The organism is Aliarcobacter vitoriensis (genome assembly GCF_003316695.1).
GTDB classification, from domain to species: domain Bacteria; phylum Campylobacterota; class Campylobacteria; order Campylobacterales; family Arcobacteraceae; genus Aliarcobacter; species Aliarcobacter vitoriensis.
On record NZ_PDKB01000002.1, the window covers coordinates 1 to 57671 of the forward strand.

Annotated in this window: 57 protein-coding genes (1 of these 57 running past the window's edge); 39 read left to right on the forward strand and 18 right to left on the reverse strand. The window is 26.5% G+C overall.

Annotation, left to right across the window (positions count from 1 at the left end):
- Positions 1 to 166 precede the first annotated feature (166 nt).
- Positions 167 to 790, forward strand: coding sequence for a hypothetical protein (locus CRU91_RS00960; RefSeq protein ID WP_113892503.1), 624 nt, complete (start codon positions 167 to 169; stop codon positions 788 to 790).
- Here the strand turns inward: CRU91_RS00960 and CRU91_RS00965 are convergent.
- Complete coding sequence (locus tag CRU91_RS00965; protein WP_113892505.1) at positions 787 to 1128, reverse strand: winged helix-turn-helix transcriptional regulator; 342 nt, start codon at positions 1126 to 1128, stop codon at positions 787 to 789. The two genes, CRU91_RS00960 and CRU91_RS00965, sit on opposite strands and share 4 nt — an antisense overlap.
- Positions 1129 to 1251: 123 nt before the next feature.
- On the opposite strand from CRU91_RS00965, the gene CRU91_RS00970 reads away from it, so the two are divergent.
- Positions 1252 to 1782 carry an NAD(P)H-dependent oxidoreductase gene (locus CRU91_RS00970; protein WP_113892507.1) on the forward strand — a complete coding sequence of 177 codons (531 nt, stop codon included), beginning with the start codon at positions 1252 to 1254 and terminating at the stop codon, positions 1780 to 1782.
- Positions 1783 to 1818: 36 nt separating this feature from the next.
- Here the strand turns inward: CRU91_RS00970 and CRU91_RS00975 are convergent, their stop codons facing one another.
- Positions 1819 to 2634, reverse strand: coding sequence for an alpha/beta fold hydrolase (locus CRU91_RS00975; RefSeq protein WP_113892508.1), 816 nt, complete (start codon positions 2632 to 2634; stop codon positions 1819 to 1821).
- An 89-nt stretch (positions 2635 to 2723) separates the two neighbouring features.
- On the opposite strand from CRU91_RS00975, the gene CRU91_RS00980 reads away from it, so the two are divergent.
- On the forward strand, positions 2724 to 3302 hold the full coding sequence (locus CRU91_RS00980) for a TetR/AcrR family transcriptional regulator (RefSeq protein ID WP_113892509.1): 579 nt from the start codon (positions 2724 to 2726) through the stop codon (positions 3300 to 3302).
- A gap of 49 nt (positions 3303 to 3351) precedes the next feature.
- Positions 3352 to 5553 (forward strand): endonuclease MutS2, encoded by a 2202-nt coding sequence (locus CRU91_RS00985; protein WP_113892510.1) that lies wholly within the window; start codon positions 3352 to 3354, stop codon positions 5551 to 5553.
- Here CRU91_RS00985 and CRU91_RS00990 read toward each other — a convergent pair.
- From CRU91_RS00990 to CRU91_RS01000, 3 genes are all read right to left on the reverse strand, one after another.
- Complete coding sequence (locus CRU91_RS00990; RefSeq protein WP_113892511.1) at positions 5540 to 6841, reverse strand: hemolysin family protein; 1302 nt, start codon at positions 6839 to 6841, stop codon at positions 5540 to 5542. The genes CRU91_RS00985 and CRU91_RS00990 overlap by 14 nt on opposite strands.
- Positions 6842 to 6938: 97 nt before the next feature.
- Positions 6939 to 9821, reverse strand: a complete 2883-nt coding sequence (locus CRU91_RS00995; RefSeq protein ID WP_113892512.1) for a DUF748 domain-containing protein — start codon at positions 9819 to 9821, stop codon at positions 6939 to 6941.
- Positions 9818 to 10606, reverse strand: a complete 789-nt coding sequence (locus CRU91_RS01000) for an ABC transporter ATP-binding protein (RefSeq protein WP_113892513.1) — start codon at positions 10604 to 10606, stop codon at positions 9818 to 9820. The genes CRU91_RS00995 and CRU91_RS01000 overlap by 4 nt, the downstream gene beginning before the upstream one ends.
- 145 nt (positions 10607 to 10751) lie before the next feature.
- On the opposite strand from CRU91_RS01000, the gene CRU91_RS01005 reads away from it, so the two are divergent.
- Positions 10752 to 11732, forward strand: a complete 981-nt coding sequence (locus CRU91_RS01005) for a diaminopimelate dehydrogenase (protein ID WP_113892514.1) — start codon at positions 10752 to 10754, stop codon at positions 11730 to 11732.
- Between the two features lie 33 nt (positions 11733 to 11765).
- On the opposite strand, the gene CRU91_RS01010 is transcribed toward CRU91_RS01005, so the two are convergent.
- From CRU91_RS01010 to argF, 3 genes are all read right to left on the reverse strand, one after another.
- Entirely contained in the window at positions 11766 to 12788 is a 1023-nt protein-coding gene (locus tag CRU91_RS01010; protein WP_113892515.1) for a hypothetical protein, read from the reverse strand.
- Positions 12789 to 12947: 159 nt separating this feature from the next.
- Positions 12948 to 14315 carry an oxygen-independent coproporphyrinogen III oxidase gene (hemN, locus tag CRU91_RS01015; protein WP_113892516.1) on the reverse strand — a complete coding sequence of 456 codons (1368 nt, stop codon included), beginning with the start codon at positions 14313 to 14315 and terminating at the stop codon, positions 12948 to 12950.
- A 4-nt stretch (positions 14316 to 14319) separates the two neighbouring features.
- The gene (argF, locus tag CRU91_RS01020) at positions 14320 to 15249 is read right to left on the reverse strand and encodes an ornithine carbamoyltransferase (RefSeq protein ID WP_113892517.1); all 930 of its coding nucleotides are present in this window, start codon (positions 15247 to 15249) and stop codon (positions 14320 to 14322) included.
- 179 nt (positions 15250 to 15428) lie between these two features.
- On the opposite strand from argF, the gene CRU91_RS01025 reads away from it, so the two are divergent.
- From CRU91_RS01025 to CRU91_RS01035, 3 genes are read left to right on the forward strand one after another with little or no spacing between them, the layout of a single operon-like run.
- Positions 15429 to 17546, forward strand: coding sequence for a ribonucleoside triphosphate reductase (locus CRU91_RS01025; protein WP_113892518.1), 2118 nt, complete (start codon positions 15429 to 15431; stop codon positions 17544 to 17546).
- Positions 17524 to 17688 (forward strand): anaerobic ribonucleoside-triphosphate reductase, encoded by a 165-nt coding sequence (gene nrdD / locus CRU91_RS12445; protein WP_113892519.1) that lies wholly within the window; start codon positions 17524 to 17526, stop codon positions 17686 to 17688. The genes CRU91_RS01025 and nrdD overlap by 23 nt, the downstream gene beginning before the upstream one ends.
- Positions 17639 to 18343 carry an anaerobic ribonucleoside-triphosphate reductase activating protein gene (locus CRU91_RS01035; RefSeq protein WP_235826915.1) on the forward strand — a complete coding sequence of 235 codons (705 nt, stop codon included), beginning with the start codon at positions 17639 to 17641 and terminating at the stop codon, positions 18341 to 18343. The genes nrdD and CRU91_RS01035 overlap by 50 nt, the downstream gene beginning before the upstream one ends.
- Here the strand turns inward: CRU91_RS01035 and CRU91_RS01040 are convergent.
- Genes CRU91_RS01040 through hemB form a run of 3 tightly spaced genes read right to left on the reverse strand, consistent with a single transcriptional unit; the run spans position 18320 to position 21039 of the window.
- Positions 18320 to 18985, reverse strand: coding sequence for a response regulator transcription factor (locus tag CRU91_RS01040; protein WP_113892520.1), 666 nt, complete (start codon positions 18983 to 18985; stop codon positions 18320 to 18322). The genes CRU91_RS01035 and CRU91_RS01040 overlap by 24 nt on opposite strands.
- Before the next feature lie 4 nt (positions 18986 to 18989).
- Positions 18990 to 20063 carry a PAS domain-containing sensor histidine kinase gene (locus CRU91_RS01045; RefSeq protein ID WP_113892521.1) on the reverse strand — a complete coding sequence of 358 codons (1074 nt, stop codon included), beginning with the start codon at positions 20061 to 20063 and terminating at the stop codon, positions 18990 to 18992.
- Between the two features lies 1 nt (position 20064).
- Positions 20065 to 21039: a porphobilinogen synthase gene (hemB, locus tag CRU91_RS01050; RefSeq protein ID WP_113892522.1), complete on the reverse strand. Its 975-nt coding sequence runs from the start codon at positions 21037 to 21039 to the stop codon at positions 20065 to 20067.
- A 60-nt stretch (positions 21040 to 21099) separates the two neighbouring features.
- Here hemB and ribA point away from each other — a divergent pair, with 60 nt between their 5' ends.
- From ribA to ypfJ, 15 genes are all read left to right on the forward strand, one after another.
- The gene (gene ribA / locus CRU91_RS01055; protein ID WP_113892523.1) at positions 21100 to 21675 is read left to right on the forward strand and encodes a GTP cyclohydrolase II; all 576 of its coding nucleotides are present in this window, start codon (positions 21100 to 21102) and stop codon (positions 21673 to 21675) included.
- Positions 21672 to 22253: a 16S rRNA (guanine(527)-N(7))-methyltransferase RsmG gene (gene rsmG, locus CRU91_RS01060; RefSeq protein WP_113892524.1), complete on the forward strand. Its 582-nt coding sequence runs from the start codon at positions 21672 to 21674 to the stop codon at positions 22251 to 22253. Before ribA ends, rsmG begins: the two co-directional genes overlap by 4 nt.
- Before the next feature lie 2 nt (positions 22254 to 22255).
- On the forward strand, positions 22256 to 22471 hold the full coding sequence (locus CRU91_RS01065) for a PP0621 family protein (protein WP_113892525.1): 216 nt from the start codon (positions 22256 to 22258) through the stop codon (positions 22469 to 22471).
- A 4-nt stretch (positions 22472 to 22475) separates the two neighbouring features.
- Entirely contained in the window at positions 22476 to 22847 is a 372-nt protein-coding gene (locus tag CRU91_RS01070; protein ID WP_113892526.1) for a hypothetical protein, read from the forward strand.
- Between the two features lie 19 nt (positions 22848 to 22866).
- The gene (locus CRU91_RS12180) at positions 22867 to 23025 is read left to right on the forward strand and encodes a hypothetical protein (RefSeq protein WP_162830427.1); all 159 of its coding nucleotides are present in this window, start codon (positions 22867 to 22869) and stop codon (positions 23023 to 23025) included.
- On the forward strand, positions 23018 to 25033 hold the full coding sequence (gene glyS / locus CRU91_RS01075) for a glycine--tRNA ligase subunit beta (protein ID WP_113892527.1): 2016 nt from the start codon (positions 23018 to 23020) through the stop codon (positions 25031 to 25033). Before CRU91_RS12180 ends, glyS begins: the two co-directional genes overlap by 8 nt.
- Positions 25033 to 25395: a YbgC/FadM family acyl-CoA thioesterase gene (locus tag CRU91_RS01080; protein WP_113892528.1), complete on the forward strand. Its 363-nt coding sequence runs from the start codon at positions 25033 to 25035 to the stop codon at positions 25393 to 25395. The genes glyS and CRU91_RS01080 overlap by 1 nt, the downstream gene beginning before the upstream one ends.
- Positions 25396 to 25398: 3 nt before the next feature.
- Entirely contained in the window at positions 25399 to 25869 is a 471-nt protein-coding gene (locus CRU91_RS01085) for a phospholipase D-like domain-containing protein (RefSeq protein ID WP_113892529.1), read from the forward strand.
- 36 nt (positions 25870 to 25905) lie between these two features.
- Complete coding sequence (locus CRU91_RS01090; protein WP_113892530.1) at positions 25906 to 27132, forward strand: M48 family metallopeptidase; 1227 nt, start codon at positions 25906 to 25908, stop codon at positions 27130 to 27132.
- A complete protein-coding gene (locus CRU91_RS01095) occupies positions 27129 to 28328 on the forward strand; it encodes a DNA recombination protein RmuC (protein WP_026804372.1) in 1200 nt (399 codons plus the stop codon). The genes CRU91_RS01090 and CRU91_RS01095 overlap by 4 nt, the downstream gene beginning before the upstream one ends.
- A gap of 38 nt (positions 28329 to 28366) precedes the next feature.
- Positions 28367 to 28702, forward strand: coding sequence for a hypothetical protein (locus CRU91_RS01100; protein ID WP_113892531.1), 336 nt, complete (start codon positions 28367 to 28369; stop codon positions 28700 to 28702).
- Between the two features lie 168 nt (positions 28703 to 28870).
- Positions 28871 to 29356: a hypothetical protein gene (locus tag CRU91_RS01105; protein WP_113892532.1), complete on the forward strand. Its 486-nt coding sequence runs from the start codon at positions 28871 to 28873 to the stop codon at positions 29354 to 29356.
- 167 nt (positions 29357 to 29523) lie between these two features.
- A complete protein-coding gene (locus tag CRU91_RS01110) occupies positions 29524 to 30723 on the forward strand; it encodes an Lcl domain-containing protein (protein WP_113892533.1) in 1200 nt (399 codons plus the stop codon).
- Positions 30724 to 30931: 208 nt separating this feature from the next.
- Positions 30932 to 32035, forward strand: coding sequence for a hypothetical protein (locus tag CRU91_RS01115; RefSeq protein ID WP_113892534.1), 1104 nt, complete (start codon positions 30932 to 30934; stop codon positions 32033 to 32035).
- A gap of 118 nt (positions 32036 to 32153) precedes the next feature.
- The gene (gene ypfJ / locus CRU91_RS01120; protein ID WP_113892535.1) at positions 32154 to 33038 is read left to right on the forward strand and encodes a KPN_02809 family neutral zinc metallopeptidase; all 885 of its coding nucleotides are present in this window, start codon (positions 32154 to 32156) and stop codon (positions 33036 to 33038) included.
- Here ypfJ and CRU91_RS01125 read toward each other — a convergent pair.
- Genes CRU91_RS01125 through CRU91_RS01135 form a run of 3 tightly spaced genes read right to left on the reverse strand, consistent with a single transcriptional unit; the run spans position 33035 to position 35350 of the window.
- Positions 33035 to 33931 (reverse strand): DMT family transporter, encoded by an 897-nt coding sequence (locus tag CRU91_RS01125; RefSeq protein ID WP_113892536.1) that lies wholly within the window; start codon positions 33929 to 33931, stop codon positions 33035 to 33037. The two genes, ypfJ and CRU91_RS01125, sit on opposite strands and share 4 nt — an antisense overlap.
- Positions 33931 to 35151: a molybdopterin molybdotransferase MoeA gene (locus tag CRU91_RS01130; protein ID WP_113892537.1), complete on the reverse strand. Its 1221-nt coding sequence runs from the start codon at positions 35149 to 35151 to the stop codon at positions 33931 to 33933. Before CRU91_RS01130 ends, CRU91_RS01125 begins: the two co-directional genes overlap by 1 nt.
- A gap of 1 nt (position 35152) precedes the next feature.
- Positions 35153 to 35350 (reverse strand): hypothetical protein, encoded by a 198-nt coding sequence (locus CRU91_RS01135; protein ID WP_113892538.1) that lies wholly within the window; start codon positions 35348 to 35350, stop codon positions 35153 to 35155.
- Positions 35351 to 35458: 108 nt separating this feature from the next.
- Here CRU91_RS01135 and CRU91_RS01140 point away from each other — a divergent pair, with 108 nt between their 5' ends.
- Entirely contained in the window at positions 35459 to 36232 is a 774-nt protein-coding gene (locus CRU91_RS01140) for a tRNA 2-thiocytidine biosynthesis TtcA family protein (RefSeq protein WP_113892539.1), read from the forward strand.
- Positions 36233 to 36262: 30 nt separating this feature from the next.
- On the opposite strand, the gene CRU91_RS01145 is transcribed toward CRU91_RS01140, so the two are convergent.
- Positions 36263 to 37495: an Opr family porin gene (locus CRU91_RS01145; RefSeq protein ID WP_113892540.1), complete on the reverse strand. Its 1233-nt coding sequence runs from the start codon at positions 37493 to 37495 to the stop codon at positions 36263 to 36265.
- Between the two features lie 140 nt (positions 37496 to 37635).
- Here CRU91_RS01145 and CRU91_RS01150 point away from each other — a divergent pair, with 140 nt between their 5' ends.
- Genes CRU91_RS01150 through CRU91_RS01175 form a run of 6 tightly spaced genes read left to right on the forward strand, consistent with a single transcriptional unit; the run spans position 37636 to position 45149 of the window.
- Entirely contained in the window at positions 37636 to 40044 is a 2409-nt protein-coding gene (locus CRU91_RS01150; RefSeq protein ID WP_113892541.1) for a molybdopterin-dependent oxidoreductase, read from the forward strand.
- 1 nt (position 40045) lies between these two features.
- Positions 40046 to 40609: a hypothetical protein gene (locus CRU91_RS01155; protein WP_113892542.1), complete on the forward strand. Its 564-nt coding sequence runs from the start codon at positions 40046 to 40048 to the stop codon at positions 40607 to 40609.
- Positions 40590 to 41276, forward strand: coding sequence for a response regulator transcription factor (locus CRU91_RS01160; RefSeq protein ID WP_113892543.1), 687 nt, complete (start codon positions 40590 to 40592; stop codon positions 41274 to 41276). Before CRU91_RS01155 ends, CRU91_RS01160 begins: the two co-directional genes overlap by 20 nt.
- The gene (locus tag CRU91_RS01165; protein WP_222718367.1) at positions 41269 to 42915 is read left to right on the forward strand and encodes an ABC transporter substrate-binding protein; all 1647 of its coding nucleotides are present in this window, start codon (positions 41269 to 41271) and stop codon (positions 42913 to 42915) included. The genes CRU91_RS01160 and CRU91_RS01165 overlap by 8 nt, the downstream gene beginning before the upstream one ends.
- Before the next feature lie 3 nt (positions 42916 to 42918).
- On the forward strand, positions 42919 to 44601 hold the full coding sequence (locus tag CRU91_RS01170) for a HAMP domain-containing sensor histidine kinase (protein ID WP_113892545.1): 1683 nt from the start codon (positions 42919 to 42921) through the stop codon (positions 44599 to 44601).
- A 53-nt stretch (positions 44602 to 44654) separates the two neighbouring features.
- A complete protein-coding gene (locus CRU91_RS01175; RefSeq protein ID WP_113892546.1) occupies positions 44655 to 45149 on the forward strand; it encodes a DUF523 domain-containing protein in 495 nt (164 codons plus the stop codon).
- 20 nt (positions 45150 to 45169) lie between these two features.
- Here CRU91_RS01175 and CRU91_RS01180 read toward each other — a convergent pair whose 3' ends face one another.
- Together CRU91_RS01180 and CRU91_RS01185 are read right to left on the reverse strand one after the other, a co-directional pair.
- On the reverse strand, positions 45170 to 45409 hold the full coding sequence (locus CRU91_RS01180; protein WP_113892547.1) for a hypothetical protein: 240 nt from the start codon (positions 45407 to 45409) through the stop codon (positions 45170 to 45172).
- A complete protein-coding gene (locus CRU91_RS01185; RefSeq protein ID WP_113892548.1) occupies positions 45396 to 45890 on the reverse strand; it encodes a putative metalloprotease CJM1_0395 family protein in 495 nt (164 codons plus the stop codon). Before CRU91_RS01185 ends, CRU91_RS01180 begins: the two co-directional genes overlap by 14 nt.
- A 111-nt stretch (positions 45891 to 46001) precedes the next feature.
- On the opposite strand from CRU91_RS01185, the gene CRU91_RS01190 reads away from it, so the two are divergent.
- Both CRU91_RS01190 and CRU91_RS01195 read left to right on the forward strand, forming a co-directional pair.
- Positions 46002 to 46559, forward strand: coding sequence for a CDP-alcohol phosphatidyltransferase family protein (locus tag CRU91_RS01190; protein WP_113892550.1), 558 nt, complete (start codon positions 46002 to 46004; stop codon positions 46557 to 46559).
- Positions 46559 to 47473, forward strand: coding sequence for a Ppx/GppA phosphatase family protein (locus CRU91_RS01195; RefSeq protein ID WP_113892552.1), 915 nt, complete (start codon positions 46559 to 46561; stop codon positions 47471 to 47473). The genes CRU91_RS01190 and CRU91_RS01195 overlap by 1 nt, the downstream gene beginning before the upstream one ends.
- On the opposite strand, the gene CRU91_RS01200 is transcribed toward CRU91_RS01195, so the two are convergent.
- Positions 47470 to 48261, reverse strand: a complete 792-nt coding sequence (locus CRU91_RS01200; RefSeq protein WP_113892554.1) for a hypothetical protein — start codon at positions 48259 to 48261, stop codon at positions 47470 to 47472. The two genes, CRU91_RS01195 and CRU91_RS01200, sit on opposite strands and share 4 nt — an antisense overlap.
- A 161-nt stretch (positions 48262 to 48422) precedes the next feature.
- Between CRU91_RS01200 and CRU91_RS01205 the strand changes: the two genes are divergently transcribed.
- The 7 genes from CRU91_RS01205 to CRU91_RS01235 form a co-directional block, all read left to right on the forward strand.
- Positions 48423 to 50120: an acetolactate synthase large subunit gene (locus CRU91_RS01205; RefSeq protein ID WP_113892556.1), complete on the forward strand. Its 1698-nt coding sequence runs from the start codon at positions 48423 to 48425 to the stop codon at positions 50118 to 50120.
- Positions 50120 to 50617, forward strand: a complete 498-nt coding sequence (ilvN, locus tag CRU91_RS01210) for an acetolactate synthase small subunit (protein ID WP_113892558.1) — start codon at positions 50120 to 50122, stop codon at positions 50615 to 50617. The genes CRU91_RS01205 and ilvN overlap by 1 nt, the downstream gene beginning before the upstream one ends.
- 36 nt (positions 50618 to 50653) lie before the next feature.
- A complete protein-coding gene (gene lpxD / locus CRU91_RS01215) occupies positions 50654 to 51601 on the forward strand; it encodes a UDP-3-O-(3-hydroxymyristoyl)glucosamine N-acyltransferase (RefSeq protein ID WP_113892560.1) in 948 nt (315 codons plus the stop codon).
- A gap of 221 nt (positions 51602 to 51822) precedes the next feature.
- Complete coding sequence (locus tag CRU91_RS01220) at positions 51823 to 53829, forward strand: DNA translocase FtsK (RefSeq protein ID WP_235826916.1); 2007 nt, start codon at positions 51823 to 51825, stop codon at positions 53827 to 53829.
- 261 nt (positions 53830 to 54090) lie between these two features.
- Positions 54091 to 54633: a ribosome hibernation-promoting factor, HPF/YfiA family gene (hpf, locus tag CRU91_RS01225; RefSeq protein ID WP_113892564.1), complete on the forward strand. Its 543-nt coding sequence runs from the start codon at positions 54091 to 54093 to the stop codon at positions 54631 to 54633.
- 82 nt (positions 54634 to 54715) lie between these two features.
- Positions 54716 to 56170: a ribosome biogenesis GTPase Der gene (der, locus tag CRU91_RS01230; RefSeq protein WP_113892566.1), complete on the forward strand. Its 1455-nt coding sequence runs from the start codon at positions 54716 to 54718 to the stop codon at positions 56168 to 56170.
- A gap of 29 nt (positions 56171 to 56199) precedes the next feature.
- Positions 56200 to 57671, forward strand: the 5' portion of a protein-coding gene (locus tag CRU91_RS01235; RefSeq protein ID WP_113892568.1) for a SulP family inorganic anion transporter. The gene runs 94 nt beyond the window's last position; 1472 of the gene's 1566 nt are visible here — the first part of the coding sequence; the start codon lies at positions 56200 to 56202; its stop codon lies off the right edge, out of view.

Genomic DNA, 57671 nt, shown 5'->3' on the forward strand with positions numbered 1-57671 from the left:
GGTTTTTTTGTATTTTCAGATTTTTTAACATCAATTTAGATTAGGAGCTAAAGTTAAAAAATTGTCCTTTCTTTTACCTTGGAACTCATACCTAAGTTTATATATCATAATAAGTTAATTTAATAGTTATTTTTGCTAAAATAAATTTAGAATAAAAGGAAAAATGATGAATACAAAAAAACTAAAAGAGCTTGAAGATAACTTTTTTGAGTATTATCCAAAAGGCTTTGAAGATGATAAACTTTTAGCTATTATCAAAAGATTTAATTCTACAAAATTTCATCAAGAGACAAAAGAACTTTTTAAAAAAGAAAACTTTTCTCAACCAGAACTTATTTGTGATAATTTTGCAAAGATTATCTCTAAATCACCACTAATTTCTCTATTTGAAAAGCCAAAAGTAAGAGATATGATAAAGTCAATGAATATTTATGAAAAAGATATGTTTTGTATTGCTTTAGATGAACTTCTTTATGGAAACTTTAAAGATGGATTTGATGATATGATTGAGATATTAACTCAAAAGAATCTAGCAAAATGGTCTATAATAACTCTTATTCCATACTATTTTACTATAAACAAAGAATTTTTTATCAAACCAACAACTACAAAAAATGTAATAAAATATTTTGAAATAGAAAATTTAGTATATAAACCAAAACCAGCTTTTGAATTTTATAGTTCATATAAAAAAGTTTTAAATGAGATGAAAAAGCAAGTTTCAAAAAAACTAACATCTGATAATGCAGGATTTACAGGATTTTTAAGAATGGGAATGGAAGAGGGTTAGTATATTTTTGCTCCCATTTCTTTTGCATATTTTTCTCCCCATTTACTCATTATTTCAAATACTTCGAGTAATCTTTCACCATGAATTGTTAAAGAGTATTCTACTTTTGGAGGAACTTCTGGGAAAACTACTCTATGCACAAGTGAAACTTCTTCTAGTGCTTTTAATTTTCTACTTAAAGTTCTTTGTGAAATATCAGGCATCTTTTGAGTTAATTCACTAACTCTTAGTGGTTTTGTAGCTAAATTCCAAAGTATTAAAAATTTCCATTTATCATCGACTAAGTCCATTGGAATTTTACTTGGGCATTCGTACTCTTTTCCATTTAGTTCAATCATTGTAATCCTTTTTTGAAGTATAACTAAAAAAGCATAACAATACAAATTAGACATAAAAGTCTATACTTGACAAAAATGTCATAAATGGATAATATTTTACAAATCAAAAAAAAGGTAATAAAAATGAAAAAAGTTTTAATCAATGTAGTTCATCCAAATTTGGATACTGAATCAAGAGTAAATAAAGCTTTAGTTGAATTTGCAAGTAAAGAGTCAAATGTAACAGTAAATAATCTTTATAAAAAATATCCAGATTTTAAAATAGATGCAAAAAAAGAGCAAGAGTTATTACTTGAAAATGACATTATAATCTTCCAATTTCCAATGTATTGGCTAAGTTCACCAGCACTTTTAAAAGAGTGGTTAGATGTAGTTTTAGAGTATAACTTTGCTTTTGGTGAAAACTATAAATTAGAAAATAAAACTTTAGCAGTAGCTACAAGTGTAGGAAGTGGAACAGCTCAATACAATTCAAATGGAAGTAACAAATTCACAGTTGAAGAGTTTTTAAACTCATTTGAAGCAACAGCAAATTATGTAAAAATGGACTATAAAAATCCGTTTATTACTTATGAAACTTTTGTAATAAGTGATGAAAAATTACAAGAAACAGCAAAAGAATATGTATCTTATATAAAAGATTTAACAAAATAATTGACAAAGAGTATTATCTCTTTGTCAATAAAACTTCTATAAAAAATCTAATATTGTTTTAATTAGCTCTTCAGGTTGTTCTTCTGGTATATAGTGTCCACAATTTTCTATAACTTTAGTTGTAACTTGATTTGAGATTTTTTGCATAGCAATTCCAACTTGCTCTTTTAAGGCAAATTCTCCGCCAATAGCTAAGATTTTTATATCAAGTTTTGAAGTTAAAACTCTATTTTGTTTAGCACTTTCTTGAAAATATCGATAGTATTCAAAGCCATTTTTCATTTTATCTTTATATGCTAAATAGTAGTTTTGTATATCTTCTTCCTTTATTGCATTTTTTATATAAGATTTTTTATTAAAATACCAAGAAATATACTCTTTTTCTCTATCTTTTACTAAAAATTCAGGTATTTCTTCAACACTATGAAAGAAAAATTGCCAGATTTTATTTGTATTTTCCAAACAAAAAAGTTCATCTGATATAAGTCCAGGAATTCCTGCATCTATAATAGTCAAACTTTTTAAATTTTCTTTAAAATATATACAATAAGTCGTTGCAACCCAAGCTCCAATATCATGTCCAACTAAATGAAATTCTTTTATTTTAAGTTTTTTTATAAATTCGTTTAAAATTGTAGCTATATTTTTTGTATCATAACTTTTTGCAATACTGCTATTTCCAAGTCCTGGTAAATCCAAAGTTATAATTCTAAATTTTTTAGATAAGACAGGAGTTATTTTTCTCCACATATAAGAAGTTTGTGGCCAACCATGAAGTAAAACTATAGTTTCACCTTGTCCTTCTATACTATATGAAATATTTATCTCATCGATATTTATACTTTTTTGCATATTATCTCCTAATTATTTGACCTTTTGGTCAAATAAAATTCTAATAAAATTTGACTAAGAAGTCAAGTTAAAAAATGTTACAATAAAAAATGGAAAAAAATACAAGAAAAGATTTAATAAATTGCACTTTTGATGAAATCTACACAAAAGGTTATCAAGGTGCTTCTTTAACAGATATTTTAAAAAATGCAAAAGTACATAAAGGTTCTATGTATCACTTTTTTGAAAATAAAAAAGAGATGGCAATAGCTTCAATAAAAGAGAAGATTTATGAAAAGTTTGTGCAAAGATATTCTTTAATCTTAGAATTAGAAAAAGATTATTTAGAAGCTTTTATAAAAAGTTTAAAAGATACTTCTTCGAGAGATTTTGAAAAAGGTTGTCCAATAGCAAATATTATTCAAGAGATGTCAAATATTGACGAAGATTTTAAAGTTTTGATGAAAGAGATTTATGAAGCTTTAAAAAGCAATATAAAAAATATTTTGGATAAAGCAGTTGAAAAAGATGAAATTAAAGAGTGTGATACGAAAAAACTTAGTTTATATATAGCTTCAACATTAGAAGGTGCTATTTTATCTGCAAAAGCTAGTGGAAATGTAGAAGATTATCTTGATGTAATAGATATCTTATCTTCTTATTTATTATCTTTTAAAAAGAGTTTCTAAAACTCCTTTTTCATAAAATTATCAAGCCCTTTTAGATACAATCGCACTTATGGAAAATTTAATTAAAAAACTAGACTTAAGTGACTATATAACAAGCTTTTTAAAGCTTTTTGCTAGAGAAAAATCTATAATTTTAGAGGGTGATATAAATATTCACTATAAAATCATAAGTGAACTATCAAAATATAATATAAATCAACCACTGAATGTAGAAAATCTTGATTCACAACTTATGCACATACAAAAACAAGGTGTTTTAAGAGTTTATGAAATATATGAATTTATAAAAATAATCAACTATTTTTTATATTTAAAGAAATTCAATTTTGAAGGAAAGCTTCTTGAGATGATTGATAAAATCATCATTCCAGCTGATATCTTAAAAATTTGTGAATATTTTGATGATAAAGCAAACCTAAAAGATGGAATAGATGAAGATTATGACAATATTAAACAAGCACTTTATAAAAATAAAGAAGAGATAAAACAAAGCCTTTATAAGATTATAAACTCTTCTAAAATAAAACCATATTTGGTTGATATGCAAGTACATTTTATCAATAGTGAAGAGTGCTTATTAGTTCGTGGTGGATTTAATCACGTTTTAAGTGGAAGTGTAATTGATAGATCAAATGCTGGATTTTTTTATGTAATTCCTCATAGTGTTAGTGATTTAAAACAAAAGCAAAGTGATTTAAAAAATAAACAAGAAGAGATTTTATTTAAACTTTGTAAAGAAATATCTCATATTTTTGAAAAAAATCTACTATTTTTGAAGTTTATAAACAAAGAATTTGACAAATTCGACCATTATCAAGCTAGGATATTTTTTTCAAAAATTGGAGATAAAAACTTTATATTACCTTCTAAAAATGCTGAAAATAGACTTGTAGATTTTTGTCATCCAGCTTTAAGTAATCCAAAACCAATAACGATTGATTTTTCAAAAAGTGTTATTATGATAACTGGAGTTAATGCTGGTGGAAAAACTATGATGTTAAAATCAATTTTAAGCTCAATTTTTCTATCAAAATATCTTCTGCCATACAATGCACATAAAAGTACAGTAGTAAGCAATTTTAAATCTATAAATGCAGTTTTAGATGATCCTCAAAGTGTAAAAAATGACATTTCAACTTTTGCTGGAAGAATGGTAGAGTTTTCTAAACTTTTTGAAGTTAAAAATGCAATAGTTGGAGTTGATGAGATAGAACTCGGAACTGATTCAGATGAAGCTGCAAGTTTATTTAAAGTAATAATTGAAGATTTAATCAAAAATGATATAAAAATCATCATCACAACTCACCATAAAAGACTAGCAGCACTTATGGCTTCAAATCCAGATGTTGAATTGATAGCTGCTTTATATGATGAAGAAAATCAAAGACCAACTTATGATTTTTTACAAGGAACTATTGGAAAATCTTACGCATTTGAAACAGCTTTAAGATATAAAATACCACTAGGAGTTGTAAAAAGAGCAAAAGAAGTTTATGGAGAAGATAAAGATAGATTAAATGAATTGATTGAACGAAGTAGTGATTTAGAACGAGAATATAAGCAAAAAATAGAGAAACTTGATATAGAAATAGCTAATATGCAAAGAATCTCGAATAATTTAAAAGATCAAAAAGAACAACTTGATGAGCATATTTATAGTGAAAAATCAAAACTTCATAAAGAGTATAAAGATGCAAGAGATGAAGCTAAAAAAGCTATTAAAGCTAAAATGGTAAAAGAGTCTCATCAACACTTAAATATTTCTCACAAAATGGCAAAAGAGATACAAGTTGAGAAAGTTCAAGAAGAAATAGAGTTTAAAGTAGGGGATAGAGTAAAATATCGAAATACAAAAGGAGTTATTGTTTCAATCAAAGGAAATAAGGCTTTTATTGAAAATGATATGGGTATAAAGGTTCAAGTAATGATAGTAGACTTAAGTAGAAGTGGAAATCCACCACCAAAAATTCCTTCAAAAAAAGCTGTTGTAACTATACAAAAATCAGAAACTGGAAGTATAAAACTAGATTTACATGGACAAAGAGCTGATGAAGCTATTGAAAATCTTGACAAATTTCTAAGTGATGCTCTTTTAGCTGGATTTGAAGAAGTATTAGTTTATCACGGAATTGGAACTGGAAAACTTGCATTTGCAGTAAAAGAGTTTTTAAAGAAACATCCAAGAGTAAAGAGTTTTGAAGATGCCCATCCAAGTAGTGGAGGATTTGGAGCTAAAGTTATAAAACTTTAGACTCTTCCTCTGGTATTATTTTTGTACATAAAAGCTTTTTGATACGATTGTTCTCTATTTCTAATATTTTATAAGTACAATAAGTATCTTCAATAACTTCTCCAACAATAGGTAATCTTCCTACAATATTTATAATTCTTCCACCAATAGTTACAGAAATTTCTGTTTCATCAAAGCTAATATCTAAAATCTCTTCAACTTTTTCTATGTTTACCATTCCATCAAATTCGTAAATATTTTCATCTATTTTTTTAATAGTTTCTTGTTTTGGATCATGTTCATCTGTTGTTTCTCCGATAAGTTCTTCTAAAATATCATCCATAGTTATAAGTCCAGAAGTTCCACCGTATTCATCAATAACTAAAGCTAAATGAATTCTACTTTTATTCATTCTTGTTAAAATGTTTGAAATAGAAGTATTTTCTGGAACCATTATAATAGGTCTTACAAATTTTGAAAAATCAACAGTTTTTCCTTCTAAAGAGTTGTTTAATAAATCTCTAGTATGAATCATTCCTGTTATATTGTCTTTTCCACCATGACAATATGGATATCTTGTATGTCTTGTTGAAGTTAATCTTTGAATATTCTCTTCGATACTTTTTTCAGAATTAATACAAATCATATCTTTTCTTGGAGTCATAATCTCTTTTGCAACTGTTTCAGAAAAATCGACTGCATTTTTGATGATTTCACTCTCAATAGAATCAATATGTCCACCTTTAAAACTTTCATTTACAATAATTCTAAGTTCTTCTTCAGAGTGAGATAACTCATGCTCTGTTGCAGGTCTAACACCAAGCATTCTAAGAATAGATGCTGCAACTATATCAAAGAAACGAATTAATGGATAGAATACTAACCAAAAGATATATAAAGGACGAGCTATATATAGTGCCATAACTTCAGCTTTTGCAATAGCAATAGATTTTGGAACAATCTCTCCAAAAACAACGTGTAAAAATGTAACAATAGCAAAAGCAATTACAAAACTAATAGTATGTAATAAAACTGGATTATTTGCCAAAAATGTAACATTTGATTCTATAAGTCTAGCAAGAGCGGGTTCTCCTATCCAACCTAAAGCAAGAGAAGAAAAAGTAATTCCAAGTTGAGTAGCACTTAGATAAGTATCAAGAGAGTTAGACATTTTCAGTGCCAAAGGTGCACCTCTTCTGCCTTGTTTAACAAATTCTTCTAATTTTGTTTTTCTAACTTTTACAATAGCAAACTCAGAAAGAACGAAAAAACCATTTAAAAACACTAAAAATAGTGCAACAATCAACATCAATACGGACTGTATATCGGGATCCAAAAAAATTCCTTTTTAATAAAATTATAATTTAACTAGAAATATAAGCTATAAAAACTTAATATAAGCTTCATTACTTTATTTTTTCAATATTTAAATCAATATTTTGATTTGATTTTTTTATATTAGAGTCAATAATAACTTGTTTTTCATTTATTGATTTATCTTTTACTAAATACTCTTTTATATTTTCAACTCTTTTTTTACCAACACTCTCTTTTTCTTTTTTTTCATTAAAAGTTGCAGATATTTTTATTGCAAATTCATCTTTTTCTTTTAAAATAATAGCTATTTTGTCTAAAGTTTCTTGTTGAATTGGAGTTATTTCACTTTCATTTAATTCAAAATTTACACTTTTTATCTCTTCTTCACTAAAATTAAATAACGAACCAATAAGAGAAAATGGTGATGTAACAGCTTTTGTCATAAGATTTAAAAATGCTTTCCATACAATAGAACCAATTGAAAACTGAGGATCATCAACATTTCCTGAAACAGGAAGATTTATATCTATTGTATTTGAAGAATCTTCTAAAAGAGCAATAGCTAAATCAAGTGGTAAGCTTATAGCATCAGGGCTTTCAATTTTCTCTCCTAATACTATCTTTTTAATAAGGATATTATTTTTTGCTTTTAAATTTGATTGCGTAATATTGTAATTTAAATCTAGCTCTAGTTTTCCATCTTTTATCTCACGACCTACAAATTTTGCTGTATAGGGTGTAAAACTTTTCATAGCTATATTTTTAAATTTCATATTAACATCTGTTAAAATCTTAATATTATTTGGATTTACAACTCCAGTTATTGTTGCAATTCCATATTCATCAACAACACCTTTTACTTCAAGATTTGAAGTACTATTTGCTTTATTTTTTACTTCTGAAACTGTTCCATTTAGTTTTGAAATTGTTGTTTTAAATGGAATTGGTAAATTTTTATCTTCAAAATCAAAAGTCATATTTTTAATATCAACTGGACCTAAAACAAATCTAAAAGGTTTTTTATTTTCTAAATTAGTACCTTTATCATCTTCTTTATTTTGTTCAATTTTTGTTTGAGTTGTTTTAGGTAAAATTATAGATATATGAGGATTTTGTAAAGCTGTTTTTTCTATTTTAAAAAATGTATTTTTACTAATAATCTTTTTTAAATTTAAGTCTATATTTTTTGCTTCAATTTTGAGATTTGATTCTAAATTATTCATTTTAATATTTGGATCTTTATATTGCATTTCACCAATTACTAAAGTATCTTTTTTATAGTTCAAATTTGATAATTTTAAATTTGAATTATTTGTATCTATTTGAATATTACTTGATGCATCAAATAAATTTATATCTGTTTTTGATAATTCACTATTTTTTAAAGATATATTTTGATTTTTATCAAATAAAAAGCTATTAGTTTTTAAATTTATATTTTTTGAACTCACTGATAATTTTGAGTTTAGTTCTTGAAAATTAAAGTTAGTAGTTTTTAAATGTGCATTATCAAATGAAATATCATCAAAAATATTTAATTTTGATAAATTTAAATCAATATTTTTAGAAGTCAATTTTATTTTTGAGTTATTTTCATTGAACTCGAAACCATCTTTTAAAACAGCTATATTTCCTATATTTGTTTTACTATTTTCCACTTTTATATTAGTTACTTTTAGATTTGTTTTATTTGAACTTACATCAAATTTGTTTGTATTGTCTTGATATTTTGCATTTGATGTTAATAAATTTGCACTATCTAAAAGTACCAAACTATCAACAATATTAAGTTTATTGGCATTTAAATTTATATTTTTTACTGATAGATTGGTATTGTTTATATTATCTGTAAAACTATAATTTCCATTATTTAAAGATATGTTTGAAATATTCACAATCCATGGTTGTATATTTTCATCTATGTTTGTTTCATTTGTAGTATTAGAACTATTTACTAAATTTGCAAAATTTATTCCATTTTTATCCAAATTCATTTTTGCTGTTAAATCTTTTATGAAAATATCATATAAATTTATTGTTTGAGCATTTAAATCAAAATATACTTTTTTAATATCAAGATTGTTTAAAGAAGCAATATCTTTATTGTTTTGATGAAGTTTTACATTACTTATATCCAATAAATCACTACTTAATTGCATATTAAAGCCATTTTTTAATTCTATATTGTAGTTTAAAATAAGATTTAAATTTGCTTCTTTATTTAGTTCAAAATTAAAAATAGTTTTATCAAAATCTAAAATCTCTTTTATTTTTAAATCTTTTATATTTATTTGTCCATAAGCTTCAAAAGGGTCTAATTTTAATCCCCCACCAATTTTAATAAAGCTATTCTCATTTAAAATAAATTCTAAATTATTTGATGAAAGAGAGTTTTTATATGTTCCCAAATCATAAATTGTATAGTTGATATCTTTTAAATTTAATGCATATTTTTGCTCATCAACTAAGCTTTTATAGTCAATATATGCATTCTTTAAAACAATTTTTGAAATTAGATATTGTATTGAAGAACTTTCTTCTTCTACTTTTGTAACTTCTTCAATCTCTTCATTTTTTAACTCTTTATCTTGATTCTTTAATAATTGTAAAATATTAAAGATACCTTTTTCTTTTTCTACAATATTTGCATAAATACCATCAAGAGAAACATTCTTTATACTTAAATATCTTTTTTCAATCGATTTAAATGGTGCAAATTGTAAAGAAAAGTTATCAAAAGATACTACATATTCATCTATTTCTTCATCAACTAATGCAAAATTATTTACTTCTATATATAAAGTTAGGGGATTAAAATATATCTTTTCTATTTTAGTTTTAGTTGTTAGAATTTCATCTAAATTTTTTATAATTTCTTTTTTAGCTATATAAGGAACTAGAAAAAAACCAGCAAGAGTATAAATCACTATAAGTGATATAAATGTATATAAAATAATTTTTAAAGTTTTCATAAAATCTCCTCTATAAAATATCTTTCATTTTTCTCTTTTATCGTAAGATTTGTATCAAAGATTTTACTTAAGTTTTCACTTGTTAATATATCTTCTTTGTTTCCTATTTTATAAATTGTATTATTATATATTAAAGCAACCTTTTTTATCTCTTCAAAAATCTCTTCAAGATGATGAGTTACTAAAATAATAGTTGAATTTTTAGATAACTTTTTAAGCATTTTTATAAAATTCATTTGAGCTTTTATATCAAGTCCAACTGTTGGTTCATCTAAAATAAATGCTTTTGGATTGTGTATTAAAGCACGTCCTACTATACATTTTCTTAATTGTCCTGTACTCATAGCAGATACTTTTTTATATCTTAAATCTTCAATTTCTAGAAATTCCATAACATCTTTTGCTTTTTTAATTTGTTCATTCGTAAAATCTTGATGAGTAAAAATACCAATTGAACTATAATGCCCACTTAGTACAACTTCAAAACCACTCAAATATCCAGCTTCCTTTTCAAAATGGTTATGTAAGTCATTTGTAATAACTCCTAATTCTTCTCTTAATTCAAATATAGAATATCTACTTTTCCCAAATATCTCTTTTTTAAACTCTTTTGTGTGTCTTGGATGTATTTGTGATTGTATTAACTTCATCAAAGTTGATTTACCACTTCCATTTGAGCCTAATATTGCAAAATGTTCTTTTTCTTTAATTTTTAAGTTTAAATCTTTTAAAATAATTTTTTCATCATATCCAACATCTATATTTTCAAACTCTATTATATACATTTTGTATCCTTATTTAGGGGCTTGTCTATTTTATAATAAATAAACTAACTATTTAATTAAGCATTTTAATAGTACAATATTGCCGAAATTTTTTTGTTTGATCTACATACAAAAAAACTTACTACTTACAAAAGGAGCGTTTAGCATGAATAATCAGATTAAAGTTGCAATTGTTGGATATGGTAATTTAGGAAGAGGTGTTGAGCTTTCTGTTTTAAAAAATCCTGATATGAGTTTAGTAGCGGTTTTTTCAAGAAGAGACCCTAAAAGTGTAACTACTATAAACACTCCTGTATATTCTTTAGATAATATTTTAGAATTTAAAGAAAAGATAGATGTTTTAATTTTATGTGGTGGTTCAAAAGATGATTTACCTATACAAGGTCCAAAATATGCGGAGCATTTTAATGTAGTTGATAGCTATGATAATCATGCGGAAATTCCAGCATACTTTGCAAGTGTTGATAAATCTTGCCAAAAAAATAAAACAATAGGAATGATTTCTATTGGTTGGGATCCTGGAATGTTCTCAATAAATAGAATTTATGGAGAAGCACTTTTACCAGATGGTGATACATATACATTTTGGGGTAAAGGATTAAGCCAAGGACATTCTGATGCAATTAGAAGAGTTGAAGGTGTAAAAAATGGAGTTCAATATACAATTCCATCAACAGAAGCTATTGATAAAGTAAGAAGTGGAAGCAGACCAAGTTTAACTACAAAACAAAAACATACAAGAGAGTGTTTTATTGTATTAAAAGATGGAGCTGATTCTAAAAAAATTGAAAATGAAATCAAAACTATGCCAAATTACTTTGAACCTTATGATACAACTGTAAACTTCATAAGCCAAGATGAGTTTGATAAAAACCACAATACTATGCCACATGGTGGATTTGTAATAAGAAGTGGTAAATCAAGTGATGGAGTAAATCAAGTAATAGAGTATGCTTTAAAACTTGATAGTAATCCAGAATTTACTGCTAGTGTACTTGTTGCTTATGCAAGAGCTACATTTAGAATGTCTAAAAAAGGTGAGTTTGGAGCAAAAACAGTATTTGATGTTGCCCCAGTACTTTTATCACCAAAATCTTCACAAGATTTAATAAAAGAACTTTTATAATCTTGTTTTAAACTAAGGCTTTTGCCTTAGATTTTATATTGCTATACCTTGAGCTTTTATATCTATTTTATTGTTTATTTCATCTAATCTAAACTCTTTTTGTTTTATTTGTACTTCAAGACTTGTAATATTTGTACTTTTTACCAAAATCGTGTTACTTAGGCTATCTAAAATATCTTCTTTAATTACGATTTGAGAAATTAAATCATTTAAATCATTATCTTTTTGTCTGATTTTATTTAAAATATCATTCAATATATGGTATTGTTCAGCCAATTTCAGACTTAAATCTTCTAACTCAATCTCTTTTGAAGCAACTTGTGTATTTATATCACATAAAGTTTGTGTTCTAATATTTATTTGATTATCTAAATTTTGTAAATCATCTTGTGAGCCCGAAATATTTTGATTAGAAATAACTTTATATATTTTTTGAGGAGCATAATCCATTTTTAAAATTTGAGCTACAAATTTAAGCCTTTCAACCATGTCTTTTTTTTGCATTCTTGCATTTCTTCCAAGTTTGAAATCAAACATTGAAAAAATAGCATGAGCATGAGGAGTCAATATTGTATGAAATTCATTTATATTTACTAATACATTAAAATCTTCTTCATTTTTGCTATTACTCAAATCATAAGTAATAAACCAATCATTTCCTTTTTTTATAATATTTTTATTAGGATAGTAGTTTTTACCATCTTTTTGGAAATAACCTTCATCTTTGTGAATTGTTAGATTTATTAGTTCATGTCCACCAAATTTTTGTTTTAATTCAAAAAATAGATCTATAATATCATCTTCTTTGTGATGTTCATCTATTGAGATAATTGCTTCTTGAAATAGATTTAAGATAGCACTTTGTTGCATATTTTGTTTGATAGTTTCTTTATACTTATTTTGAGATTTTATTAAAAAATCATCATATTTATAAAATTCTTTAAAATAGTTATTGCTACAATCTCCTACAATTGCACAACTAAAACCATTTAATCTTTGAGTATGAATATCTGTATTTTGTGTTAATCTTTCAACACTAAAAGACGCTTTTCCCATAATTATTCCTTGTCGTTTTTCTATGGTGCTAAATAGCACTATTTGTGTGAAATTATTTAACTCAAACTTTCTTAAAAGTTTGCTTAATTTTAAAAAAATAATTAGGATAAATCTTAATTTTAAGTGGATAAAGTAAAGATATAATCTTTACTTTATATTTTAGATAGTTTTAGAAAATCTTCTTTTCTCTTCTGGAATTTTATTTAAATATGCATCAAATGGCATACAAATATTTCTTATTAGCATAGAACCAGTTTGAGAAACTTCAATTTTTTCGTCATTTATATTTAAAAGTTCTGCATCTTCAAACTCTTTTAATGCAATTAAGGCATCCTTAAAATACCCTTTAAAGTTTATTTTGAACTCTTCTTCAACTCTTTGTATATTTAAAGAAAAATTACTCATAAGTTCCATAATTACAAACTGTCTTAATATATCATCATCTGAAAGTTTATAACCTTTGAATACTGGTAAATCGCCATTATCAATAGCATTTTCCCAAGGTTCTAACTCTTTAAAGTTTTGTGCATAATAATCAACCCCATTTCCAATAGAAGTTAGCCCAATTCCAATTAAATCAGCACCACCTTTAGTTGTATATCCTTGGAAGTTTCTGTGTAATTCACCTTTCTCAATAGCTTTAAATAGTTCATCTTCTGGTTTTGCAAAGTGATCCATCCCAACCATTTTATATCCATTTGATGTAAAAAAATCTATTGTATCTTTTAACATCTCCAGCTTAGTTTCAGGAGTTGGAAATGTTGTTTCATCAAATTTTCTCATAGTTTTCATAAGCCAAGGAACATGAGCATAATTAAACACTGCAAATCTATCTGTATTAAGTGTAATCATCTGTTCTAAAGTCTTTTTAAAACTATCTCTAGTTTGATATGGTAAACCATATATTAAGTCAGTATTTACTGAAGTTATACCAGCATCTCTTGCTATTTTTATAACATTTTGTGTTAGTTCAAAAGGCTGAATTCTATGTATAGTTTTTTGTACAGTCTCATCTAAATCTTGAACTCCAAAACTAAGCCGATTACAGCCACCATTTTTTAAAACATTCATATGTTCTACTGTAAAATATCTCGGATCAACTTCACAAGAAATCTCTGCATCATTACTAAAATTTGGGAAAACTTCTTTTATAGCAATAATAACCTCTTCTAGTTGTGAAGGTGAAAAGAATGTTGGAGTTCCTCCCCCAAAGTGCATTTGAGTAACAGTTCTTGAAGTATTTAGATGATTTTTTAAAATATTTAACTCTTTTTTTAAATATGTTATATATTTTTCTTTTTTATCTTCTTTTGAAGTAAATATTGTATTACATCCACAAAAATAACAGGCACTTCTACAAAAAGGCATATGAATATAAAGAGATAAAACTCTATCATCACTTTGATTTTTATAAAACTCTTTTAACTCTTCTTGCGTAAAATTTTCAGTAAACTCTGGAGCAGTTGGATATGAAGTATATCTTGGTCCTGGTTTTGAATATTTTACAAATTTTGCAAAATCTATCATTTAATTATTTCTCATCTCTTTTTCTATCTAACCAAACCATAACAGCTTTTTGTGCATGGAGTCTGTTTTCTGCCTCTTCAAAAATTCTGCTTTGATTTCCTTCAAGTACAGATGTACTCACTTCATACTCTCTATATGCTGGTAAACAATGTAAGAATATTGCATTTTCTTTTGCTAAATTCATCATTTTTTCATCAACCATATATCCAGCAAAATCTTTTACTCTTTTATCTTTTTCATCTTCTTGTCCCATTGAAATCCAAGTATCAGTTGTAACAACTGTTGAGCCTTTTACAGCATCATTTGGGTCAAATCCAATAGATATTTTTGCACCACTTTTTTTAGCTTCATTTAGAGCATTTTTTAAAACTTCACTATCAACTTGATAATCTTTTGGAGTTGCAATTCTTAGCTCAAACCCAAGTTTAGATGCGAGATTTAACCATGAATGAGCCATGTTATTACCATCTCCAATATAAGCAACAACTAAATCTTTATCTAAACCTTCTTCCATAATTGTAAGATAATCTGCAAGTAATTGAACAGGATGAAATTTATCAGTAAGCCCGTTTATAACTGGAACTTTAGAATATTTAGCAAACTCTTCAAGTTTTTCTTGTTCAAAAGTTCTAATCATAACCATATCAACCATTCTTGAAATAACTCTAGCTGTATCACTCATAGGTTCACCACGACCTAGTTGAATATCATTTGATGAAAGAAATAGTCCAATTCCACCTAGTTGATAAATACCAGTTTCAAAAGATACTCGTGTTCTTGTAGAACTTTTTTCAAATATCATTCCTAAAACTTTTTTAGGCATATAATCTTTAAATTCTCTTTTTTTTGTTTCATCTTTTATTTGTTGAGCTAAAGAAAGTATCTCTAAAATCTCATCTTTTGTGTAGTCAATTAAGCTTAAGAAGTGTCGCATAATGATTTCCTTATATTGATTGAAAGCAAACATTTTATTTAATTTATCTTTTATAAACACTTAAAAACAACATTGAATCAATTTTAAAAGTATCATAAAATGACACTTTTGTGACAAAAATAGTTATTTGCTATTAAGACTTTCTTACATAAACTTTCAAAGTTGAGAAAGGATAAAAAATGATAGATTATATTTTAAAAAGAGATGGAACAAAACAAAAGTTTGAAGTCTATAAAATCGAAGATGCAATAAAAAAAGCTTTTAAAAGTGTAAACATAAAATATGATAAAGAGGCTTTTTTTTCTGTGTTATTTCAAATAAAGTCAAAAAGTATCAAAGAAGTAGAAACTATACAAGATTTAATAGAAAAAGAGCTTTATAAAAGTGGATATTTCGATGTTATGAAGAGTTTTATACTATATAGACATCTTCATAAAATACAAAGAGAACAAATTTTAGGATTAAATGATGATACAACTTATGTAAATTCAACTCAAACAATACAAGAGTATATAAATGGAGAAGATTGGAGAATAAAAGCAAATTCAAACACAGGATACTCTCACGCAGGACTTATAAATAATAGTGCAGGGAAAATAATAGCAAACTATTGGCTTGATAAAATTTATACAAAAGAGCAAGGATATGCTCATAGAAATGCAGATATTCATATTCATGATTTGGATTGTTTGAGTGCTTATTGTGCAGGTTGGAGTTTAAGAGTACTTCTTGATGAAGGGTTCAATGAAGTTCGAGGAAGAGTTGAGAGTTTTGCTCCAAATCATTTTAGAGAAGCTTTAGGACAAATGGCAAATTTTTTAGGAATACTTCAAAGTGAATGGGCTGGAGCTCAAGCTTTTAGCTCTTTTGATACATATTTAGCACCTTATATTTTCAAAGATAAACTTGAATATAAAGAGATAAAAAAAGCTATAAGAAGTTTTATTTATAACTTAAATGTTCCAGCACGTTGGGGACAAAGTCCATTTACAAATATTACTATTGATTGGACTGTTCCAAGTGATTTAAAAGAACAAATCCCAACTCGTAATCAAAAACATCTTTTTTTAGATTTAAAAGATACAAACCTTTTAGAAGAAGCTAAAAATAGGGGAGTTAATAGCTTAGAAGAGCTTACTTATAAACATTTTCAAAAAGAGATGAATCAAATAAATAAAGCATATTATGAGATTATGACTGAAGGTGATAAAACAGGGCAACCTTTTACTTTTCCAATACCAACAGTAAATATAACTGAAGATTTTGATTGGGAAAGTGAAAATATAGATATTTTATTTGAAAATACAGCAAAAATAGGAAGTAGTTATTTTCAGAATTTTATAGGAAGTCAATATAAAAAAGATGAAAATGGAAATTTAGTAGCAAATTCTGAAGCTTATAAACCAGGACATGTAAGAAGTATGTGTTGTAGATTGCAACTTGATTTAAGAGAGCTTTTAAAACGTGGTGGAGGGCTATTTGGAAGTGCTGAGATGACAGGAAGTATAGGAGTTGTGACTATAAATATGGCAAGGCTTGGATATTTATATAAAAATGATGTTAAAGGTCTATACAGTAGAATTGAAGAGCTTATGGATTTAGCAAAGGATAGTTTAGAGAAGAAAAGAGTTTTTGTACAAGAGATGTATGATAGAGGTCTTTATCCTTATACAAAAAGGTATTTACCACATTTTAATAATCACTTTTCAACTATTGGTATAAATGGTATGAATGAGATGCTAAAAAACTTTTTTGAAGAAGAAAATGTAGATTTATCTTCTAAAAAAGGCATTGATTTCTCTTTAGAATTATTAGATTTTATGAGAGCAAAAATGGTTGAATATCAAGAACAAACTGGAAATTTATACAATCTTGAAGCAACTCCAGCAGAAGGAACAACTTATAGGTTTGCAAAAGAGGATAAAAAACGATACAAAGATATTATACAATCAGGGCTTGATAAAAATATTTATTACACAAACTCTTCTCAATTACCAGTAGATTTTACAGATGATCCATTTGAAGCTTTGGAGTTACAAGATGATTTACAGTGTAAATATACTGGAGGAACGGTTCTTCATTTATATATGAAAGAACAAATTTCGAATAGTGAAGCTTGTAAAAAATTGGTAAAAAATGTAATAACAAATTTTAGATTACCATATATCACGATAACACCGCTATTTTCAGTTTGCCCTAAACATGGTTATTTAACTGGAGAATATGAGTATTGTCCTAAATGTGATGATGAAATTATAAAAAAGGAGTTAGAGAATGGAAAAGATAAAATTGCTTGAAAAGAATATGGAAAAAAGAACAAAATGTATAGTATATACTAGAGTTATGGGTTATCATAGACCAGTTGAGAGTTTTAATATAGGAAAAAAAGGTGAACATAAACAAAGAGTTAAATTTACTGAACCAAAAAATTGTTTATGATTTTACAAGATTTACAACAACAGATTATGTAGGTGAAATATCCTGCATAGTTTGGCATATATCTTGTAATCTTAGATGTAACTATTGTTATAATGATAATATAGTTTTTGCTAAACAAGGTTTATATACTCACAATGATATTTTAGATTTTTTAAGTAAAAGAAAAACTCTTTTAACAGCTGTTGTACTATCTGGTGGCGAAGCTACTATGCATAATTTGGTATTTTTTTGCGAGAAAGTTAAAAAGCTAGGTTTTAAAATAAAACTTGACACAAATGGAACAAATTTAAAGGCAATAAAAAAGCTATTATCTAAAAATCTTATTGATTTTATAGCAATAGATTTTAAAGCTCCTAAAGATAAATTTAAGTTTATAACAAAAAAAGATAGCTATGATGATATGTTAAATACAATTAAATATCTTTTAAAAATAGATTTTCCTTTTGAACTTAGAACAACTGTAAATAGGAATTTTATTGATGAAAATGATATAAAAGAGATTATAAACACTATTTATTGTTTGGGATATCGTAATGTTTATTACATACAGAATTTCTTACAAACCTCATCAAACATTGGAAATATTACTCAAAACAAGCTATTAAATAAGGATTTAATAGATAATTCAAAATTAACTATCAAGTACAGAAATTAAATATCCTTGAGAAGATACATTTTCCACTAAATCTTTTGATGTTTTGACTCTTAATCTTTTTATAAAAGTTCTTACTCTTTCATTACTCACTTCATCTTCCCAAAGATTTTTTTTAATATCTTCTATTCTTACAAGGGAGTTTTTATTTTTGATTAAAATATATAAAAATTCTCTTTCTCTTTTTGTAAGATTAACTAAAATATCATCTTTGTATAAGCTTAAACTATTATTATGAAATACAAAACTATCTTTTAAAACTATTGATTTACTTTTTATGATTTTATTTGACAACTCTTTTAAGTATTCAATAAAGCTTTCAATATCAAATGGTTTTATAAAATATTTAGATATCCCCAAATCAATAGCTTTTAAAAGCATCTCTTTTTGACTATAAGCACTTAAAATTATGATAGGTATTGAGCTGTTTTGTTCTTGTATCTTTTTGCTCATTTCTAAGCCTGTTAATTTAGGCATCATAATATCGCTTATTATGATATCTGGTTTAAAACTTTTAAATTTCTTTAAGCCTTCTTCTCCATCTTTTGCAATACTTATTTTGAAAAATAGTTCTTTGATTGATGATTTTATGAGATTTGCTAGTTTTTGTTCATCTTCTACTATTAAAACTTTTAAATTTTTCATAAAATTAACCTAAAATTGGGAATTTAATAGTGAATTTTGAGCCATTAGGTATTTTTTCATAAAAGATATTACCATTAAAACTATTTTCTATTATTATTTTAGATATAAATAACCCAAGTCCCGTTCCACTACTTTGATGTTTTGTTGTAAAATATGGTTCATAAATTTGATTTTCTATCTCTTTTGTAATACCTAAAGCATTATCAATAATCTCTAAATATATAAATTCATTATCTTCAAAACTTTTAATATAAATCTCTTTTTGTGAGATTTGTTTTTCATTAAAAGCATCTTTTGAGTTTGAAATGAGATTTAATATAACTTGTACAAGTTCATTTCTTATACCAAGAATTTCTAAATCTTTTTTTATATCAAATTTGATAGTTATATTTTCATCTTCTACTATTCTTGATACTATTTTCAAGGCTTCATTTATTGCAAGATTTAATAAAAATTTACTCTTATGTTTTTGTGGGGAAAAAAAGTCTGTAAAATCTTCAATGGTATTTGACATATTTGAAATAAGGTTTTTACTACTATCATAAAGTTTTTCAAACTCTTTTTTATCTTCTTTTTCAAAAGCTTTTTTTAGATTATATAGGCTTAAATTTAGTTCAGTTAAAGGTTGTCTCCATTGATGAGCAATATTTGCCAACATCTGTCCTAAACTTGCCATTCTTGATTGTAAAAAGATGATTTTTTGTTTTTCTTCTACTTCTTGTTGCAACATCATTTCATTTGTAATATCATATCTTATTGCAATAAACTCAATAATATTTTCAAACTTGTCTAAAATAGGAATAATTGTAGTATTTAAGTATAAATCTTTTTTATTTTTTGATAGATTCTTTACTGTGGCTTTATATACTTTTTTTTCTAAAATTGTATTCCAAAGAGTTTGAAAATTTTCTTTTGGAGTATCAGGATGTCTTACTATATTGTGATTTTTACCTATAAGTTCATTTTTTGTAAAACCAAAAAGATTACAAAACTCATCATTTACAAATGTGATAATCCCATTTATATCAGTTTTTGAAACTATATTTGAGTTTTCTATGGCTTTTTGGTAGTTATTCATCTTACTTTTTATTTAATATCTCACAAACTTCTTTTGCATGATAACTTATTATGATATTTGCTCCAGCTCTTTTAAAAGCTATCATAGTTTCCATCATAACCCTTTCATAATCTATAAGCCCAGCAATTCCAGCATGTTTTAGCATAGCATATTCACCACTTACATTATAGACACAAAGTGGAAGTTTTGTCTCATTTCGTATATCTCTAACAATATCTAAAAAAGCAAGTGCTGGTTTAACCATAAGTATATCTGCACCTTCTTTTTCATCTTCAAGTGATTCATTAATAGCTTCTAATCTATTTGCAGGATTCATCTGATAAGTTCTTCTATCTCCAAAAGATGGAGTTGATTCAGCCACATCTCTAAATGGACCATAATATCCACTAGCAAATTTAGTAGAATATGCCATAATAGGTAAATCTTTAAAACCATTTTCATCTAAAGCATTTCTAAGTGTTGTGATAATTCCATCCATCATTCCACTTGGTGCTATCATATCTGCACCTGCACGTGCATGAACTAAAGCTTGTTGTGCAGATATTTCAAGTGTTTTATCATTGTGAACACTTTGTGTTTTTGGGTCAAGTATCCCACAATGTCCATGGTCTGTATATTCACAAAAACATAAATCTGTAACTATAAACATATTTGGAAATTTCTCTTTTATAGCTTTTATAGTTCTTGCAATGATACTTTCATCACACAAACATTCACTTCCTACAGAATCTTTTGTATCTGGAATGGCAAAAAGTATAATAGAGTTTAGTCCTATTTCTTGTAAATATTCGCACTCTTTTAAAATCTCATCAATACTCATTTGAAAAACTCCTGGCATTGAAGAAATTTCAGTTTTTATACCTTTTCCTTCTTTCACAAAAAGTGGATATATAAAATCATCTTTACTTAAAGTTGTTTCTTGAACTAAATTTCTTAAAGTTTCATTTAATCTTAATCTTCTAAATCGTTTAAACATAATATTTACCTCTTTTGGTTATAATCTTTGCGATTTTAACAGTTTAAGGTTTAAATACAAATGAATATAATTGAATCAAATATAGCAAATTTACCTACAAGATATGGAAAATTTAAAATAAAAGCATACAAAGATGGACATCAAGAACATTTAGCAATAATGAGTCAAGATTTTGAAAATTTAGAAGCTCCATATGTAAGAATTCACTCAGAGTGCCTTACAGGAGATACTTTGGGAAGTCTAAAATGTGACTGCCAAAGTCAATTAGACTTATCTTTAAAATTTATTGCAAAAAATGGTGGTTTGGTAATATACCATAGACAAGAAGGTCGAAATATAGGTTTAGTAAACAAAGTAAATGCTTATGCACTTCAAGATAATGGAAGAAATACTATTGAGGCAAATTTAGAACTTGGATTTGCTGAAGATGAGCGAGATTATCGAGTTGTTGGATATATTTTTGAGAACTTAAAAATCAAAAAACTAAAACTTATCACAAATAACCCTGAAAAACTAAAATATGTTGAGAGTTTGGGTGTTGAAATAGTTGAAAGAATACCAGCTATTATCAAATCAAACAAATATAATGAAGCTTATTTATCTACTAAAAAAGAGAAAATGGGACATTTAATTTGAGTTTAAAAAGTTTACTTGAAAGAAATAACTTAGATTTTGAAGATAGTTTTTATGAAGATTGCAAAATTTTTATAGAACTTTTACAAAAATGGGGGAAAGTGCACAATTTAAGTGGAAGATTAAGTGTTGAAGATATAAATGAAAATATTTTAGATTCACTCTATCCATTAAAATTTATAGAAAGTTTCTCAAGTTTTGCAGATATTGGAACGGGAGCAGGTTATCCAGGGCTTATTTTAGCTATTGCAAAAAAAGATATAAAAGCTTTTTTAGTAGAACCAAGAGTAAAAAGAGTAGCTTTTTTAAATTTTGTAAAGGCAAGTTTAGGTTTACAAAATCTTACTATTATTCAAAAAAGAGCTGAAGATGTAGAAGATATTAAAGTAGATTTAATCACAAGTAGAGCTGTAACAAATACAAAACTTTTATTGGAAATTACAGTAAATATGCAAAAATCTGATACCTCTTATCTTTTTTATAAGGGAAGTATGCTTGAAAGTGAACTAGAAATTGCGAAAATAAATAACTATCAAATTGTTTCAAGAAATGATAGAAATTACTTATATATAAAGGCTTAATTATGTTACTTAAAATTTTAGGACTGATAATTATTGGATTCTTGATTTATCTTATTTTTTTTAAAAAATCAAGAAAAAATGATATAAAAAAAGATGATAAATTAATCTCTGATGAAATGGTAGAGTGTCCAACTTGCAAAACTTTTATTTCTCAAAAAGAGGGGATTGTTAGTAGTGGAAAATTTTATTGTTCAAATGATTGTTTAAATAAAAGGTAAATATATGTTAATAATAGGTGATAGCTTAGTACCTTATGAAAAACCTTGTTTTATAAGTAGTCTTGAAGATATAAAAACTACAAAACCAAACTCTATTTTGCTATTTAATTATGATGAAAAAATAGCTAAATATTGTTATGAAAACTCTTTAAATTTTGCTGTGATTGTAGATAGTTTGAAAGAAGCAATATATGCAAATAGTTTAAATTCAAGATATATAATTTCTAAAATAAAATTAGCCAAAAAAATACAAAAAATAGCAGAGAATTATATGTTTGATTCTAAAAATTTAGCTATTATTTACTCAAACGATGAGTTAGAAAAAGTTGCTAAAAAAGAGATAGATGGCGTAATTTATAATAAATTACTATCTTAAAATTGAAATAGGATTTAAATTGAAAGAGATACTAGATACAATAGTTATAATTTTATTTGTTTTTATGGTTGCTATGTTTATTATAAACTTCAACAGACAGCAGATAAAAAAACATACAGATAAAATCGAAGAGAATGAAAAAAATACAACTTCTAAAAAGGAAAATATAGATGAATAAACCGCTTTTAATTGAGATTGGTGTTGAAGAATTACCAGCTATTCCATTTTTAAATGAATTACCAAATATTGAGAAAAAATGGAGCAATATTTTAGAAAAAAATAGACTTTTATGTGATTTTGACTTTTTTTATACTCCAAGAAGGTTAGTTTTATGGCATAGAGAATTTCAAGTAAAACAAGAAGATAGTGTTGTTGAGCAATTTGGAGCACCAGTTAAAATAGCATTTAAAGATGGAGTTCCAACAGGTGCAGCTGTTAGTTTTGCCTCAAAATTGGGAGTGGAAGTTTCAGCTTTACAAACAAAAGATTTAGGAAAAGGTGAAGTTTTATATTTTAAACAAGAGTTAAAAGGTGAAGAATCTAAAAATCTTTTAAACAGTATGATAAATGAATTTATCTCTTCACTTAACTTTGGAAAGTCTATGAGATGGGCAAGTAGAAGTGATAGTTTTATAAGACCTATTAGAAGTTTAAGTGTTGTTTTAGGTGATGAAATAGTTGAATCAGAACTTTTTGGAGTTAAATCTTCTAAATTTTCATTTGCTCACAGAATGGTATCTTATGAACCATTTAGTTTTGATTTTGCTGGAGATTATTTTTGTAAACTTGATAAAAATGCAGTTATACTGTATCCAGATGAAAGAAGAAAAATCATCTTAGAACAGATGAAAAATATTGAACAAAGACACAATATCAAAATAGAAATAGATAGTGAACTTTTAGATGAAGTTGTTGCTATTACAGAGTATCCAACTGCACTTATTGGAAAGTTTAATGAAGATTTTTTAACTCTTCCACCAGAAGTTATAGTAACTTCTATGAAAGAAAATCAAAGATATTTTGCAGTTTATAAAGATGATAAATTAACAAACAATTTTATTGTTGTTTCAAATGCAAAAACAGATGATTTTGGATATATAATACAAGGAAATGAAAAAGTTTTAAGACCAAGACTTGCTGATGCTATGTTTTTTTATAAAAATGATATAAAAAATGGTTTATCAAATGAAGGTCTTAAAAAACTTGTTTTTGTAGAAGGTTTAGGTTCTATGTATGATAAATGTGAAAGAGAATCTAAAATAGCTTCTTATTTAGTAAATACTTTAAATTTAAATGAAAAAGAGTTAGTAAATAAAGCTGTTATGCTTTCAAAAGCTGATTTGATGAGTGAAATGGTTTATGAATTTACGGAACTTCAAGGATTGATGGGATATTACTATGCAAAAATTGCAAATGAACCTGAAATTTTAGCATTGGCTTTAAAAGAGCAGTATTTACCAACAGGAGAAGAGTCTGAACTTCCTTCAACAGTTTTTTCAAGTATTGTAGCTTTATCAAATAAAATAGATAATCTTATGGCTTTATTTAGTGTAGGAAAAATTCCAACTGGTTCAAAAGATCCATTTGGACTTAGAAGAGCGGCACTTGGAATAGTAAGAATAGCTATAAAACATAAACTTGCTATTGATTTTACAAAAATAGTTGATGAATTGTCAGTAAATTATAAAAATTTAGATAAAAAAGTTTTAATTGAATTTTTCAATGAAAGACTGTTTAAAATATTCGATAGTGTAAATCCAACTGTTTTAAAAGCCATATTATCAAGTGGTGAAAGTGATATTTATAAAATCTCTTTAAAAGTTGAAGCTTTAAATCCAATAGTTCAAAGTGATAATTTCAAAGATTATGTAACTACATTTAAAAGAGTTGCAAATATCATAAAAGATGTTGATTTAAAAGATTTAACTATAAATGAAAGTTTATTTGAAGTAAATGAAGAAAAAGAGCTTTATAGCCTATTTAATAAAGTTATAACTACAAATTTTGAAACTTTTGAAGAAGAACTTGAAGCACTTTTTGCTTTAAAACCACAATTAGATAACTTTTTTGAGAATGTATTTGTAAATCACGAAGATGAAAAAATAGGAACAAATAGAAAAAATCTTATAGGTCTTGTTTATCAAGGATTTAGGAAAATAGCTGATATTAAAGAGATTACTATCTAATGCAAATAAGAGTTTACTACGACGATACAGATTGTGGAGGGATAGTTTATCATTCAAACTATTTAAAGTTTTGTGAAAGAGCCAGAAGTGAATTGTTTTTTCAAAAAGGTTTATCTCCTCATAATGGAGATGAATTTTTTGTAGTAAAATCTTGCGAAGCAAACTGGATAAAATCAGCAGTTTTTGCTGATATTTTAGAAGTTAAAACAAAGCTAATAGAGAAAAAATCAGCTTCAATTTTAATGAAACAAGAAATTTTTAGAGAAGATGAAAAGATATTTGAAGCTACTTTCAAATTAGCTTTCTTAAAAAACTTTAAACCAGCAAAAATCCCTGAATATATATTTTCTATATTGGAGTAAAATATGAAAAAACTAATACTAATTTTACTTTTTTCTTTGAATATTTTTGCAAACGAAGTATTTTTACTTCCTGATGAGTCAAAAATTGCACAAGAAAAAATCAAATCTTTAATAAAGGAAGCAAAATCTTCTATTTTTATTGCTATGTACAATTTTTCATATAAAAAAATAGCAAAAGATTTACTAGAAGCTTCAAAAAATGGTACAGATATAACTGTTTTACTTGATGGTGAGAAAGTTTCAAAAGATGATGATGTTTTAAAACTTTTTAAAGATAACAAAATAAAAACTATTGTAAATAAAGATAAAAATAAAATGCACATAAAAGCTATGTTAATAGATGACAATTTAGCTCTTATAGGTAGTACAAACTTTACAAAAAAGTCATTTGAAGAGAACTATGATTTGATTTATATCTCAAAAGATGAGAAGTTAATATCTAAATTAAAAGAGTTTAGAGCAAAATTTGAATAAAATATAATCTTTAAAATATATTATAAAGGATTATATGTGTTAGAGATATTTGTTATAGCATTTTGTATCTATTTTGCTGTTAATATTTACACTTCATTTATGCAAATAGGTTTTATACAAGATGCAAGAAAATTGGAAGCTATTATTTTAGAGCCTTCAAAATATCTGGAAGCTTCAAACTATGCAATAGAAAAAGAGAAGTTAAATCTTGCTTCAACTTTTTATGATTTTGTTCTATTTATTATATGGATTGGTTTTGGGTTAAAAACTTTAGATTCATTTATACAAATTGATGAATATTGGTTAAAAGCTATTGTTTTTGTAGATTTATTTATAATTATAAATTGGCTTTTAGGTTTACCATTTGAACTATATTCAACTTTTAAACTCAATAAAAAATATGAATTTTCAAACATTACACCAGCACTTTTTATAAAAGATACTATTAAAACTGGTATTTTATTTTTAGTTTTTGGTTCACTTGTAATTGCAGGAATTGCATTTATCATTCAAAACTTCCCAGCTTGGTGGATTTTTGGATTTATTTTTATTTTTGCTGTAATTATACTTATAAATATGCTTTATCCAGTTATTAGGGATAAAATGTTCGATAAATTTGAAAATCTAAAAGATAAAGAACTTGAAGAAAAAATAGAAAAACTTTTAGATGAAGTAGGGTTTAAAAGTAGTGGGGTTTACAGTGTTGATGCAAGTAAAAGAGATAATAGATTAAATGCTTATTTTGGTGGACTTGGAAGTACAAAAAGAGTTGTTTTATTTGATACTTTAGTTGAAAAACTAACTCACAATGAATTACTTGCTGTTTTAGGGCATGAATTAGGACATTTCAAAAATGGTGATATTTTAAAAAATATAGGAATTATGGGATTTGTTATGTTTGTTTTCTTTGCAATATTTGGAAATTTAAATGATGAATTATTTTTAGGATTATCTTTAAACAACGAACCTTATGCAATAATAACGGTATTTTTGATATTTTCTCCAATATTGTCATTTTTCTTGATGCCTTTAATATCTCTTATTTCAAGACACAATGAGTATAAAGCAGATGAATTTGGCTCAAATTTAGCTACAAAAGAGGATTTAGTAAATGCTTTATTAAAACTTGCAAATGAAAATAAATCATTTCCATTATCTCATCCTTTATATATTTTCTTTTACTACTCTCATCCACCTTTAATTGAGAGATTTAAAGAGCTTGGGTATGATGTACATACAAAAAAATTTAGTGATAAGATATGATAAATATTGACTATTTTATTTTAGTAGCCTTTGTAGGATTGGTTTTAGTAATCTTCTTGGCTACTATATTTTTTATACGACAAAAATATCAAAATATCATAAACTCTTATGAGTTAAAACTTGCAAATATTGAAGAACTTTTCAGAGTTGAAAAAGAGAGTTTAAAAGAGAAAATTGCTTTTTTAGAAAATAATAAACAACAGATGAAACTAGAGTTTGAAAACCTTGCAAATAGACTTTTTGATGATACTCAAAAAAAATCAAACCAAAATATAAATCAAGTTTTAACACCTTTTAAAGAGCAATTAACTCTATTTGGAACAAGAGTAAATGAGATCTTCAACGAAGATACAAAACAAAGAAGTTCACTTATAACAGAGATAAAGAATCTAAAAGAGTTAAACAATCAAATCTCACAAGATGCTATAAATCTTACAAAAGCTTTGAAAGGACAAAATAAACTTCAAGGTGATTGGGGAGAGATGATTTTATCTTCAATATTGGAGCAAACTGGACTTAGAAAAGGTTTAGAATACAAAGTTCAAAACTCTTTTAAAGATGATAGTGGAAAACTATTTCGTCCTGATGTGATAGTTCATCTTCCAACAAACAAAGATATTATCATTGATTCAAAACTATCTTTAAATTCATATATTGACTACACAAATAGTGAAGATGAAAATGATAAGAAAGATGCTTTAAACAGACTTTTAAGTTCTATAAATAGTCATATTAAAGATTTGAGTTCAAAAAAATATGAGAATTTGAGTGATTTAAGAAGTTTAGATTTTGTTTTGATGTTTATTCCTATTGAAGGGGCTTTTATCTTGCTAAATCAAACAAATCAAAATATTTTTGAACTAGCTTTAAAAAATAATATTATGCTAGTTTCTCCCTCAACTTTATATATTACTTTACGAACTATTGAAAATATTTGGGCAGATGAAAGACAAAATGAAAATGCAAAAGAGATATCAAAACAAGCAGGTGATTTATATGATAAATTTGTAGCCTTTGTTGAAGATGTAGAATCTATTGGAAACTATCTAAATAAAAGCCAAGATTCATATCAAAAAGCTATGAATAAACTAAGTTCTGGTAGAGGAAATCTTATCTCAAGAGCAGAGAAATTTTTGGATTTGGGAGTAAAACCAAATAAAAAAATATCAGAAAAATATCTTTTAAATAAGGAATAAGTAAAAGTATATATTCTTTAAATTATAGGGAGTTTAATATGAGTTTATTAACTAAAGAATGTGAAGTATGTGGAACAAAAATTAGCAAAATAAAGAATTGGTATAGGCTAGTTTTTACAAATGAAATAAAATGTTCTAATTGTGGAGGTAAATATAATCTTTCGAAATGGTTTGATTGGGTATTTGATTTATTTAATTTGGGACATGGTTTTTTTATAGGAATCGGAATAATAGCTCTTATTTTATATTTAATAACTAATATTGAAAAAGCTTGGATATTATGGTCATCCTCTATAATAATATATATATTAATTAAATTTCTAATTGCTTTAGTAACACCATTAAAATTGATTGAATCTAAAAAGGAGTTATAGATGTCTAATACAGAAGAAAAAAGTTTATTTGAACATTTTAATTATTTTCTCGTTCCCAACATCCTCGTTGGAAATACATATTAAAAGTAAAATGAAATTAATATTATTTAGAAAATATATTCATTCCTAATCTAGATCTTGGGAACGAATTAAAATAGAGAAATAAAAATGAATGATCAAAATATTTTATTAGAATTGAAATATAATTTTTTTGGAAGAATATTTAGAATGTTATTTTATATGTTTGGTATTATTATTTCCATTTTACTCTTTAATATAAATTTATTTTCTTCTTTAGTTGCAGCATTTGTTTTTACACTTATTGTATATATTATTTGCGATATGTGTTTTTTTGAAAGAGTGATTTTTACAAATTATCATGTAATAAAAGAGTGGAGAATATTTGGAAAAAGTATTTTTAATAAAATTAAATATAAAGATTTGATAATTGAACATAGTCAAAAAATCCATTTTGGTTCAGGATTATTAATTTTTTATAAAAGCAATTATAAAGGGTATTTAAAAAAGATTTTTAAAAGATTATTTTTTTTTATAGAATTAGCACCTATTAATAAAAATGATATTAAAAAAATTAGAGAGATTTTAATAGAAAAAAAAATATTAAAAGGAGATGAATATGACTGGAAGTACTAATATTGATAAAATAGAAGGTTATGAAAGAGTTTTAAGAATTAGAAGTAGTGATAATAAGGAAGAAGTTTCTATTTTTGCAAAAGTTCAATGAATTAGTAAATAGTGAAAATCAAACATTGGCAATAAATAACTAAAATTATAGAATAAGGTTTAAAAGGAAATAGAATATGAAATATTTTTTAATTAGTTTATTCTTATTTAATTTTTTGTATGCAGATATGCAAGATGGTATAAAAGAGTATAAAAATGAAAATAAACAAAAAGCCCTAGAAATATTTAGAAATAGTTGCGATAATAAAGAAATTTTCAATTGTCTCAATGCAGGAAATATGTTTTTGACAGGTAAAGTTTTAGAAAAAAATATGGATTATGCAAAAGAGTTTTATAAAAGAAGTTGTGATTTAAAGGTTTATAATGGTTGTTTTATTTTAGGAAAAATATATATGCAAGAGAAAAACAATGATAAAGCTTTAGAATATTTAGATATATCTTGTGATAAAAATTTTACAGAAGCTTGCTTACTTTCTGCAGTTCTATACAAAAAAGTTTATGAAAATAATAAACAATATATTTCGTATCTGAATAAAACTTGTGAAAAAGATGATTATCAAATTTGTTCTAAATTAGGAATTATCTATTATATTGGAGAAGATGGTGTTGAAAAAGATAATGTAAAAGCTTTTAAACATTTTGATAAAGCTTGTATATATGGGAATCTAAATGAAGCTTGTATGATGAAAGGTTATATGACGGAAGTTGGATATGGTATAGAACAAAACTATTTTGAAGCAGAAACAATATATCAAGATTTATGTGCAAAAAATTATGAAGATGGTTGTAAAGCACTAAAAAATTTTTATAAAACAATAGATATAAAAACAAATAAATCTTATTTAGCTTCAAAAAAAGAATTAATAGAGAAACAAAAAGCAAAAAATTATGTTATTGATTCAACAACAAAATTGATGTGGCAAGATGATATAGATTCTATAACAATACAAAGAGATTATAATGGAGCAGTAAAATATTGTGAAGAACTGATATTAGGTGGTTTTTATGATTGGAGATTACCAAATAGAGTAGAATTATTAACCTTATACTATAAAAATAATCCAACAAAATTTTTAAGTACATTAAAAAATGCTAAATTAGAGAGATATTGGTCTTCTACAAAAACAGGTTATCAAGATTCTGGATATAGTTCAGATTATAGTGATGAAGATTTTTTATTTTCTAGTGTAAGAACATCTACTGATTGGAAATATTATGTAAGATGTGTTAGAGGAGAAGAGTTAGATGAAAGGTCTTATGATATTAATCATCATAAAAATGAACTTGTAAAAATGAAAATTATAAGAATTAAATAAATGTATAAAATTTTTATAAAACCATTTCATTTTTGTTTAAAATATTAGAGGAGAAGATTTCAAATGAAAAAAGAATATATAGATAAAAGTTTTTCTCGTTCCCAACGTCCTCGTTGGGAATGCACATTAAAAGTAAAATGAAATTATAATATTATTTAAGAACTTGAGAATGAATTAAAGATTAAAATAACACAAGGAGAAATATAAAATGAAAACTTATATTAAAATATTTTTTTTACCACTTCTAATAGTATTTATTTTTAGTGGGTGTTTGGCTAATGAACTTAATACTTCTAATGCTGTTAATAATCAAACATCTTCTAAATCAGAAGAAAATTTCAAAGTACCACTTTTAAATGAAGAAGGTGATTTAAGAGAAAATAAAGAGTATTCAGAAAGTGATTTTAGAGCTTATTCTATCTTTGATAGAAAATATAATCCAAAAGTAAAAGAAAAAATTGGTGATAAACAAGCTTCAAAAGCACCACAACATGTATGGGTATATACAAAAGAGTTTGCAGAGAGATTTGGAATGCCAAAAAGATGGATAGGTGGTGATGATTTTAAAGGAGCATTAGCTATAGCTTATAGAGTAGAAGTTGTAAATGATATAAGTTGTGGATATTTTGGTAAATCTGATAATTGTAGAAAGTTTAATAGTAATAAAATATTGGATATATATTTACCAAATAATAGTAAAACAGTGCCTTGGAATACAACAGAACAGATAGGATTAGATTGGCCTAATAATAATTCAATGACATTTTTGAATTTAATTGAGAATACTGAGAATGAAAAAAATAAATATATTGAAAGAAATGGCAGTTTACCTAAAGAGTATGGTATAAACGACCATCATAAATCATTCAAAATAAAAATAGGTATAGATGGCACTACTTTTGCTCATTCTTTTAAAAAAGATGGTTTTGCAGAATATAATCATGGTGGAGTGCCACTTGTTGTTTATTTTTATAGAAATATATTTGAAGGAATAGACCTTATTCGTCTTAGTGTTGTTAATTTCGCAAATTCTAATAATGGTAAAAATATTGATATGCAAATTTGGCTTCATAAAGGAAACCCTGTAGATTTAACAGATAAGAAATCTGATGATTTTAGATTAAAAAATATTAAATACGCTAGAAGCATTGATTCTACAGGTAAGCCTAGTTCAATAAAGTCTCATAAAGATGTTATGCCTGAACATAAGATAATACCTAGTGAAGCATTTATGAAAAGAGTAAATGAGTATGAAAAAGAGTATGAGAAATATGATTTTTTTGAATATTTTAAAGAAAATGTAAATAAATAGAAGGATAAAAACTATAATATTATTTATAAAAGTAGAGCTTGGGAATGAATTAAAAATCTTTCAGCAATATTAATTTAAAGATAATATATAATAATTTTTTTAAATATTAAGGATATAGATGAAATGGGAAGATAATAGAAGAAGTTCAAATGTAGAAGATAGAAGAGGCGAAACTCAAAATTTTGGAAGTAGAACAAGTGGTTCTTCTATGGTAGCTTTATTACCTTTGATAAAGGCACTTTTAGGTACAAAAATAGGAAGAATTATTTTAATTGTTGGTGTTCTCGCATATTTTATTTTTGGTATAAATCCTTTAGCTTTACTTGATGGAGGAACTCAACGTAACCAAACTTCTAAAGTAGTAAATCAAGCACAAGATGATAAAAGTGCTATGTTTGTGAGTGCTGTTTTAGCGCAAACTGAAGATATTTGGGCAAATATTTTTAAAGAGAATGGATTAAGATATCAAGAGCCAAAACTTGTACTTTTTAGAGGTGGAGTTAAAAGTGCTTGTGGATTTGCATCTTCACAAGTTGGACCATTTTACTGTCCTGTTGATAGTAAAGTTTATCTTGATTTATCTTTTTTTGATGAATTAGCAAAAAAATATAATGCTTCTGGAGATTTCGCACAAGCTTATGTAATAGCTCATGAAATAGGGCATCATATACAAAACCTTTTAGGAACTTTAAATAAAGTCCAACAAGCAAAAAGTAGCCTTTCAACTACAAAACAAAATGCTCTTCAAGTTCAAGTAGAACTACAAGCTGATTGTTATTCTGGTATTTGGGCTCATCATTCACAAGCTATATTTAACTCTTTAGAAGATGGTGATTTACAAGAGGCTTTAAATGCTGCAAATGCAATAGGTGATGATACTTTACAAAAACAAGCTCAAGGTTATGTTGTACCAGATTCTTTTACTCATGGAACTTCAAAACAAAGAATGGAAGCTTTTAAAAAAGGATTTAAAAATGGAGATTTAGAAACTTGTAGTTTCTAAACTCTTTTTTTGAATATTTTTGGAAATTTAAGATTATTTAAAATATATATTGAAATCATCGCAAAAACTACTCCAATCATAGTATTTACTCCAACTTCTTCTCCTAAAAAAATAGCTCCTAAAAAAATAGCACTTACAGGTACTAAAAATACAAAACTAGAAACTTCTTTTGCTCCAAGTTTTGTAGCACCTAAAAAATATATAGAAGTTCCAAATGTTGTGCTTAGGATTGTGATTACAAATACATTGAACCAAAAATTAAAGTCATAATTTATCACTGTTTGGAAAATAGAGTTATCAATATATAAAATATAGATAATAAAAGTTGAGATAACATAGGTATAAAAAGTAAATACAAAAGCATTTATTTTTGTAGCTTTTGCTGTGATTATCGTGATAATTGCCCATAAAAATGAGATAGTTACAAAGTAAATATTGTCTTTTGAAAATATCTCATCTGCTTGAAAATTCCAAACATTTAACATATTTAAAACTCCAAAAGCACCCAAAACTAAAGCAAAAGAGTGCTTTAATGAAATTGTTTTTTTAGAAAGTATTGCTACAAGAATATATGTTGCTATTGGTATTAAAGTAGGAACTAATGCTCCACCAAAACTACCAGTTCCATGATCAACTCCAAAAAACATAAAAACAGAGTATAAAACCAATAAAATAGAAGCAATTACTACTAAGATAAAAGTTTTTAAATCCATTTTATATGGCATTTTTAAAAAATATACAATCGGAATCATAGAGATAAAACAAATTCCCATTCGTAAAAATACCATTTCATAAGCATTTACATAAGTAGTTAAAACTTTGGTGCTTATCCAAGAAGCACCCCAAAAAATCATAGCAAGAACTATTAAAATATAAAAAATATTTTTATTCATTATTTAAGATTGTTTAACAACAATATATCAACTAAATCACCAGCTTTTATATCTTCACTATTTTCATCTTGTATTAAAAGTGCAGGATTACCCAACATATTTGTCAAAATAGCACTAGTGCCAGATTTTTTACCTACAAAATCAATGATATATTCACTATTTTTATATTCAACATTACAAGCAGTAAAAATAGTTTTATTTTGAGTTTTTTTGAAATCTTGATTTATTTTAGCTTTTATTATAGGTAATCTTTCATTTGCTTTTCTAAATCTATAAATCAAAGGTAAAACATACAAAATTGCTGTAATAGTTGAAGAATAAGCAAATCCCGGAAGTGCTATGATGATTTTTTCATCTTTTAAAGCTACAAGTATATGCATACCAGGTTTTATACTAACTCCATGAAATAAAACTTCTGCTTTTAATTTGTCTTTTATAACATCTTGTACAAAATCATAATCTCCAACTGAAACTCCACCAGTTGTTACTACAATATCAGATTTTTGTAAAGCTGTTTCAAAAAAAATTGTAATAGTTTTTATATCATCTTCAACTGGACCCATTTGTAAAACATCTGCTCCATTACTTTTAAATAAAGCCTCTAATGTTAGGTGATTTGAACTTCTTATTTGTGCATTATTTGTCTTTTCAACACCTAAATCTAAAATTTCACTTCCAGTACTAGCGACTGCTATTAAAGGTTTTATAAAAATATCTATTTGAGGAATATTTAGTGAAGCTAAAACACCAATTTCACTAAATCCAATGATTGTCCCAGCTTTGATTAAAATTTCATCTTTTTTGTAGTTTTCACCTATATTTCTAACTGCAAAACCAAAAGGAACAGGTTTTGTAATTTTTATTTTATTGTTTATAACTTCAACATTCTCAATAGGAACTAAAGTATCACTTCCTTGTGGCATAAGTGAACCTGTAAAAGTTTTAATACAAGTTTTGCTTTCAACACTTTTTTCTACCACAAATCCAGCTGGGTTTTTATCAATAATCTCTAAAAAATCACTATTTATATCTTCAAATTTTATAGCATATCCATCCATGCCAGAGGTTGGAAACTCTGGACTATTATGGTCTGCAACTATATCTTTTGCTAAAACTTGACCAATTGCATCTGAAATAAATACTCTTTTTGTTACAGATTTTGGAATTTTTATATTATTTAATATTTCTAAAGATTTTTTATAACTTATAAAATCTCTCATTTTATTTACCTAATCTATTGTATTTCATTATAATAACTTGTTCAAAAAGCATATTTCCAAAGCCTTCTGGTAAAGTATCATTTGATTTTTCTACTTGATCAATAATTTTTTTTATCTCTTCATCACTTAAATATATCGCAATTGGTAAAATAGTCTCTTTTATCTTATCAATGAATATTAATTCTTCTTCATTTGTCATTGTTTCCCTTTAGAATAGGCTAATAAACCGAAATTATATATTTTTTATCTAAAATAGTTTATTAAAACTTTGTTGGATATAATCCCAAAAAAATAATTAGGAATAAAATTGATAGAATTAAGTAAAAAAATATCAACTATCATTGGAAGAACAAATGCAGAATATGGTTTGATAAAAGATGGTGATAGAATTTTAGTTGGATTTAGTGGGGGAAAAGACTCTCTTACACTAATTCATGCACTAAATAGAATAAAAAAAGTAGCCCCATATAAATTTGATTTTAAAGCTGTAACTGTAACTTATGGAATGGGTGAACAAATCGAGTTTTTAAGTAATCATTGTAAAGAGCATGGAATTGAACATGAGATTATCGATACTCAAATTTTTGATTTAGCTGGAGAAAAAATAAGAAAAAATTCATCTTTTTGTTCATTTTTTTCAAGAATGAGAAGAGGGTATTTATACACAACTGCATTAGAACAAGGCTACAATAAAGTTGCTCTTGGACATCATTTAGATGATGCTATGGAGTCATTTTTTATGAACTTCTTTTACAATGGTACAATGAGAACAATGCCACCAAAATATACAGCAGATAATGGTTTAGAAGTTATAAGACCTTTAATTTTTTGTAGAGAAAGACAATTAAGAGCATTTGCCAATACAAATGAAATAAGAGTAATAGGTGATGAAGCTTGTCCAGGTCTTAGATTTGATGTAAAAATGCCTCATGCGAGAGCTACAACTAAAGAGCTTTTAGCAAAACTAGAAGAAGAAAATCCAAAAATATTTGTATCTATGAAAAGTGCATTTAGTAATATACAATTACCAACATTTTTTTATAAAGATTTAAAAGATATAAAATTAGATATTGAAGATTAATGATACTAGAAATTTTCTAGTATCACTATATTAAAAAGAGTAAACCATCGTTAGGTTTAACTGACTATAATCACTTATGGGAGATTTTTTATCTTCATTAACATATGTAAATCCTAAGTTAGTTTTTAATTCACTTGTTATTTTATATCCCAACCATAAAGTTGTTTCATCTACATCTCTTTTTTCATTTCCTGTTGCATCTGCATAATATCTTGTATTTCCATAAAGCAAAGTTGCATCAAAATCACCAAAAGTTTTAGTAATTCCAGCATATATTGTAGAAGCTCCTCTTGAGAATATATAATCACCTTCTTCAAAAGGAACTAATATCTCACCAGCTTCTCTACTTTTATTGTTTGTAGTATATCCAGGAAAGGCTAGGTCATCATTAACTTTAACATATCCAATATAAGGAGATAAACCATAAATAGATGTACTTATCATAAGATCTAAAATACCAGATTTTACATCTTTTACATTTGCACTATCTAAAGATTTACCTTCATCACTCCAAGCATAGTGTAATCTTGCTGATGTTTCTTCATAACTAAGATTTACTCTTGCTCCATAAATCTCTTTTGAATCAGGAAAAATAACTCCATAAGCAGTTGCAGAAATATTGTCATTGAAGTTTTGAGTTAAACCCAATTTATAAACACCTTTATTTCCATTCATTTTTTCTAAAGGTCTATAATCTCTTGCATAAACTCTACCATCTCTTAAAGACCAAATAGCTTCTATATCAGTGCTTCCAAAAGTTGCATCAATTTTTACTGCATCATGAGTTTTGCTCATCCAGTCTGTTTTTAAAACTTGTCTTCCAGCTATTACAGATATATTATTTAATGGAGTATATTTTACATATAACTCTTCAATATCAACACTTTTTGTTCCACCATTATAAGCAAAACCATCTCCTCCACCTCTTTTTTCATAGAATCTTCCAGTTGCATCACCTTTACCTGTTCCAGTGGCCTTAGAACTACTATCTTCCCAAATTGTTCCATATGCTCTAAATTTACTTTTTACACTTAAATTATTCCAAACACCTGTTTCATATCCTAATGCAAAAGACCCAACACCATATCCACTATCTCTATAATAGTCACCATAGTCTTTGTCAAAATATCTACCTTCATAAGTTACTGCTACTTCTCCACTTACTTTACCATTTGTTAATGCTTCTTGTAGTGTATTGGCATTTGCTATACAAATAGAAGATATTGCCATTGTAGTTACTAAACTTAATTTTAATTTTCTCATTTTTTCTCCCTTTTAACTAAAATTGCATAAGCATATAAAAATAAAATAGAAAAAAAATCGAATAATAGATTTGTTTTTTCGATTTTTTTTCGATTTTTTATTGTTAGACTTCTTGAGTAAATATTATAAAAAGGATTAATATGAGCAATTCAAGAAGAGATTTTCTTAAAATTTCAGCAGCTAGTGCAGCAGTATTAGCTGGAAGTGGTACAGTAAGCGGTGCATTTGCTAAAGAGTTTTCAAGAAGAACTGTAAAAATACCTAGTGCTTCTCATTATGGTGCATTTTATGCTCATGTGATGGATGGTGAGATTGTAGATATTACTTCTCAACTTGATTCAGATGCGAATCCTACTGTTTTAGTAAAAGCATTGGCTGATAGAAATAGTACAGATTCAAGAGTTAAATATCCAGTTGTGAGAAAAAGTTATTTAGAAGGTAAAGGCAAAGGAGAACTTAGAGGTAAAGAAGAATTTGTGAGAGTTTCTTGGGAAAAAGCACTTAATTTAGTGTCAGAAGCTATAAAAAAAGCTCAAACAAAAGGTGGTAATAAAGCACTTTATAATGCATCTTATGGTGGTTGGTCACATCCTGGTGCTTTTAAGCCAAATGTTTTAGCTGGAAGATTTTTTAATCAAATTGGTGGTGCAGTTGGAACTGCTGGAGAGTATTCAAATGGAGCAGCAGGTCCAGTTAATCCATCAATTGTTGGAGATATGGAAGTTTACTCTATACAAACATCTCATGAACAAATTATTGCAAATACACAAGTTATGATTTTATGGGGTGCAGATGTTTATAAAACAAATAAAGCTGGTTATTCAGTTCCAAATCATAGATGTTATGATGCTTATGAAGAGTATAAAAAAGCTGGTATTAAAGTAATCTCTATTGATCCTATTTATACAGTTTCAGCACAAGAATTCAAAGCTGAATGGATAAAAATAAGACCTGGTTCTGATGTTGCTATGATGCTTGGTATGATGAACTATTTATATAAAAATAAAAAATATGATAAAGATTTTATAGAAAAATATACTTATGGTTTTGATAAGTTTTTACCTTATTTACTTGGAAAAACAGATGGAGTTGAAAAAACAACAAAATGGGCTGAAAAATTAACTGAAATACCTGCTAAAACTATTGAAAAACTAGCAGATATTATGGTTTCTAAAAAGACATTTATTGCTGGGAATTGGGCTATGCAAAGAGCTGAACATGGGGAACAAGTTCATTGGGCTTTAATAACATTAGCATCTATGGTAGGACAAATTGGTACTGCTGGTGGAGGTTTTGGATTTTCAATGCACTACGAAGGTGGAGGAGATGCTGCTTCTGGAAAAGTTACAGTTGGAGGATTAAGCCAAGGTAGTGGAGATGAAGTTCATATTTCAATTCCAGCTTCAAGAATGAGTGATTTAATAAATAAAGCTGGTGAAACAGTAACTTACAAAGGTGAAACAATAACTTATCCAAAAGTTGAATTTATGTTAAGTGCAGGAGGTTCTCCAATTGGACATCAACCAAATATAAATGAGCTTATTGAAGCTATGAGAAAACTTGATACTGTTGTTGTGGTTGAACCTTGGTGGACTCCAACAGCAAAAATGGCTGATATTGTACTTCCTGCAACAACAACTATGGAAAGAGATGATATAGCAAGTGCAATGTCATATTCAAATGATAGAATTTATGCTATGAAAAAAATAGTTGAACCCAAATATGAATCAAAAGATGATTATTGGATTTTTACTGAATTAGCAAAAAGATTTGGTAAAGAGAAATCTTATACTAGAGATAGAACTATTAAAGATTGGTTAGAAAGATTATATGATAGATCAACAGCTAATAGAGAAATGGGTATATCTTTTGAAGATTTTTGGGAAAAGGGCGTAATTGCTTATGATATTCCAGAAGAAGCAAAAAAATATGTAAGACATGAAGAATTTAGAAAAGACCCTGTAAATAGTCCATTAAAAACAGAAACAGGTAAAATTCAAATTTATTCAGAAAAATTAGCTTCATATAATTATAAAGATTTTAAAGGACATCCAGTTTGGATTGAACCAACAGAGTGGCTAGGAAATGATAAGTTGATAAAAAAATATCCACTGCATCTATTAAGTCCACATCCAACTTATAGAATTCACTCTCAACTTGATAATACTTGGGTACAAAATGTACATAAAGTACAAGGTCGAGAGCCTATAAGAGTATCTCCAAATGATGCAAAGAAATTTGGAATTAAAGATGGAGAAGTTGTTGAAGTTTACAATGATAGAGGAAGAGTTTTAGCTGGTGTTGTTATAACAAATAATATTCGTGATGGAGTTGTTGCTATTGAAGAGGGGGCTTGGTATTCTCCTGAAAATATGAAAGAAGATAAACCAAGATGTAATTCAGGACAAGTAAATGTTTTAACATCATCAAAACCAACATCTCAAATGACAAATGCAACATCTGCAAACTCTGTTCTTGTTAGTATAAAAAAAGTAGAAGCTATAACACCAAATTTAGCTTATAAACCACCAGTAATTATAGGAGCTTAAGATGAAAGTTATAAAAAAAATATTAATATCTTTACTTGTTTTAGGGAGTTTTTCCCTTGCAAGTTCAAGTGATATGTTTTTGTTGGAAAATGCAAAAGCTGATTTTGATGGAAAAAATGGGGAAATATTTATAGGAACTCCAATAAAAATTATTAAAGATATAGATGATAAAATGGTTTTAGTTGAGATAAGTGGAGTTTCTTTTGGAGATGAATTATATTCATCAAAAGGGAAAGCTTTACTAGTAGCAAAAAAAGATGGAAGTTTTGTAGAAAAAAATAAAGCTTCTGAATTAGGATTTGTTAAAGTAGAAGCTAAAATTGAAAAATCTTATTTAACAAAAAATGTAAAAGAAGTTTGGGAAGAGTATGAAGAATTTTACTATGATATGTGTACATCATGTCATGCGGGACATAGAGCTGTAACTCATACAATGTTAGAATGGGAAGCAATTTTACAAACAATGAAAGGTTTCGCTCAATTAAATGACAAAGAGGAAAATTATATTCTAAGATATTTAAAAGCGAATTCAAAAGATGGATTTTATGAAAAAAGAGCTGATTGAAAAATTAAAAGATTTAACAATACTTTATGCTGAAGATGAAGATGGAATAAGAAAAAATATTTCCAATAGTTTAGGATATTATGTAAAAGAGGTTATAGAGGCTTCAAATGGAGAAGAAGCCTATAATCTCTATTGTGAAACAAATCCAGATATTATATTAAGTGATATTCATATGCCTATTTTAAATGGTATTGAATTTGTAAAAAAAGTAAGAGAAACAAATAGAGATATACCAATTGTTATGATTACAGCTTATACTGATAAAAAATATTTACTTGAAGCTGTTGAACTTCATATGGAAAAATATATTATTAAACCCATTGAATTAGACTCTTTGCTTGAGTCTTTGGAGAAATGTGTATTTTGTCTTGGATTAAATAAAAAAGTATATTTGGAAATAGATGAAAAATATAGTTTTGATTATGATAAAAAAGAGTTAAGATATGAAGAAGAAGTGATAAATCTAAATAAAAAAGAGTTAATGTTTTTTGAAGTTTTAATATCAAATCAAAATAGAATTACAACATACGAAGAGTTACAAACTAAGGTTTGGCAAGATGATATTATGACTGATAGTGCATTAAGATCCTTAGTAAGAAATTTAAGAAAAAAACTTCCAACAGATATAATATTAAATTTATCAGGTATTGGATATCGTTTTGTTTAGAAAATTATTATTTTGTAGTTTTATATCTTGTTCTTTATTTAGTTCAAATTTTGTAGAAAAACTGGAATTTAGAGAAGATACAAGCGAATTAAATAAAGCACAAGCTCTTCATCCAAATTCTCATATAAATATTTTTCTTCCATCTATTCCATATACATATATTGCAAAAGCTACAAATTCTGGGTTAATTCGTGCTTTTGATAATGAACAAGGTTGGGAGTATGATTTAGCTAAAACTCACGAAAGATTGGATGATTTTACCTATGTTTTTACATTAAGAGATAATTTGAAGTTTCAAAATGGAGAAAAATTTACTATTGATGATGTTATTTATAATTTAGAGTATTTTAGAAAAAATCCATTTTTATATACAAATATTCATAAAATAGATTTTGATATTATAAAACTTGATAAAAAACGGGTAAAAATTGTATTAAAACAGAAATATGAGATGTTTTTAAAAGATTTGGCTGATGTATATTTTTATACAAAAGAGTATATTGAAAAATATAATCCAGTTGGAAAAGAGACAGGAACAGCAAATAAAGTAGAAGGTCCTTTTGCAATGGGACCATATATTTTAAAAGAGGGATTTGCAATAGGTCATAAACAAACAGAGAAATTAGAACTTGTAGCAAATCCATATTATTGGAATAAAGAGTTTCCTAAGATATCAAGAATTACAGTTTATACTCAACTAGATATAAATGAAGCAATAGAAGATATTACAAAAAAAGAAGGAAAATTGGATTTAATGCCAATTCCTTTTAATAAAAAGTTTGAAGTAATTTTATCAAAATATTCAAAGCTTGTGATATCCAAATCCACAGACAATTTTATAATCTTCTTTAATCTTATAAATGGAAATGAAAAACTTTTAAATGATGATATTCGAATAGCATTAAATCAAGCTTTAGATCAAGAATTTTTACTAAATTTTGTATATAAAAAAGAAGGACGTATCTCTCCTTTTACAGCTTCAATAAACTATGATATAGTAGAACAAGTAGCAAAAGAGTATAAAATAGATGAAAAAATATTTTCATTTGCAGAACTTCAAACATTATTAAATGGATTAGAATTAAATGTTTTTACTCAAGATAGATTTATGTTTTTATTTAAAGGAATAGAGTTTCAACTACAAAAATATGGTGTTAAACTAAATTATCATATCACAACAAGTGAAAAAGATATATATAAAGAACTTTTAACAACAAATAAAAATCAAAATGAAAAAAATTGGGATTTATTGATTTGGGGAAATGATGACTGGTATTATCAAAATCCTTGGACAGTATTTTTTATCTATCACTATGGAAGTGCTTGGAGTGTTATTCCAAAAGATAAAATAATGCAAGATTATATAGAAAAGTTTTTTATAACAAAACCTCTTACAAATGAATATAAAGAAGTTGTAAAAAATATTTTACATCGTGAAAGACAAAAAGCTTATACTTTAAGAGTTCCTTCATCAAATAGAGTGCTGGCTGTAAATAAAGAGGTAATATATAAGCCATATAAAGGAGGAATTATTCCTTTATGGAGAATAGAATTAAGTAAAAATCATTGGTCAATAAGAGAAAATAAAACTTATGATAAAGAGCTTGAAAAAGCTATAAAACCTAAAAGAATAGAGTAATTTATGAATTTAATAAGAAATATAAATATAAAATCAAAATTGGGAATATTATTTTTAATTTTATGTATATCTATCATAGTCTTAGGGTATAAATCAGTTCAAGTTAGTCAATACAATAAAGATACGCTTGGTATTGTACATAGCAAATCTCAAACATTTTTATATCTTCAAAATGAAATAATTACTCCTTTATATATTTTAAGAGAACTTTATCAATCTTTAGTAATGGCTCCAAATAAATCAATAAGAGATAATATTGATAAAGATTTGATTTTAGTTTTAGAAAAACTAGATAATCTTTTTCAAAATAGTGAAATATGCAAAGAGCAACTTCGTGACATTTGGGAAAACTACAAAAAACATATTTTTCAAACAAAAAAATATTTAGATGAAGGTTTTGAAGAAGGTGCATATATAAATGTAACAACTGTTAGTAAAAGGCAATTTGATATTTTATTAAATAAATTATTTTATTTACAAGAACAATCTTTAAGTGATGTAACAAGTGCTTATGATGAAGCTTCAGATAAATTAACAGATGTCAAAATAGAAGTTATTATAAGTATAGTTTTGATTTTGTTTTTTGCTATTTTAACTGGATTATTTATAGTTAATGATATTTTAAAATCTATTTATAAGGTACAAAATGGATTAAATAATTTTTTTAAATATTTAAATGATAAAACAACTAAAGTTACAAATATTGATATTGAGGGAAAAGATGAATTTGGACAAATGGCTAAAATTATAAATAATAATGTATCTTATATTAGAACAAATTTAGAACAAAATGAAGCTTTAATAAAAAATGCAACAAGAGTTTTAGAAAATATTCAAAGAGGAAATTTAGGTACTAGACTTACTCAAAATACAAATGATATTTCATTAAATGAATTAAAAAATATGATTAATAATGTAATAGAAAATCTTGAAGATAAGATACAAAGAGAGATAAAACAAAGATTAAAGCAAGAACAGATATTAATTCAACAAAGCAAATTAGCAGCAATGGGAGAAATGATAGGTAATATTGCTCATCAATGGAGACAACCACTTGCACAAATTTCTGCAATTCATATGAATATGAAAGTAACATATGATTTTGATAATTTTACAAAAGAGTATTTAAATATAAAAATAAAAGAAGCAAATCAACTAACATCATATATGTCTCAAACAATAGATGATTTCCAAAATTTCTTTAGGCCACAAGGAGAAAAAGAGTTTTTTTCTATTGAAAAAGCTTGTAAAGACTCTTATTTTATAGTTTCTTCTTCATTAAAATATCATGGAATTGAATTGAATTTTGATATTAAAGATAATATAAATATTTTGGGATATAAAAATGAATATTCTCAAGTTATTTTAAATCTTATAAGTAATGCAAAAGATATTATTTTAGAACGAAAAGTAAAAGATCCATTAATAAATATAGAGATAAAAAGTGGAAAAAAATTTGCTATTGTAAAAATACAAGATAATGCTGGTGGAATAGATGAAAATATTATTGATAAAATATTTGATCCATATTTTACGACAAGACATAAAACTCAAGGAACAGGAATAGGTCTTTATATGGCAAAAAATATTATTGAGAGAAATATGAATGGATATATAAATGTAAAAAATAATGATAAAGGTGCTATTTTTATTGTAAAAGTTGCTAAAACTTATAAAATTAAATAAAAAAACAATATAAAACTTGTTACAATCCCAAAAAAAATGATTAGGAATAATATATGAAAATTTTAGTATCTTCTTGTCTTTTAGGAGAAGATGTACGATATGATGGTAACAACTCAAATATTGCTTTAAATCCAAAATTCAAATTTTATTATAAAGAACTTTTTATGGATATTATGTGTGAAAATGAAATTTACTCTATTTGTCCTGAAGTTGCTGGTGGATTAGGAATTCCAAGAAATAAAGCAGAAATTAAAAATCATAGTAAACCATTTGTAGTTGCCGATGAATTAAATAATGATATAACTATTAATTTTCTTTTAGGTGCAAAAAAAGCTTTGGATATTTGTAAAGAAAATGATATAAAAGTTGCCCTTTTTAAATCAAAATCTCCATCTTGTGGGAACAATGAAGTTTATGATGGAACATTTAATGGAAACTTGATAAACGAAATGGGTTTAACAGCAAGATTATTAGAAGAAAATGGTATAAAAGTTTTTAATGAAAATGAACTAGATAATTTAAAAAAATTTATAAAAAGTAGAGTTTAATATAAAAACTCTACTTTAAACTAAGCTTTTATATCTAAAAGCCTTTGCATAGCAACTTCTTGAACTTCAATCGCTTTAGCATTTGCACTATAAGCTATAATTTCTGGTATTTGCTCTACCATTTCACTTGCTATATCAGAAGCAGCACCAGAAAAATCACTATCAGCAACTGTATTTGCAACTTGAGCAATATTTGATGCTTGTTCTTGTATTTGTAAACCAGCACCTAACATAGCACCTAGATTATTATCTATTCTCATATTCTACTCCTTCTTGTAAACTTTGTAAAAGTAATTTATTTAAATTTGCTCTTTGTGCAATTGAACTATCAGCTTGACTTAAACCTTCAGGAGCAGATGCAGCCTTAGAAATTTCATTTAATTTTTGTATAGCTGCTTCTTCATCTTTTGGTATAGAGGTATCAAATCTTACACTTCCACCAATTGCATAAAGTTTTCCATCTGGTCCAACTTGGTAATCATAGTTTATTGGTGTAGTTGTAGTACCTAAACTAGCATGTAATTGTTCATGATTTTTTACTTCGTTATCTCTATTTTCGAATCTACTTAAAACCCTTTGATAATCTTTTTCATCATAATTTTTATCTAAACTATTTATAGCATCATCATTGTTTTTAATAGATTTTTGAAACTCTTTTCTATCTAAATTAGCTAATTCACTATTTTTTAAAGCAAGTTGTGAATATATGAGAGATGTACTCAAATAGTCATTTATTTCCATACTTGCCTCCTTTTTATAAACTTTTTGATTATAACACAGAATAGCTAAACTTAAAATTGAGAAACTTTATAGTAGAATTACCGAGATTTTTTAAATATAAAGAGGAAAACTATGAGTTTTTTATTCAATAAATATAGTCATTTTAATTTAGCAAATATTGTAACATTTTTTAATATCGCATGTGGAGTTTTTGCAATATATTTTTTAACGCATGATAATTTTTTTGCAGCAGCTTTATTTGCTTGGCTTGCTGGAGCTTTTGATATATTCGATGGTAAAATAGCAAGAAAGTATAATCTTTCTTCACAATTTGGTATTCAACTTGATTCTTATGCTGATTTTTTATCTTTTGTCATAGTTCCTGCAATGTTTATATATTTTGCAGTTATTGATACAAAAGAGGAGTTTTTGAATATGGCTTTTGTTTCAGCTGCATTTATTTATTATATTATTTCTGGACTTAGAAGATTGATTCAGTTTAACATAGATGCTGATGAAGGTGAAATTGAGAAATATTTTACTGGTATTCCTACTCCTTTAGGAGCTATACTTCTTTGGGTTGTTTATCTTATATTTTTAACTGGCTTTATAAATGAATATTTTGTATTATCTATGATGATTGTAATTGGATATTTATTAAACTCTAAAATAAAAATTAAACATTTATAATGAAAGATATTATATCAATAGATTTAGGTTCTAACTCTTTTAGAGTTTTAAAATATGATGGAGAAAATCATAAAATTTTAGATGAATATCATCAAGTTGTAGGGCTTGCAGATGGATTAATATCAACTGGATTAATATCAAAAGAAGCTCAAGAAAGAGTTGTGAATGCACTGAAAATAGCTTCTTATAAATTAAACTTTAATTTAAAAGATGCAGTTTGTGTTACAACAGCAGCCATGAGAAAAGCTAAAAACGCTAAAGAAGTTTTAGAATATTTTCAAAAACAAACTGGTGTAAATTTCAACATCATTAATTCTGATGAAGAAGCAAGACTAACTCTTTTAGCAGTAAAATATGCACTAAAAAGAGAAAAAATAGATTCAAAGAATTTTATACTTTTAGATATTGGTGGTGGGTCCACAGAGTTAATAATCAATAAAGATAAAGAATTTTTTAGTAGAAGCTTTGATTTTGGAATAGTTACTATGACACAAAAAAATAGTGAAAACAATTCTTTAAAAAATGATTTAGATATCAGAAAAGATGAAGTAAAAGAGTTTTTAAAAAGTATAGATTTTAAGTTGCAAGATTTTTCTTTTGTAGCAACAGCTGGAACTCCAACAACTTTGGCAGCAATAAAACTAGGTATCGATTATTTTAATTATGATAGAAATTTAGTAAATGGAACAAAAATATACTATGAAGATTTAGAAAAAAGCTTAAGTATCCTAAAAACAAAATCTATTGAAGAAACAACTAGGCTTGTTGGAAAAGGTAGAGTTGAGTTTATGGAAGTTGGAACATATATTTATAAAATATTCTTTGAAGTTTTAAATAAAAATGAATCTATAGTTTTTGATGATGGTTTAAGAGAAGGTGTAGCTATTGATTTTACACTAAAGTGTAAGAATTAAGATAAAAGTCTTACACTCTGTTCTTGTATAATATTTGCTTGAGCTGCAGCCAAATAACCTGCGTTTACATTAATATTTGATTTTGAAAAATCACTAGACTCTCTTCCAAAGTTGATAGTTTGATTAAAATTTTGTTCAATAATTTGATTTTTTGCATCGCTTTGGAGTTGTTTTGAAAATTCTACAAATTGATTAGATAAACCTTCTAATTGATTTGATGTATTAGAAATAGTATTTAAAGCATTTTGCACATCTTGTTCATTATCCAAGTTACCATTATTTACAACATCAAATATTTTATTTGTAAAATTTGCAATATTCGGTTTTTCAATAGAATAAATATTGTTATTTGAACTCACTTCTATTGATTCTTGATTGTCATTAAATCTATTTGCTATTAAATTTTCACCCTTATATTTTGTATCAAATGCTATTTGGTTGAATTCTCTTAAATCTTGATTTATAGATTTTTTTAATTCATTTTTATCATCAACATTTTGACTATTTTCAAGTTTATTTTCAATGTTTTTTAGAAATCCTTGAAGTTTATCCATAGAATTTTGTGCTATTTGAGATTTTGCTATTCCATCATTTAGTGATTGAATATCTTGAGAAAATTCACTTTTTAATATTGAGCTTCTACTAACATTTAAATTTTCAGATGAAACATTATTGAAGTCTTCAACACTATATTTTAGTTGAGCTTTATTTATTGAAACATTAGAATTATTATTTAAGTGATTTAAATTTTGTATATTGTTTGCACTGTTTATCGCGTTTATATCCATAATATTATCCTCAAAAATAGCTTAAATTGGATTATTATATCACAAAAATATTAATATTTAGTCTTTTTTATTAATTTTAAAATTTGATTTCTTATAAAAAGGTAGTTTAATTGAAAATTGAGTAAAATAAAACCTTACTTTTAAAAAAATGGAGAATTATTATGAAAATGACTGGCGCAAAAATGGTTATTGAATCATTACATCAAGAAGGGGTTGAAGTAGTATTTGGATACCCTGGAGGCGCTATTATGAACGTCTATGATGAAATATATAAACAAAACTATTTTCAACACATTTTAAATAGACATGAACAAGCTTCAATTATAGCTGCTGAAGGTTATGCAAGAGCAACTGGAAAAGTAGGGGTTGCAATAGTAACTTCTGGTCCAGGGTTTACAAATGCAATTACTGGAATTGCTGATGCTTATATGGATTCAACTCCTCTTGTTGTAATTTCTGGACAAGTTCCAACAACTATTATAGGAACAGATGGTTTTCAAGAAATTGATGCAGTTGGTATTTCAAGACCGTGTACAAAACATAACTATTTAGTAAATAAAATTGAAGATTTACCAAGAATTTTAAAAGAGGCATTTCATCTAGCAAGTACTGGAAGACCAGGTCCTGTTCATGTTGATATACCAAAAGACATTACAGCTCAAGTTGGAGATTTTATATATCCTGAAGAGGTAAATATGCCAACTTATAAGCCAACAATTAACTATAATAAAAGACAATTAAAAAAGGCTATGGAAGCTATAAGTTGTGCTAAGAAACCACTTTTATACATTGGAGGTGGAGCAATTTTATCAAATTGTGCTTATGAAATAAGAGATTTAGCAAAAAAACTAAATATTCCAGCAGTTGAAACGCTTATGGCAAGAGGAGTTATGGGAGATGAAAACCCACTTTTCTTTGGAATGTTAGGAATGCATGGAGAATATGCTGCAAATATGGCTGCTCATGAAACAGATTTGTTAATATCTTTAGGTGCTAGATTTGATGATAGGGTTACAGGAAGACTTGATGAGTTTGCTTCAAAAGCAAAAGTTATTCATATTGATATTGATCCAACTTCAATTGCAAAATTAGTTGTTCCAGATTATCCAATTGTTGGTGATTTAAAATTGACTGTTAAAGCAATGCTTGAAGATATAGAAAACTATGAATTCAATGATTATACAAATTGGGTTGATTTACTAAAAGATTATAGAGAAAAAGAACCATTAAGATATATTGATAGTAATGAAGTTATAAAACCACAATGGCCAATTCAAAGAGTTGGGCAAATATTAGGAGATAATGCAATTATTTCAACAGATGTTGGACAACATCAAATGTGGACGGCACAATTTTTCCCATTTTCATATCCAAGACAGTGGATTACAAGTGGTGGATTAGGAACAATGGGATTTGGACTTCCAGCAGCTTTAGGAGTTGCAAGAGCATTCAAAGATACAAATAGAGTAGTTATAAATTTTACTGGAGATGGTTCTATATTGATGAATATCCAAGAACTTATGACTTGTGTTGAATATGATTTACCAGTTATAAATATTGTTTTAAATAACAACTATTTAGGAATGGTAAGACAATGGCAAACACTTTTTTATGAAAATAGATTAGCTGAAACTGATTTAACAGCTCAACCAGATTTTAAAATGCTTGTAGAAGCTTTTGGTGGAATAGGATATCGAGTAAGTACAAAAGATGAATTTGATAAAGCTTTAAAAGATGCAATTGAAAAAAGAAAACCAGCAATGATTGAAGTAATTGTTGCAAGATTAGAAGAGGTATTACCAATGGTTCCAAACGGACATTCATTAAATGAAATGACTTTATTAAAAGGAGATAAATAATGAGTAATTTTAACCATTATTATGATAGTCAAACAACTAGACAAGTTATCTCAATAGTTGTTTTAAATGAACATAATGTCTTATCAAGAATAGTAGGATTATTTTCAGCTCGTGGTTTTAATATAGACTCTTTAACAGTTGCTCCAATGGAAGATAGTCCATATTCAAGAATGACTATAGTTACAACAGGAGATAAACGAGTAATTGATCAAATTGTAAAACAATTAAATAAATTAATTCCTGTTTTAAAGGTAAATGAACACAAAAATGTTATTGAAAAAGATACAGTTTTGATGAAATTTTCAATAGATAATGAACTTTCAGATATTGATGTGATTGCACGTGCATATCATGGAAGTATTCAAAATGTTACAGATGAAGCCATAATAGTTTCAGCAACAGATTCTAGTGATAGAATTATGAATTTTATAAAAGTTATGCAAAAGTTTAATCCACTAGAAGTTGTAAGAAGTGGTATTGTAGCTATGGAAAGATAAGAATTTTTCTTATCTTTTATAATTCAAGGATAAAAAATGACCCTTAAAGAGATTTCAAAATTTTTAGGAATAGATTGTAAAATTGACAAAGAAATTACTGGTTTAAATAGTTTGAATGATTCAAATGAAAATGAACTCACATTTTTAGAAAATAAAAAATATATAAATGATTTAAAAAATACAAAAGCTGGTGCTATTTTAATATCTAATGAATATTCAAAAGAAATTCCAGAAAATTGTATAGCATTAATTTGTGATGAACCATATTTGGCTTTAGCTAAAGCTAGTAAACTTTTTGATCCAAAGCTTATAGAAACTACTGGAAATGAATCAAAAATTGGTAAAAACTCTACAATAATGCAAAATGTTTATTTGGGTAAAAATAGTGTTATTGGAGACAATTGTACTATTATGCACGGAAGCTTTATCGGAGATAATGTACAAATAGGAAACAATACTATTATATATCCAAATGTTACTATTTATAGAGATTGTATGGTTGGGAATGATTGTATTATACATTCTGGAACAGTTATTGGGAGCGATGGATTTGGTTTTGCAAATACAAAAGATGGAAAATATATAAAAATATACCAAAATGGAAATGTTATAATAGGTTCTGATGTTGAAATTGGTGCAAATTGTACAATAGACAGAGCTGTTTTTAAATCTACAATAATTGATGATGGAGTAAGAATAGATAATCTTGTACATATAGCACATAATTGTAAAATTGGAAAAGGTTGTATTTTAGTTACTCAAGTTGGATTATCTGGTTCAACAACACTTCATCATTATGTTGTTATGGGGGGACAAAGTGCAACTTCTGGTCATCTTGAGATAGCTCCTTTTACAACTATTGCAGCACGAGGTGGAGTTACAAAGAGTATAACTGAACCTAAAAAATCTTGGGCTGGATTTCCTTTATTTGAGCATAAACAATGGCTTAGATTACAAGGGAAAATATCAAATTTATTGAAATAATTTTATAAAAAGGTCATATCATCGCAAAGAAAATAATATCATTAATCATACTGTTTACACTATTATATTTTCAATTTTCAACATTTGCAATATCTAAAGATGTTGTAGGAGATGTTGGATTTTCATTTGCAAATTTTTCAAATAGATACTTCTCTTATTTATCATATGTTTATCTACTTTTATTTATCTATCCACTATATTTGATAAATTTTAAAGATAAGTTGGATAAAAAAGATTTAGTTTTAAATATTGTAGTTATATTTTTACTATTTTTTATATTACTTATTTTTCAAGCTTTAATCATTGAAAATCCTTACGATAGAGGAGAAATTGGAAATATTTTAGTAGATACACTAGCTCCAGTTATTGGAAGAATAGGGTTGTATTTATTTGTTGTTTTTGGACTTGTAATATCTGTTTTGATACTTTTTGAAACATCTGATTATGATATAGAAGATTTAAAAAAGTTTAAAAATAAAATAAAACTAAAAAATAGTATAAAAGTAAATAAGCAAGCTCAAACAAATCAAGTAAAAGTTACTAGAAAACCTATATCAAAAGAACAAGTTATTCAAGAGCAAAAAAGATTAGAATTTGTTCAATCTCAACAAAACTATCAAATCATTAATGATAATGTAGAAGAAGAGATTTTAGAGGCTTCTATTGTTGAGAAATCATCTAATGATGAAGAAATAAGCTTTGAAACAATAGATGAAAAAGAGCAAATTAATTCAAATATAATTGTTGAAGAATTAGAAGAGAATAAAAAGCTTTTAGCAACTTTAGAACTAGGAAAAACAGAGAAACCAAAAAATTTCCAATTACCTCCAGCTTCATTTTTTCAAAATCCTCCAAAAGAGAATAAATCAAAAATAAATGAAGCTTTGATTGATCAAAAAATTGCTGATTTATTGGATAAACTTGCGATGTTTAAAATTGATGGTGATGTTGTGAGAACTTATACAGGACCAGTTGTTACAACTTTTGAGTTTAAACCAGCACCAAATGTAAAAGTTTCAAAAATTTTAAGTCTTCAAGATGATTTAGCAATGGCATTAAAAGCTCAAACTATTAGAATTCAAGCTCCAATTCCTGGAAAAGATGTTGTAGGAATTGAAGTTCCAAATGAAGATACACAAACTATATATTTAAAAGAGATGCTGGAAAGTGAGATTTTCCAAAATTCAAAATCTCCATTAACTATGATTTTAGGGAAAGATATTGTTGGAAAACCTTTTGTAACTGATTTGAAAAAATTACCTCATTTATTAATAGCTGGAACAACGGGAAGTGGAAAATCTGTTGGAATTAATTCTATGATTTTATCACTATTATATAAAAACTCACCAGATAATTTAAGACTGGTTATGATTGATCCAAAAATGCTTGAGTTTTCAATGTACAATGATATTCCTCATCTTTTAACACCTGTTATTACAAAAGCAAGTGATGCAATAAATGCTTTAGCAAATATGGTTGGAGAAATGGAAAGACGATATACTTTAATGTCAAAAACAAAGACAAAAAATATCGAAAATTACAATGAAAAAGCACAAAAAGAAGGTTATGAAACTATGCCTTATATTGTGGTTGTTATCGATGAGTTGGCTGATTTGATGATGACAAGTGGAAAAGATGTTGAATATTCTATTGCAAGACTTGCACAAATGGCAAGAGCAAGTGGAATTCACTTAATAGTTGCAACTCAAAGACCATCAGTTGATGTTGTAACAGGACTTATTAAAGCAAATTTACCAAGTAGATTGTCTTATAAAGTAGGGCAAAAAATAGATTCTAAGATTATTTTAGATTCTATGGGAGCAGAATCACTTTTAGGGAGAGGAGATATGTTATTTACACCTCCAGGAACTCCTGGTCTTGTAAGAATTCATGCTCCTTGGAGTACAGAAACTGAGATAGAACAAGTCGTAGAATTTTTAAAAGCTCAAAGAGAAGTTCAATATGATATGAATTTTATAAAAGATAAAGCAACTTCATCTTTATCAAACTCTTCAAATAGTAACACAAATGGTGATGTATCAGATTTAGATGAACTTTATCAAGATGCAAAAGATGTAGTATTAGCAGATAGAAAAACATCAATTTCATATATTCAAAGAAGACTTAGAATTGGTTATAATAGAGCGGCAACAATAGTAGAGCAACTAGAACAAACAGGCGTTTTATCACAAGCTGATGCAAAAGGAAATAGAGAAATTTTAGTTTAAATTTCTCTATTTAATATCAATCAAATCTTTTAAATTTATCATCTTTTTTTCTATTTTTAAATTTCCACATAGTAATAAAATACCTTATACTTAAAAAACTTAAAATAAAAGTAATTATAAATAATACAATGTAAATAAAAATAATAAATACTTCCATTAATTTTTCCTTAATAATTTCATAAAAGTATTTTACCAAAAATACATCATACAATAAAAGCAAATTTATGCTAGAATAAATAAATCATTTAAAAGGAGTATGTTATGAATACAAGTATTGTAGGGCGACACATAAATTTAACAGATGCTATAAAAGATTATATAAATAGTTCGGTTGAAGTATTTAAAAAATATAATTTAGATATTATTTCTGTTACTTCTACTATTTCTGCAGATGAAAAACAAGGTAAAAAAGCGTTTACATTTGAGTTTACTTTGAATATTGCAAATATTGATACAGTTGTTGTAAAACAAAAAGATAAAGATTTATATGCTGCAATAGATATAGCCGTTGATAGGGTTTCAAAAGTATTAAGAAGACATCACGATAAAATAGCATCTCATAAAGCTACAAAGCTTAGTGAAATTGTAATAAGTGAAGTTGAAGATAAAATTGCAAAAGAACTTGAAAAATTTGAAGATGAAATAATACCACAAAGACTTAATTCTTATAAACCAATAGATATTGAAGAAGCACTTGAAGAACTTAAAAATTCAACTGCACAATTCAAGGTTTTTTACGATAAGGATGATAATATGAGAGTATTGTATAAAGCTTCAGTTGAAGGTAAATTTGGGCTATATTAAGATGTAGTTTAAAAAAGATAAAAGGTATTAGCAAAATTGCTAATACCTTTTTTGATTTATAAAAAATAGGATTTAAATATTTATGAATACACTAAAAAAAATAGCATTAATTGGGCAACCAAATGTTGGAAAATCATCACTTTTTAATAGACTTTCAAATAAAAGGATTGCTATTGTTTCAGATATTGCTGGAACAACAAGAGATGTTCGAAAAAATGAGATAGAGATTCTTGATAGAAGTGCTTTGTTGCTCGATACTGGTGGTATTGATGAAACAAATGATGCAATATTTTCAAATGTAAAAAGAAAAGCTATATCAACTGCAAAAGATGCAGATATTGTACTATTTCTAGTAGATGGAAAAAACATTCCAGATGATAAAGATAAAGAGTTATTTTATGAACTTCAAAGATTGGGGAAAGAACTAGCTTTGGTTGTTAATAAAATAGACAATGATAAAGAGCTAGAAAGGTTATGGGAGTTTTTTGAGTTTGGAATAGATGAACAAAATCTTTTTGGAATATCTGTTTCACATAATCGTGGTACAAAATCACTTATAGAATGGGTTTATAATCATTTACCAGAAAATCCTGAAACAGTAGCAAAACTTCAAGAAGAACAAAGAAGAAAAGAGCTTGAAGATGAGTTTGGATATATAGATGATGAAGATGATTTTTCAACTGAAACTTTAGAAAATATTGAAGATGAAAAGATAGTAGATGATAGTTTAGTAAATGTTGCCATTATAGGTAGAGTAAATGTTGGAAAATCTTCTATTTTAAATGCTTTATTAGGAGAAGAGCGTTCAGTTGTTTCAGATGTGGCAGGAACAACGATTGACCCAGTTGATGAAATGTATGAATATAAAGATAAAAAAATTACTTTTGTTGATACAGCAGGTTTAAGAAGAAGAGGAAGTATTGAAGGAATAGAAAAATTTGCTTTAATGAGAACAAAAGAGATGCTTGAACGTGCAAATGTTGCTTTAGTTGTTCTTGATGCTTCAAGGGAACTTACTGATTTAGATGAGAAAATAGCTGGACTTGTTGATGAATATGGTTTAGGAACAATTATAGTTTTAAACAAATGGGATGAGAATATGGATACATTCCAAAAAATTGAAGAAGAGATAAGAAGAAGGTTTAGATTTTTATCTTATGCACCAATTATTGCAGTATCTGCAAAAACAGGAAGAAGTATAGAAAGATTAAAAGATAAAATTATAGAAATTTTTGAAAACTATACTCAAAGAATACCAACTTCTCAACTAAATAAAGTTATAGAAGAGGCTGTTATACGACACTCCCTTCCAAGTCCAAATGGAGCATATTTAAGAATATATTATTCTACACAATTTAGTTCTCGTCCACCAAGAGTTGCATTAGTTATGAATAAACCACAGCTCTTACACTATTCATATAAAAGATATTTAGTTAATTTTTTAAGAGAACAGTTCAATTTTGAAGGAACTCCAATTCATATAATAGCTCGTGGGAAAAATGATAAAATGGGTGATGAAGAGTATTTAGAAAGGTAGTTTTATTTTAAGATAGGGAGAAAATAATTTTGGATAAAGTTAGAATAAAAAATGATATTTTAGCAGGAATTACAGTTGCTGTTGTTGCTCTACCACTAGCTTTAGCTTTTGGAGTTGTAAGTGGAGCAGGGGCTAGTGCTGGACTTTGGGGTGCTATAATTTTAGGATTTTTTGCAGCACTTTTAGGTGGAGTTCCTGTTCAAGTATCTGGTCCTACTGGTCCTATGACAGTTGTTTTTGCTGCTGTTGTTTTAGCATTTCCAAATGATTTTTCTTCTGTAATGATGGTTGTTCTTTGTGCTGGACTTATTCAAATATTTTTTGGAATAATTGATTTAGGGAAATGGGTAAAATATATACCTTATCCAATTATTTCTGGTTTTATGTGTGGAATTGGTGTTATTATTATAATTTTACAAATAAACCCATTTTTAGGAGCCCAATCTAGTAGTTCAATTATATATATATTAACTAATCTTTTTGATACCTTGAAAAATATAAATTATGAAGCTCTAATAATAGGGCTTATGACAATAGCCATAGTTTTTTTTACTCCTAAAAAAATATCAAAATTAATTCCAGCTCCTTTAATAGCACTGTTTATAGTAACAACAATATCTATAATATTTAATTTTGATGTTTTAACAATTGGAGAAATTCCTCAAAGTTTTCCCTCTTTTAATCTACCTTTTTCATTTGATGTTTATAGACTTAGTGAAATATTAACTTTTGCAATAACTTTGGCTGTTTTAGGTTCTATTGATACACAACTCACTTCTGTTTTAGTTGATTCAAGAATGAGAATAAAACATAACTCAAAAAAAGAGTTAATAGGTCAAGGGGTAGGTAACTCTCTTTGTTCTTTATTTGGGGCTATTCCAGGAAGTAGTGCAACGATGAGAACAGTTGTAAATATGAATAATGGTGGAACTACAAATATATCAGGAATGGTTCATGCAGTTACACTTTTACTTATAGTTCTAATGTTAGCACCTTTGGCATCAAAAATACCATTAGCTTTACTTGCAGGTATTTTGTTTAAAGTTGGTATAGATATACTTGATTATAGATTTTTAAAAGTTATTACAAGAATATCAAAACAAGATTTACTTATTATGTTTACAGTGTTTTTTTTAACTGTATTTGTAGATTTAATAATGGCTGTTGGAGTAGGTATTACAATATCATCTGTTTTAGCAGTTTATCAAATGTCAAAAAGTACTCAAATGAAAACTAAAACTTATAAGATTTCTGTTGAAGATGATGACAAACATTTTGATATAAATATAGTTAAAGTTAAAGGTTCTCTGTTTTTTGGTACAGCATATAATTTGGATAATACTTTAGATAAATTAAAAAATCACTCAAAAGTTATTCTTGATTGTAAAAATATTCATATTCTTGATATTTCGGCTATTTTCAAACTTGAAGAAATTATTCAAACATTTAAAGATAAAAAAGTGGAGTTAATTTTAGTTTTAAAATATAGACATAAAAAACG

Coding starts and splice junctions, on each gene's coding strand:
- CRU91_RS00960 (WP_113892503.1), top strand. CDS start 167: ATGAATACAAAAAAACTAAAAGAGCTTGAAGATAACTTTTTTGAGTAT.
- CRU91_RS00965 (WP_113892505.1), bottom strand. CDS start 1,128: ATGATTGAACTAAATGGAAAAGAGTACGAATGCCCAAGTAAAATTCCA.
- CRU91_RS00970 (WP_113892507.1), top strand. CDS start 1,252: ATGAAAAAAGTTTTAATCAATGTAGTTCATCCAAATTTGGATACTGAA.
- CRU91_RS00975 (WP_113892508.1), bottom strand. CDS start 2,634: ATGCAAAAAAGTATAAATATCGATGAGATAAATATTTCATATAGTATA.
- CRU91_RS00980 (WP_113892509.1), top strand. CDS start 2,724: ATGGAAAAAAATACAAGAAAAGATTTAATAAATTGCACTTTTGATGAA.
- CRU91_RS00985 (WP_113892510.1), top strand. CDS start 3,352: ATGGAAAATTTAATTAAAAAACTAGACTTAAGTGACTATATAACAAGC.
- CRU91_RS00990 (WP_113892511.1), bottom strand. CDS start 6,841: ATGTTGATTGTTGCACTATTTTTAGTGTTTTTAAATGGTTTTTTCGTT.
- CRU91_RS00995 (WP_113892512.1), bottom strand. CDS start 9,821: ATGAAAACTTTAAAAATTATTTTATATACATTTATATCACTTATAGTG.
- CRU91_RS01000 (WP_113892513.1), bottom strand. CDS start 10,606: ATGTATATAATAGAGTTTGAAAATATAGATGTTGGATATGATGAAAAA.
- CRU91_RS01005 (WP_113892514.1), top strand. CDS start 10,752: ATGAATAATCAGATTAAAGTTGCAATTGTTGGATATGGTAATTTAGGA.
- CRU91_RS01010 (WP_113892515.1), bottom strand. CDS start 12,788: ATGGGAAAAGCGTCTTTTAGTGTTGAAAGATTAACACAAAATACAGAT.
- hemN (WP_113892516.1), bottom strand. CDS start 14,315: ATGATAGATTTTGCAAAATTTGTAAAATATTCAAAACCAGGACCAAGA.
- argF (WP_113892517.1), bottom strand. CDS start 15,249: ATGCGACACTTCTTAAGCTTAATTGACTACACAAAAGATGAGATTTTA.
- CRU91_RS01025 (WP_113892518.1), top strand. CDS start 15,429: ATGATAGATTATATTTTAAAAAGAGATGGAACAAAACAAAAGTTTGAA.
- nrdD (WP_113892519.1), top strand. CDS start 17,524: ATGGAAAAGATAAAATTGCTTGAAAAGAATATGGAAAAAAGAACAAAA.
- CRU91_RS01040 (WP_113892520.1), bottom strand. CDS start 18,985: ATGAAAAATTTAAAAGTTTTAATAGTAGAAGATGAACAAAAACTAGCA.
- CRU91_RS01045 (WP_113892521.1), bottom strand. CDS start 20,063: ATGAATAACTACCAAAAAGCCATAGAAAACTCAAATATAGTTTCAAAA.
- hemB (WP_113892522.1), bottom strand. CDS start 21,039: ATGTTTAAACGATTTAGAAGATTAAGATTAAATGAAACTTTAAGAAAT.
- ribA (WP_113892523.1), top strand. CDS start 21,100: ATGAATATAATTGAATCAAATATAGCAAATTTACCTACAAGATATGGA.
- CRU91_RS01065 (WP_113892525.1), top strand. CDS start 22,256: ATGTTACTTAAAATTTTAGGACTGATAATTATTGGATTCTTGATTTAT.
- CRU91_RS01070 (WP_113892526.1), top strand. CDS start 22,476: ATGTTAATAATAGGTGATAGCTTAGTACCTTATGAAAAACCTTGTTTT.
- glyS (WP_113892527.1), top strand. CDS start 23,018: ATGAATAAACCGCTTTTAATTGAGATTGGTGTTGAAGAATTACCAGCT.
- CRU91_RS01080 (WP_113892528.1), top strand. CDS start 25,033: ATGCAAATAAGAGTTTACTACGACGATACAGATTGTGGAGGGATAGTT.
- CRU91_RS01085 (WP_113892529.1), top strand. CDS start 25,399: ATGAAAAAACTAATACTAATTTTACTTTTTTCTTTGAATATTTTTGCA.
- CRU91_RS01095 (WP_026804372.1), top strand. CDS start 27,129: ATGATAAATATTGACTATTTTATTTTAGTAGCCTTTGTAGGATTGGTT.
- CRU91_RS01100 (WP_113892531.1), top strand. CDS start 28,367: ATGAGTTTATTAACTAAAGAATGTGAAGTATGTGGAACAAAAATTAGC.
- CRU91_RS01105 (WP_113892532.1), top strand. CDS start 28,871: ATGAATGATCAAAATATTTTATTAGAATTGAAATATAATTTTTTTGGA.
- CRU91_RS01110 (WP_113892533.1), top strand. CDS start 29,524: ATGAAATATTTTTTAATTAGTTTATTCTTATTTAATTTTTTGTATGCA.
- CRU91_RS01115 (WP_113892534.1), top strand. CDS start 30,932: ATGAAAACTTATATTAAAATATTTTTTTTACCACTTCTAATAGTATTT.
- ypfJ (WP_113892535.1), top strand. CDS start 32,154: ATGAAATGGGAAGATAATAGAAGAAGTTCAAATGTAGAAGATAGAAGA.
- CRU91_RS01125 (WP_113892536.1), bottom strand. CDS start 33,931: ATGAATAAAAATATTTTTTATATTTTAATAGTTCTTGCTATGATTTTT.
- CRU91_RS01130 (WP_113892537.1), bottom strand. CDS start 35,151: ATGAGAGATTTTATAAGTTATAAAAAATCTTTAGAAATATTAAATAAT.
- CRU91_RS01135 (WP_113892538.1), bottom strand. CDS start 35,350: ATGACAAATGAAGAAGAATTAATATTCATTGATAAGATAAAAGAGACT.
- CRU91_RS01145 (WP_113892540.1), bottom strand. CDS start 37,495: ATGAGAAAATTAAAATTAAGTTTAGTAACTACAATGGCAATATCTTCT.
- CRU91_RS01150 (WP_113892541.1), top strand. CDS start 37,636: ATGAGCAATTCAAGAAGAGATTTTCTTAAAATTTCAGCAGCTAGTGCA.
- CRU91_RS01155 (WP_113892542.1), top strand. CDS start 40,046: ATGAAAGTTATAAAAAAAATATTAATATCTTTACTTGTTTTAGGGAGT.
- CRU91_RS01160 (WP_113892543.1), top strand. CDS start 40,590: ATGAAAAAAGAGCTGATTGAAAAATTAAAAGATTTAACAATACTTTAT.
- CRU91_RS01170 (WP_113892545.1), top strand. CDS start 42,919: ATGAATTTAATAAGAAATATAAATATAAAATCAAAATTGGGAATATTA.
- CRU91_RS01175 (WP_113892546.1), top strand. CDS start 44,655: ATGAAAATTTTAGTATCTTCTTGTCTTTTAGGAGAAGATGTACGATAT.
- CRU91_RS01180 (WP_113892547.1), bottom strand. CDS start 45,409: ATGAGAATAGATAATAATCTAGGTGCTATGTTAGGTGCTGGTTTACAA.
- CRU91_RS01185 (WP_113892548.1), bottom strand. CDS start 45,890: ATGGAAATAAATGACTATTTGAGTACATCTCTCATATATTCACAACTT.
- CRU91_RS01190 (WP_113892550.1), top strand. CDS start 46,002: ATGAGTTTTTTATTCAATAAATATAGTCATTTTAATTTAGCAAATATT.
- CRU91_RS01195 (WP_113892552.1), top strand. CDS start 46,559: ATGAAAGATATTATATCAATAGATTTAGGTTCTAACTCTTTTAGAGTT.
- CRU91_RS01200 (WP_113892554.1), bottom strand. CDS start 48,261: ATGGATATAAACGCGATAAACAGTGCAAACAATATACAAAATTTAAAT.
- CRU91_RS01205 (WP_113892556.1), top strand. CDS start 48,423: ATGAAAATGACTGGCGCAAAAATGGTTATTGAATCATTACATCAAGAA.
- ilvN (WP_113892558.1), top strand. CDS start 50,120: ATGAGTAATTTTAACCATTATTATGATAGTCAAACAACTAGACAAGTT.
- lpxD (WP_113892560.1), top strand. CDS start 50,654: ATGACCCTTAAAGAGATTTCAAAATTTTTAGGAATAGATTGTAAAATT.
- hpf (WP_113892564.1), top strand. CDS start 54,091: ATGAATACAAGTATTGTAGGGCGACACATAAATTTAACAGATGCTATA.
- der (WP_113892566.1), top strand. CDS start 54,716: ATGAATACACTAAAAAAAATAGCATTAATTGGGCAACCAAATGTTGGA.